A 57,671-nucleotide genomic window follows, 5' to 3' on the forward strand; every position below is an offset into this window, starting at 1 on the left:
GGCGGCGGGGGCGGGGCCCCGCAGGCCCGGCCCCGCTCAGGAGCGGATCCCCGCCGCGGCGGCCCCGAGCGCGCCGGCGCGGCGCCGGGCGTCGGCGACGACATCGCGCAGGGCGGCGGCGCCGACGCCGGGCGCATCGCCGACGCGCTCGAGGCCGTCGCGGCGGGGATCCGCTCCTGAGCGGGGCCGCGCCTGCGGCGCCGCGCCGCGGCGTCCGGCTGGGCGTCGACGTGGGCACGGTCCGCGTCGGCGTCGCGCGCTCCGACCCGGACGGCCTGCTGGCGGTGCCGGTGGAGACCGTCGCGCGCCGCGGCGACCCCGGTCCGGCGGTGCGGCGGATCCTCGAGATCGCGGACGAGACGGGTGCGGTCGAGCTGGTCGTCGGGCTGCCCGTCGCGCTGTCCGGCCGCGAGACCGCCTCGACCGCGGACGCCCGCGCGGTCGCCGCGCTGCTGGCCGAGGGGCCGCTCCCGGTGCGCCTCGTGGACGAGCGGCTGACCACCGTCAGCGCGCAGGGAGCGCTCCGCGCGTCCGGCCGAAAGACCCGCGGGACCAGGGCCGTCGTGGATCAGGTCGCCGCGGTGGTACTTTTGCAGCACGCCCTCGACGCCGAGCGGTCCTCCGGGACGGCGCCGGGAGCACTCCTCGACCCGAACCGGAAGTAGTCCTCGTGGCGCACACCCCTGGACAGCAGCAGGACCCGGCCGACGAGTTCGGAAAGCTGCTCGCCAGCCCGCCCGACGACGGAGACGAGCCGCCGCGGCACGGCAGGGAGCGCCGCAAGCGCCGCCGGATCTGGCCCTGGGCGATCGGCATGCTGCTCGTGATCGTGCTCGCCGTCGCGGGCGCCGGCTGGTTCGCCTACACGACCTACCCCGACCAGGTGAAGGCGCTCTTCGGCTGGAGCAACGACTACAGCGGTCCGGGCGAGGGCAGCGTGCGCGTCGAGATCCGCCCCGGCGACTACGGGCAGGACGTCGCGGCGACGCTCGTCCAGCAGGGCGTCACGAAGACGCAGGCCGCGTTCTACGACCTGCTGCTGAAGACGAAGCCCGAGCCGTCCCTGCAGCCCGGCACCTACGACCTGCGGCACCACATGAGCGCCGAGGCGGCGCTGAAGGCGCTGCAGGACCCGGCGAACCGCGTCGAGTCCACCGTGGCGATCCCCGAGGGATCCACCTCGAAGCAGATCCTCCAGATCGCCGCCGGTGCGACGGGCGTGCCGCTGGCCGACCTGAAGGCGGCCGCGAAGGACTACGAGCAGTTCGGCATCCCGAAGTCGGCGCCGAACATCGAGGGCTGGCTCTTCCCGGCGACCTACACCTTCCAGCCGGACACGTCGGCGAAGGCGATGCTGCAGGCGATGGTCGACCGCATGAAGCAGGCGCTGGACGAGGCCGGCGTCGCGCCGAAGGACCGCGAGAAGACGCTGATCCTCGCCGGGCTGGTGCAGAAGGAGAGCAACGGCGTCGACGACGCGAAGGTCGCCCGCGTGTTCCTCAACCGGATCAAGGAGGGCATGCCCCTCCAGTCCGACGCGACCGTGAGCTACGGCGCGGGCGGGACCACCGTCGTGCCGACGCCGGCGGAGAAGGCCGACAAGAACGGGTACAACACCTACCTCCGGAACGGGCTGCCGATCGGCCCCATCTCCAGCCCCGGCGACGTGGCCATCAAGGCAGCCGTCTCGCCTGCGAAGGGCAAGTGGCTCTACTTCGTGACGGTGAACCTGGAGACCGGCGAGACGAAGTTCGCGACCACCTACGCGCAGCACCAGAAGAACGCGGACGAGTTCCTGAAGTGGCTCGCCGCGCACCCCTCCTACGCGAAGTAGGCCGGTGACGGGCCGCCTGGCCGTGCTCGGCTCGCCGATCGCGCACTCCCGCTCGCCGCTGCTGCACGACGCCGCGGCGCGGGTGCTCGGGCTCGACCGGCGCTACGAGCGGATCGAGGTGCGCGAGGACGGGCTCCGGGCCTTCCTCGGCGGCCTCGGCGCCGATTGGGTGGGGCTCTCGCTGACGATGCCGCTGAAGCGGGCGGTGCTGCCGCTGGTCGGCGGGCACGACCCGCTCGTCGCGCGGCTGGGGCTCGCGAACACCGTGGTGCTCGGCGAGCGGCCCGGGCTCTTCAACACCGACGTCGGCGGCGTCGAGGCGGTGCTGGCGGACCTCGTCGGCGCACGCCGCGCCGTGGTGCTGGGCGCCGGGGCGACGGCGGCGAGCGCGCTCGAGGCGCTCGCCCGCCTCGGCGTCGAGCACCGCACCGTCGCCGCACGGCGTCCCGCGGCGGCGGCGGGGCTCGGCGATCTCGCGACGGAGGTGGTCGAGCTCTCCGCCGCGCCGCTGGCGGACGCGGACGTCGTCGTGTCGACGCTGCCCGGCGGCGCCGACGCGGTGCTCGACGTGCCTGCGCGGGTGCCGGGCACGCCGCTGCTCGACGTCGCCTACGACCCGTGGCCCTCCGCCCTCGGCGCCGCCTGGGCCGCCGCGGGCGGCACCCTCCGGCACGGGCTCGAGATGCTGGTGGAGCAGGCCGTGCTCCAGGTCCGCCTGTTCACGGGCGGGACGCTCGCGGAGCCGATCGACCGCGAGCCCGAGGTCCGCGCCGTCATGCGCGACGCCGTCGGGCTGGGGTGATCCGGGAGCGGCCCGGCCGCCGGGCCGGGGCATGGGAGGATCGCTGACGATGTTGCGCTGGTTGACCGCCGGTGAGTCGCACGGCCCGAGCCTCACCGCCATCCTCGAGGGGCTGCCCGCGGGCGTGCCCGTGTCCGGCGACGCCGTGCGGGCCGACCTCGCCCGACGAAGGCTCGGCGCGGGGCGGGGGTCGCGGCAGAAGTTCGAGCAGGACGAGCTCGGGATCACGGGCGGCGTCGTGCAGGGCCGCACCATCGGCGCACCGATCGCGCTCACGATCGGCAACACCGAGTGGCCGAAGTGGCGCGAGGTGATGAGCCCCGAGGAGACGCCCCTCTCGGACGCCTCCCGCGGTCGCGGCGCGCCGCTGACCCGGCCGCGCCCGGGGCACGCGGATCTCACGGGGATGCAGAAGTACGGCTTCGACCAGGCCCGCCCGGTCCTCGAGCGGGCGAGCGCCCGCGAGACCGCCGCGCGGGTCGCGCTCGGCGCGGTCGCCCGCGCGTTCCTCGCCGAGCTCGGCGTCCAGGTCGTCAGCCACGTCGTGGCGATCGGTCCCGTCGCGGTGCCCGAGGAGTCGCCCGTGCCGTCGCCGGCGGACCGCGACCGCATCGACGCCGACCCGGTGCGCTGCGCCGACGCCGCCACCGCCGCACGGATGCTCGACGAGATCGACGACGCGCACCGGGCGGGCGACACCCTCGGTGGGGTCGTCGAGGTGGTCGCGACCGGCCTGCCGCCCGGGCTCGGCTCCTACGTGCACGGCGACCGCCGCCTCGATGCGCGGCTGGCCGCCGCCCTGATGGGGATCCAGGCCATCAAGGGCGTCGAGGTCGGCGACGGGTTCCGCACCGCCGCACGGCGCGGCTCCGCGGCCCACGACGAGCTGGTGCTCACCGACGGCGTCGTCGAGCGCGCGACGGACCGCGCGGGCGGCATCGAGGGCGGGATGACCACCGGGCAGCGGCTGCGGGTCAGGGCCGCGATGAAGCCGATCTCCACCGTCCCGCGGGCGCTGCGGACGGTCGACGTGGCCACCGGGGAGGCGGCGTCGGCGCACCACCAGCGCTCCGACGTCTGCGCCGTGCCCGCCGCCGGCGTGGTCGCGGAGGCGATGGTCGCGCTCGTGCTCGCGGACGCGATGGTGGAGAAGTTCGGCGGGGACGCCGTGACCGAGACCCGGCGCAACCTCGAGGCCTACCTCGAGGCGATCCCCGCGACGCTCCGGAGCGGCTCGGGCCTGTGAGCCGCACGATCGCGCTCATCGGGCCGATGGGCGCGGGCAAGTCGTCGATCGGGCGACGGGTCGCGAAGCATCTCGACCGCCGCTTCGTCGACACCGACGCGGCGATCGCCCGCGAGCACGGGCCGGTGCCGGAGCTCTTCGCGCGGCACGGCGAGGCCGCGTTCCGCGCGATCGAGCGCGGTGTGGTGCAGCGGGAGCTGGCGGCGGGCGGCGTCGTCGCCCTCGGCGGCGGAGCGGTGCTCGACCCGGGCACGCGCGAGGACCTGTCGGACTGCACGGTCGTGCTCCTCACGGTCGACGAGCAGGCGGTGGCGGAGCGGATCGCCGCGGGCGGCCGCCCGCTGCTCACGGACGGGCTCGCGTCCTGGCGGCGCATCGCGGCCGAGCGCGCGCCGGTCTACGCGGCGCTCGCCGACGTGGTCGTCGACACGTCGAGACGACCCATGACCCGGATCGCCGCGGAGCTCGCGGAGGCGCTGCGGCAGGAGGAGGAGCGATGAGCGCGACGGAGCGGATCCCGGTGCGGGGCGCGGGGGAGTACGACGTGGTCGTCGGCCGCGGGCTCGGCGACGAGCTGGAGCGGCTGATGCCCGCCGGCGCGAAGAAGGCCCTCCTGATCCACCAGCCGGTGCAGGCGCGGCGGGCGGACGCCGTCCGCGAGCGCTTCGCGGGCCGCGTCGAGGTCCTGACGGCGGAGGTGCCGGACGCGGAGGACGCGAAGCGGATCGAGGTGGCCGCGTTCTGCTGGGGCATCCTCGGCCAGGCGGACCTCGGCCGCGGTGACGTCGTCATCGGGCTGGGCGGCGGCGCGGTCACCGACCTCGCCGGCTTCGTGGCGGCGACCTGGCTGCGCGGCGTCCCGTTCATCGCCCTGCCGACGAGCGTCCTCGGCATGGTCGACGCGGCCGTCGGCGGGAAGACCGGCATCAACACGACCGAGGGCAAGAACCTGGTCGGCGCGTTCGCCCCGCCGATCGGCGTGCTCGCCGACCTCGACGTGCTCGAGACCCTGCCCCGCAACGACCTGCTGGCAGGCTTCGCCGAGGTCGCGAAGTGCGGCTTCATCGCCGACACCGGCATCCTCGACGCCCTCACCGCGGATGTCGAGGAGGCGACCGACCCCGCGTCGGAGGTCTTCGCCGACCTCGTCGCCCGGGCGATCCGGGTGAAGGCGGAGGTGGTCGGCGAGGACTTCCGCGAGCAGGGGCGCCGCGAGATCCTGAACTACGGCCACACCCTCGGTCACGCGGTCGAGTACGCCGAGCGCTACCGCTGGCGGCACGGCGCCGCGATCAGCGTCGGCATGGTCTTCGTCGCGGAGCTCGCGCGGCTGGTCGGGCGCCTCGACGACGACGGCGTCGCGCTGCACCGCGAGGTCCTCGGGTCGCTGGGGCTGCCGCTCACCTACCCCGGCGACCGCTGGGACGCGCTGAAGACGGCGATGCGCCGCGACAAGAAGAGCCGCGCCGGCCTGCTCCGCTTCGTGCTGCTCGACGGGATCGGCCGCACGAGCATCCTGAACGGCCCGGAGGACCACCTGCTCTTCACCGCCTTCCAGGAGGTCGCCGCCTGACGGCCGCGCCCCCGCCGGCTCGGCGCTCGGCGCACGTCCGGGACCCCGGGGGCAGACTCACGGCGTGCCGAGGAGTCGTCAGGACCGAGGAGGGGGCGGCTCGCTCCTGACCGTGCTCGTCGCGCTGGGCGCCAACGTGCTCGTCGCGATCGCGAAGTCGATCGCGGCGCTGCTCACGGGCTCCGCGTCGATGGTCGCCGAGTCCGCGCACTCGTGGGCCGACAGCGGCAACGAGGTCTTCCTGCTGATCGCGGAGCGGCGCTCGCGCAAGCAGCCGGACGATTTGCACCCCCTCGGGTACGGCCGGGACACCTACGTCTGGTCGCTCTTCGCCGCCGTCGGCCTCTTCACCGTCGGCGCGGTGCTGTCGATTCAGCACGGCATCGCCGAGCTGACCGCGGACGAGCCCGCCGAGGACAGCCTGATCGCCTACATCGTGCTCGGGGTCGCCTTCCTGCTCGAGGGCACGTCCTTCCTCCGCAGCGTGCACCAGGCGCGGCAGGAGGCGTCCGATCAGGACCAGGAGGTCCTCGAGCACGTGCTGCGCACGTCCGACCCGACGGTGCGGGCCGTGTTCTTCGAGGACGCGGCGGCGCTGATCGGGCTCGTCATCGCCGCCGCGGGCATCGCGACGCACCAGATCACGGGCTCGGCCGTCTACGACGCGATCGGCTCGATCGCCATCGGCGTCCTCCTCGGCGTGGTCGCCGTCGTCCTGATCCAGGTGAACCGGCAGTTCCTGATCGGCCAGGTGCCGCCGCCGCGGACCGTGCGGGCGGTGCTGCGCCTGCTGCTCGCGGAGCCCGAGGTCGAGTCGGTCTCCTACCTGCACGTCGAGTTCGTCGGGCCCTCGAGGGTCTTCCTCGTCGCCGCGGTTGACCTCGTCGGCGACCAGGTCGAGCACGAGACGGCGGCGCGCCTGGTCGCCGTCGCGAGAGCGGTCGAGCGTGACGAGCACGTCGTCGAGGCGGTGCTCACCCTGAGCGAGCCCGGCGCGCGGAAGCTGCAGGTCGAGGAGGCCCAGAGCGCGGGCAACGAGATCGGCGGACGCTCGGCGGCGGTCGCTCGGTAGGGTCGGCGCGTGACGCGCGTCCTCGTCCTGAACGGCCCGAACCTGCAGCGGCTCGGCAGCCGCCAGCCGGACGTGTACGGCACGACCACCCTGGGCGACGTCGCGGCCGGGCTCGCCGCCGCCGCTCCGGACGGCTTCGAGGTCGAGCTGCGCCAGACCGACGACGAGGCGACGCTGATCGGCTGGCTGCACGAGGCCGCCGACACCGCGTCGCCCGTGATCCTGAACCCCGCCGCGTTCACCCACTACTCGTACGCGCTGCACGACGCCGTGCTGATCGTGACCGAGACCGGGCTCCCGCTCATCGAGGTGCACATCTCCAACCCGCAGGCCCGCGACGAGTTCCGGCACGTCTCGGTGGTGTCCCCGGTCGCCACCGGGGTGATCGCGGGGCTCGGCACGGACGGCTACGGCCTCGCCCTCGAGTGGATCGTGAGGCGCGCGGGACGGGCCCGGTAGACTCCTCCGTCGGCTTCAGGAGCCGAAGACTCGAAGGAGGCACCATGGCCAGCACCGCCGACATCCGCAACGGCGTCGTCCTCTCCATCGACGGGCAGCTCTGGAGCGTCGTCGAGTTCCAGCACGTCAAGCCGGGCAAGGGCGGGGCGTTCGTCCGCACCAAGCTGAAGAACGTCGTCACCGGCAAGGTCGTCGACCGCACGTACAACGCCGGCGCGAAGGTCGACATCGAGAACGTCGACCGCCGCGACTACCAGTACCTGTACAAGGACGGCGACGACTTCGTCTTCATGGACGGCGAGACGTACGAGCAGCTGCCCATCCCCGCCGCCACCGTCGGGTCGGCCGCCGACTACCTGCTCGAGAACCAGTCGGCGACGATCGCCATGAACAACGGCAACGCCCTCTACGTCGAGCTGCCCGCGTCCGTCGTCCTCGAGGTCACCTACACCGAGCCGGGCCTGCAGGGCGACCGCTCGAGCGCGGGGACGAAGCCGGCGACGCTCGAGACCGGGGCCGAGATCCAGGTGCCGCTGTTCCTCGAGACCGGCACGAAGGTCAAGGTCGACACCCGCAGCGGCGACTACCTGGGTCGCGTCTCCTAGTGTCCGCACGCACCAAGTCGCGCCGCCGGGCGCTCGACGTGCTGTTCAGCGCGGACGTGCGGGGCGACACGATCGAGCAGGCGCTCGAGGCGGAGTCGCTGCGCGCGGCCTCCCGCCCCGAGCGCGCGAACAGCTGGCCGTACGCCCGCGAGATCGTCCAGGGCGTGATCGACCACGAGGACGAGATCGACCTGCTGATCACCCGGCACTCCACCTCCTGGCGCATCGAGCGGATGCCGGCGGTCGACCGCGGCATCCTCCGGATGGCGGTCTGGGAGGCCCGCTTCAACGACGAGGTCCCCGTCGGCGTCGCGATCGACGAGGCCGTGGAGCTCGCGAAGGAGCTGTCCACCGACGACAGCCCGAAGTTCGTCAACGGCGTCCTGAACGCGATCGTCAAGGAGCCCGCGCTCGGCTCCTGAGCCCCCGCGGAGCCCCGTGCAACGCGCAGCGGCCTGTGCGATCGCTCGAGGCGTTACCCACGCCGCCATGCGTTGCCCGCGCGCGCCACGGCCGGCCCGGTCAGGCCTCCTCGGACCCCCTAGCCCTGCCCGACGTTTGTGAACAGGCCGATGACCCGCCCGTCCGCCGCACCGGCGAAGCCGTGGAGGACGATCTGCCCCGCCTCCCACCCGATCGCGCGACGTGGCATCGCAGTCGGCGAGCGACAGCTCCAGCGTCCGATGCGCGAGGCGCGGCTTGCCGTCCCGCCAGACCTTGTCGCTGGTCAGGCGAGTGAGGCCAGGCAGCACCTTCACCTGCTCCAGCAACGGCGGTGCGGTGAGGTGTCCCACCGCTGACTTGAATGCGATCTGCCCTCCATGCCCGGGAAAACGGGGAAGCCGCGTGGGCGCGCTCTTCCTACGTTCAGGACAACCTGATCCGGTGACGGAGCCGGACAAGCAGGTCGACCAAAGGAGTTCGCATGCGGATCCCCCGGCGAGCGGTGGCCATCACGATGGCCGCGCTCGTTCCACTCGGCGTCGTCGCCACGGCTCAGCCCGCGGTAGCGGTGTCGGGCTACCGCGTCACGACGCAGTACATCGGCGGCGGCAGCACGGTGAACGTGCGTAGCGCTGCCAGCACGACCAGCTCAGTGGTGCAAACACTTCCCGTGCAGACCGCGATCGAAATCGACTGTCAGCTCGTCGGCGGCCGTCTCGGCTTTTCCCAGTACGCCGAAAACCGCACCTGGGACCGGCTGACCAACGGGCGCTACGTCCACGACGCGGTGACGACCACGCCCGGCGGAGCGCGGATCGCCTTGTCCGACGGCGGGTATGTCGCCTGGTCGAGCACCGTTCCGCGCTGCGCCGCACCGACCGCCTCGTCGTCGGCGCCCGCGCAACCCGCCGCGCAGACGTTCAGGGCAACGACGCAGTACATCGGAGGTGGCGCCACCGTGAACATCCGACGCTCGGCGGACGTTGGAAGTCCCGTCGCTCGCACTGAGGTGGACGGGTCAACGATAGCGATCGTGTGTCAGCTCGTCGGCAGTCGGCTCGGCTTCTCGCAGTACGCCGACAATCGGACCTGGGACCGGCTCGCCGACAACACCTACGTCCACGATGTCGTCACTACCACGCCTGGCGGCCCGCGTTCCGCGATCGACGGCGGCGGCTACGTGGCCTGGAGTGCAGCTCTTCCCCGGTGCACGAGCGGTAGCGCCCCTTCATCAACTCAAGCGGTTCTATCCTCGCCCGCAGCGCGTGCTGTGCGGTGGGCGGCTGACCGCAAGGGGGAGGTCACCGCTTCCGCCGACGTGCAGCGCCTCTTTTCCGATTGGGCGGCTGACGGCGCATTGGCCGGCGAGTGGTCCGGCGACTGCCCGAAGTTCGTCCAGGCCGCATGGAAGCAGGTTGGCGTCTCGCCCAAGACTGGTAAGGCCAGCGTGATCTATGCAAAGTACGGCTCGCCGACCAACGGTCGGTCAGCGGCTCCGGTCGGTGCCCTCGTGTTCTGGCCGACGGCAGCTCGCGGCGTCGGTCACGTCGCGATCTCCGACGGCCAGGGCGGCGTATGGAGCACCGTCGGACAAGACGGAGATCGGGCGCCGATCGCGTATCGCCTGATCGCCGACATCGCTCACCATGGCGCGCCCGGATGGCCGTCGGGGTGGCCAGCGGGCTGGTCGATGCCCTGACCCAGAAACGATTCGGACAGGGGTCGGCGTCGACGCGTCGGCCCCTGTCCGGACTCCGCGCTAGGCTCGCCCGCGATCACCTTTAAGGACCGTCCTGCGAGACGGGGAAGGAGGTCGGATGGCGGAGCGCACCCTGCTCCAGGCCGACGACGTGCGCCGCGCGATCACGCGGATGGCGCACGAGCTCGTGGAGCACGACCCCGACGCCCGGCGGCTCGTCCTGCTCGGCATCCCCACCCGCGGCGCCGTCCTCGCGCAGCGCCTCGGCGAGCAGGTGGACCGGATCGCTGGGCGCCCGGTCCCGGTCGGCACCCTCGACACGACGCTCTACCGCGACGACCTCGCGGGTCAGCCGACACGGCCCACCCGGCGCACCGAGGTGCCGGTGGACCTCGACGGCGCGACCGTCGTCCTCGTCGACGACGTGCTGTACTCGGGCCGCACCGTCCGCGCCGCGCTCGACGCGCTGACCGCCTTCGGCCGCCCGGCGGTCGTGCGGCTCGCGGTGCTCGTCGACCGCGGCCACCGCGAGCTGCCGATCCGCCCGGACGCCGTCGGCCGCAACCTGCCGTCCGCGAAGTCGGAGCGCGTCCGCGTGCTGCTCGCGGAGACCGACGGGGAGGACCGGGTCACGATCGAATGAGCGAGCACCTCCTGACCACCCGCGGCTTCACCCGCGACTCGGCCGTCGCGCTGCTCGACGTCGCCGAGGACATGGCCGACACCCAGCGCCGGAGCGTGAAGAAGCTGCCGACGCTGCGCGGCACGACGGTCGTCAACCTGTTCTTCGAGGACTCGACCCGCACCCGGCTCTCCTTCGAGGCCGCCGCGAAGCGGCTCTCGGCCGACGTCATCACCTTCAGCGCGAAGGGCTCGTCGGTCTCCAAGGGCGAGAGCCTGCAGGACACCGCGCAGACGCTGCAGGCGATGGGCGCCGACGGCATCGTGATCCGCCACTCCTCCTCCGGCGCCGCGCACGTGCTCGCGACCAGCGGCTGGACCCGGGCCGGCGTCGTGAACGCCGGCGACGGCACCCACGAGCACCCGACGCAGGCGCTGCTCGACGCCTTCACGATCCGCAAGCGCCGCCACGGGGACGACTCGCGCGGCCGCGACCTCGCCGGCCTCTCGGTCGTCATCGTCGGCGACGTGCTGCACAGCCGGGTGGCGCGGTCGAACCTCTGGCTGCTCACCGCGCTCGGCGCCTCGGTGCGGCTCGTCGCCCCGCCGACCCTGCTGCCCGCGCACGTGGAGGGCTGGCCGGTGACGACCGGGATCGACCTCGACGCGGCGATCGCGGACGGCCCCGACGTCGTCATGATGCTCCGCGTGCAGCGCGAGCGGATGACCGAGGCGTTCTTCCCGTCCCCGCGCGAGTACGCGCGGCTCTACGGGCTGTCCGTCGCCCGCGCCGACGCGCTGCCGGAGGACGGGCTCGTGATGCACCCGGGCCCGATGAACCGCGGGCTCGAGATCGCGGGCGCGGTCGCGGACTCGCCGCGCTCGACGGTGCTCGAGCAGGTCCAGAACGGGATCGCCGTCCGCATGGCGGTGCTCTACGACGTCCTCGCGGGGGAGCGCGCATGACCCTGATCACCTCCGCCGCCCTCGCGGACGGCACCGTCACCGACCTCAGGATCACCGACGGCGTGGTCGCGGCGCTCGGCCGGCTCGCGCCCGAGCCGGGGGAGCGGACGCTCGACGCCGACGGGCTGCTGCTGCTCACCGGCCTCGTCGACCTGCACACGCACCTGCGGCAGCCGGGCGGCGAGGGCGCGGAGACCGTGCTCACGGGCTCGCGGGCCGCCGCCGCCGGCGGCTACACCGCCGTGCACGCGATGCCGAACACCGATCCGGCCGCCGACAGCGCCGGCGTCGTCGAGCAGGTGGCGGCGCTCGGCGAGGAGGCCGGCTACGTCGACGTGCGCCCGATCGGCGCCGTGTCGAAGGGGCGGGCGGGCCAGGAGCTCGCCGAGCTGGTCGGCATGGCGCGCTCCCGCGCCCGGGTCCGCCTCTTCAGCGACGACGGCTCGTGCGTCGCCGACCCGCTGCTGATGCGGCGCGCGCTCGAGTACGCCCGGATCGTCGACGGCGTGATCGCGCAGCACGCGGAGGAGCCGCGGCTGACCGCGGGCGCCCAGCTGCACGACGGCGCCCGCGCCGCCGACCTCGGCCTGAAGGGCTGGCCCGCGGTCGCCGAGGAGGCGATCATCGCCCGGGACGCGCTGCTCGCGGAGTCCGCCGGGGCCCGGCTGCACGTCTGCCACGTGTCCACCGCGGGCAGCGTCGACGTGATCCGCTGGGCGAAGGCCCGCGGTGTCCGCATCACGGCCGAGGTCACCCCGCACCACCTGTGGCTCACCGACGAGGCCGCCCGCGGGTACGACGCCCGGTACAAGGTGAACCCGCCGCTGCGCACCGGCGAGGACGTCGAGGCCCTCCGCGCCGCGCTCGCCGACGGTACGATCGACGCCGTCGCCACCGACCACGCCCCGCACCCGGCGGAGGCGAAGCGCAGCGAGTGGTCCGCCGCCGCCATGGGCATGGTGGGCCTCGAGACCGCCGTGCTCGTGGTCCAGGCGGCGATGGTCGAGACCGGGCTGATCGGCTGGCCGGAGGTGGAGCTCGCGATGTCCAGGCGCCCCGCCGCGATCGGCGGCCTCGCCGGTGCGGCGCTGCCCGTGCAGGTCGGCCGCCCCGCCGACCTCGTCCTGCTCGACCCGTCCGCGCGGCGCACGCTGGCGGTGACGGACCTCGCCGGCCGCAGCACCAACTCGCCCTACCTCGGGCAGGAGCTGCCCGGCCGCGTGATGGCGACCTTCCACCGCGGCGTCCCGACCGTGCTCGACGGCGTCGTCCGGGCGCACGAGGAGCTCGCGCAGCCGTGGTGAACCCCTGGTCGGTGGTGCTCGCCGTCGCGCTCGTCGTCCTCGCCCTCGCGGGCATGGCGCTGTCCTGGCGCCGCCGGCGGCGCGGTCAGCGCGGCCTCCGCCTCCCGCCCGGGCAGGTGACCGGCGCCGAGCGCGCCGCGGCCGCCGGCACGTATCTCGCGACCACGTTCGCGGGCCGTCCGCTCGACCGCGTGGTCGCCGCGGGGCTCGGCTTCCGCGCCGCGGCCCGCCTCGCCGTCGCGGACGACGGCCTGCGGATCGAGCGCGCCGGGGCCGACCCGATCGCGCTGCCCGCGGAGCGGCTCACCGGCGCGGGCAGCGGAAGCTGGGCGCTCGACCGCGGCGCGGACCGCGGCGGCCTGCTCGTCGGCGGCGGGTCGCTCGACGACGCCGACGGGCGCCCGGTGCCCGTCGAGTCCGCGTTCCGGCTCGACGCCGCAGGACAGGCGGCCGTGTCGGCAGCCCTCGTGACCCTCGTCCCCACCCCCGGAGGTGCCTGATGCCCGTGGTCGACCCCGCCGTGCTCGTGCTCGAGGACGGCCGACGCTTCCCCGGGCGCGCCTGGGGCGCCCGCGGCCGCGCCTTCGGCGAGGCGGTCTTCGCGACCGGCATGACCGGGTACCAGGAGACCCTGACCGACCCGTCGTACGCCGGCCAGATCGTCATCCAGACGGCGCCGCACATCGGCAACACCGGCATGAACGCCGAGGACCCCGAGTCGCGGCGGATCTGGGTCGCCGGCTACGCCGCGCACGCGCCGAGCCGCGTCGTGTCGAGCTTCCGCGCCGACCGCTCCCTCGACGACGACCTCGTGCGGGACGGCATCGTCGCGATCAGCGGCCTCGACACCCGCGCGGCGACCCGGCACCTGCGCGACAAGGGCGCGATGCGCGCGGGGGTCTTCTCCGGCGAGGACGCGGCGCTGGACCCGGACGCGCAGCTCGCGCTCGTGCGCGAGCAGCCGCCGATGAGCGGCCGCAACCTGTCGGCCGAGGTGAGCACGGCGCAGACGTACACGGTGGCCGCCACCGCCGAGCGGATCGGCTCGGTCGTCATCGTGGACCTCGGCATCAAGCAGGCCACCATCGACGCGCTCGCCGCCCGCGGCCTCGACGTCCACGTCGTGCCGGAGTCGGTCACGATCGACGAGCTGTACGCGCTCGAGCCGTCGGCGGTCTTCTACTCGAACGGCCCGGGCGACCCGGAGGCGAGCGAGCACCACGTGGGGCTCCTGCGCCAGGTGCTCGAGCGGCGGACGCCGTTCTTCGGCATCTGCTTCGGCAACCAGCTGCTCGGCCGAGCGCTGGGCTTCGGCACCTACAAGCTGCCCTTCGGCCACCGCGGGATCAACCAGCCGGTGGTGGACCTCCGCAGCGGCCGCATCGGGATCACGGCGCACAACCACGGCTTCGCCGTCGACGTCCCGCGCGGCGGCCCGGTCGACACCCCGGCGGGCTTCGGCCGCGCCGAGGTGACGCACATCGACCTGAACGACGACGTCGTGGAGGGCATCGCCTGCCTCGACATCCCCGCGTTCAGCGTCCAGTACCACCCCGAGGCCGCGGCCGGCCCCCACGACGCGGAGGCGCTCTTCGACCGCTTCCGCGACCTGGTCCTCGCCGAGCAGGCGGGCGGGGACGCCGCAGCGATCGCCGTCGAGACGGCACCGACCGAGGGAGCGAGCTGATGCCGAAGCGCGAGGACATCTCGAGCGTGCTGGTGATCGGGTCCGGCCCGATCGTGATCGGGCAGGCGGCCGAGTTCGACTACTCCGGCACCCAGGCGTGCCGGGTGCTCCGCGAGGAGGGCGTGCGCGTCGTCCTCGTGAACTCGAACCCGGCCACGATCATGACCGACCCCGACTTCGCCGACGCGACCTACATCGAGCCGATCACCGTCCCGGTGCTCGAGTCGATCATCGCGAAGGAGCGGCCGGACGCCGTCCTGCCGACCCTCGGCGGTCAGACCGCGCTGAACGCGGCGATCGCGCTCGAGGAGGCGGGGATCCTCGAGAAGTACGACGTCGAGCTGATCGGCGCCCGCACCGACGCCATCCGCCGGGGCGAGGACCGGCAGCTGTTCAAGGACCTGGTCATCGAGGCGGGCGCCGAGGTCGCGCGCAGCGCGATCGTCCGCAGCGTCGAGGAGGCGCTCGAGCACGCCGAGGACCTCGGCTACCCGATGGTCGTGCGCCCCTCCTTCACGATGGGCGGCCTCGGGTCGGGCTTCGCGCACACGCCGGAGGAGCTGGCGCGCTTCGTCGGCACCGGCGTGGCCGCCTCGACGGTCGGCGAGGTGCTGCTCGAGGAGTCGATCCTCGGCTGGAAGGAGTACGAGCTCGAGCTGATGCGGGACCAGGCCGACAACACGGTCGTGGTCTGCTCGATCGAGAACGTCGATCCCGTCGGCGTGCACACGGGCGACTCGATCACCGTCGCGCCGTCGCTCACGCTGACCGACCGCGAGTACCAGCGGCTGCGCGACATCGGCATCGAGATCATCCGCCTCGTCGGGGTGGACACCGGCGGCTGCAACATCCAGTTCGCGGTCGAGCCGACGACCGGGCGCGTGATCGTCATCGAGATGAACCCGCGCGTGTCCCGGTCCTCCGCGCTCGCGTCGAAGGCGACCGGTTTCCCGATCGCGAAGATCGCCGCGAAGCTCGCGCTCGGCTACCGGCTCGACGAGATCCCGAACGACATCACGGGCGTCACGCCGGCGAGCTTCGAGCCGACCCTCGACTACGTCGTGGTGAAGGCGCCCCGGTTCGCCTTCGAGAAGTTCCCCGCGGCGGACCCCCGCCTCACGACCACCATGAAGTCCGTCGGCGAGGCGATGGCCATCGGCCGGACCTTCGGGGCCGCGCTGCAGAAGGCGCTGCGCAGCCTCGAGAAGCGCGGCAGCTCGTTCACCTGGGCGGGGGAGCCCGGCGACAAGGACGCCCTGCTGCGCGAGGTGGAGGAGCCGACCGACGGCCGCATCGTGCAGGTGCAGCAGGCGATGCGCGCCGGCGCGACCGTCGACGAGGTCTATGCCGCCACGGGCATCGACCCCTGGTTCCTCGATGCGATCGCGAGCATCAACGACCTGGCGGAGGCGATCCGCACCGCGGCCGCGCTCGACGAGCCGCTGCTGCGCCTCGCGAAGGAGGAGGGCTTCTCCGACGCCCAGCTCGCCGAGCTGCGCGGCACCACCGAGGGCGAGGTCCGCGCCGAGCGGCACGGCATGGGCGTCCGCCCGGTCTACAAGACCGTCGACACCTGCGCGGGCGAGTTCCCGGCGCTGACCCCGTACCACTACTCGACCTACGACCTCGAGACCGAGGTCGCGCCCTCCGACGCCCGCAAGGTCGTGATCCTCGGCAGCGGCCCGAACCGGATCGGGCAGGGCATCGAGTTCGACTACTCCTGCGTGCACGCCGCGTTCGCGCTGAAGGACGCCGGGTACGAGACCGTCATGGTCAACTGCAACCCGGAGACGGTGTCGACCGACTACGACACCTCGGACCGCCTGTACTTCGAGCCGCTGACGCTCGAGGACGTCCTCGAGGTGATCCACGCCGAGTCCGCCAGCGGCGAGGTCGTCGGCGTCGTCGTGCAGCTGGGCGGGCAGACCGCGCTCGGACTCGCGAAGGGCCTCGAGGCCGCCGGCGTGCCGATCCTCGGCACCTCGCCCGAGTCGATCGACCTCGCCGAGGAGCGGGGGCTCTTCGCGGCGATCCTGGACGACGCCGGCCTGGTCGCACCGCGCAACGGCACGGCGGTCGACGCCCGGAGCGCGGTCGCGGTCGCGGGGGCGATCGGCTACCCGGTGCTCGTTCGTCCATCGTTCGTGCTGGGCGGGCGGGGCATGGAGATCGTGTACGACGACGAGAGCCTCGAGGGCTGGTTCGACCGCATCGCCGGGCAGGCGATCGTCGGCCCCGAGCACCCGCTGCTCGTCGACCGCTTCCTGGACGACGCGGTCGAGATCGACGTGGACGCGCTCTACGACGGCGAGACGCTCTGGATCGGCGGCGTGATGGAGCACATCGAGGAGGCCGGGATCCACTCCGGCGACTCCAGCTGCACCCTGCCGCCCGTGACGCTCGGCCGGCAGGTCGTCGACCGCGTCCGCGAGGCGACCCTCGCGATCGCACGGGGCGTCGGGGTCCGCGGCCTGCTCAACGTGCAGTTCGCCGTCGCGGCGGGCGTGCTCTACGTCCTCGAGGCGAACCCGCGGGCGTCCCGCACGGTCCCGTTCGTCTCGAAGGCGCTCGGCGTGCAGGTCGCGAAGGCGGCCGCGCGGGTGATGGCGGGGGAGTCGATCGCGTCGCTGGTCGCCGCGGGGGTGCTGCCCGAGCGCGACGGCAGCGAGGTCGGGCCGGACGCGCCGGTCGCGGTCAAGGAGGCGGTGCTGCCGTTCAAGCGGTTCCGCACCCGGGACGGCGAGGTCGTCGACAGCCTGCTCGGCCCCGAGATGCGCTCCACCGGCGAGGTGATGGGCATCGACCGGGACTTCCCGCGCGCCTTCGCGAAGAGCCAGGAGGCCGCCTACGGCGGCATGCCCCTGTCCGGCACCGCCTTCGTGTCGGTCGCCGACCGGGACAAGCGCTCGGTCGTGCTGTCGGTGCTGCGCCTCCACCAGCTCGGCTTCGCGATCGTCGCCACCGAGGGCACCGCCGAGATGCTGCACCGCAACGGCATCCCGGCCGACGTGGTGCGCAAGGTCAGCGAGCCGGAGGCGGTCGGCCCGGACGTCGTCGAGCTGATCCGCCGCGGCGAGATCGACGTCGTCGTCAACACGCCGAGCGGCCGCGACGCCCGCGCCGACGGCTACGAGATCCGCGCCGCGGCCGTCGCCGCCGACAAACCCCTGTTCACGACGGTGGCTCAGCTGTCGGCCGCGGTGGCGAGCGTGGACGCGATTCGGGCAGGATTCGACGTGACTCCCCTCCAGGAGTACGAGCGGCGCCGAGCCGTGGCAGCGATGGGGGATGCCGCAGCAGCGGCGGGCGGGACGGTTGGTTGATGGTGCGTTCGTTCGCGGACCGGCTCGGGCAGGCGTTCGCCGACCACGGGCACCTCTGCGTCGGCATCGATCCGCACGAGTACCTGCTGGCGGAGTGGGGGCTGCCCGTCTCCGCCGTCGGCGCACACGAGTTCGGGCTGCGGGTCGTCGAGGCGTGCGCGGGCCGGGTCGGGATCGTGAAGCCGCAGGTGGCCTTCTACGAGCGCTTCGGCTCGATCGGCTACAAGGTGCTCGAGGACGTGCTGAAGGAGGCGCGCGACGCGGGGCTCGTCATCGTCGGCGACGTCAAGCGCGGCGACCTCGGCTCGACCCTGGAGGCTTACGGCCAGGCGTGGCTCACGCCAGGCTCGCCGCTCGAGGTCGACGCGATGACGATCAGCGCCTACCAGGGCTTCGGGGCGCTGCGGAGCCCCCTCGACCTCGCCGCCCGCTACGGCAAGGGGCTGTTCGTGCTGTCCGCGACGTCGAACCCGGAGGCGCTGGCGGTGCAGACGGCGACGATCACGCGCGAGGCGCAGTCGGGCAAGACCCTCGCCGGGGCGCTCGCGAGCCGGGTCGTCAACTGGAACCGCACGCACTCGGAGGGCAGCCCGATCGGCTCGATCGGCGTCGTGCTCGGCGCCACCGTCGACTTCGTCGAGTACGGCATCGACCTGGCGCAGCTCGCCGCCGAGCCCGCAGCGCCCATCCTCGCGCCCGGCTTCGGCTACCAGGGCGCGCAGTTCAGCGACGTGAAGCGCCTCTTCGGCGTCGCGGCGGGCACGACGATCGTCACCGCCTCCCGCAGCATCCTCGCCTCCGGCCCGGGCGGGCTCGGCGAGTCGATCGCGCGGCAGTCCTCGCTGCTGGGGGAGGCGATCGCGTGAGACCGGTGCAGCCGTGGTGAACCCGCCCGAGGTCGACCGGCTCGCCGGCTCCCGGGCCGCGGTCGCGGCCCGCCGCGCCCGCGCGGAGGTGAAGCGGCAGGTGTCGAGCGGCGAGCGCAGCGCCAGCGAGGTGCTGTCGGCCGCCGCGCGGGACGGCGCCCAGCCGGAGTCGACCCTGCGGGTCAGCGAGCTGATCGGCTCCATCCCGTGGCTCGGGCCGACGAGGACCGCGAAGATCATGCAGGAGCTGAAGATCTCGCCGTCGAAGCGCCTCGGCGGGCTCGGCGTGCACCAGTACCAGCGGCTCCACGAGTTCCTCGTCCGCCGGCAGGCGCCGCGCCGGGCGGGGGAGGAGCGGCCCGTGAGCCGCCTCGTGGTGCTCGCCGGGCCGACCGCCGTCGGCAAGGGCACGGTCGCCGGGTACATCCGGGAGCACTACCCGGAGGTGCTGCTGTCGATCAGCGCGACGACCCGGCCGCCCCGGCCGGGCGAGATCGACGGGGTCACCTACTACTTCCTCACCGACGCGCAGTTCGACGGCATGGTCGAGACGAACCAGTTCCTCGAGCACGCGACGGTGCACAACGCCTACCGCTACGGCACGCCCCGCGCGCCGATCGAGTCCGCGATCGAGTCCGGCCGCAGCGTGCTGCTCGAGATCGACATCCAGGGCGCGCGGCAGGTGCGCGAGGCGTTCCCCGAGGCCCGGCTCGTGTTCCTGCTGCCGCCGACCTGGGACGAGCTGGTGCGCCGCCTCACCGGGCGCGGCACCGAGTCGCCCGAGGAGCAGCAGCGCAGGCTCGAGACCGCCCGCGTCGAGCTGGCGGCCCAGGACGAGTTCGACGCGGCCGTCGTGAACCGCGACGTCGGCGAGGCGGCCCGCGAGGTCGTGGACTTGATGACTCTCTCGTAGGACCCGGCAGGACGGTCCGAGTCGCGACCCGTCGCTCCGCTCGGGGCCCCGCCTCGGCCCGCCGGGCGATCGGCTCCTGCGTCGCCGCGCCCGCCGGGCGCCGCTCACGCGGCGGCTCGCTGCGCTCGCGGTCCGGTATCCTCGAGGGTCGCCGAATCGAACGGAGCACGCATGTCCAGCACCAAGGGGATCATCGACCCGCCCATCGACGAGCTGCTGACGAAGGTCGACTCGAAGTACGGCCTGGTCATCTTCGCGTCCAAGCGCGCGCGGCAGATCAACGACTACTACGCGGACCTGCACGAGGGCAGCCTGTTCGACAACGTCGGCCCGCTCGTCGAGTCCTCGATCGAGGACAAGCCGCTGTCGGTCGCGCTCCGCGAGATCAACGACGACAAGCTCCGCATCACGGCCGTCGACCAGGCGCCCGAGGTCGACGAGCCCGCCGACGACGAGCAGCTCTGAGCCGCTCGGCCTGACCGGTCGCTGACGTGAAGGCGGTCGTCGGGATCTCGGGCGGCATCGCCGCCTACAAGGCGGTCGGCGTCGTCCGGGCGCTCGTGCTCGCGGGGCACGACGTGCACGTCGTGCCGACCGCGGCGGCGCTGCGCTTCGTCGGGCGTCCGACGCTCGAGGCGATCAGCCGCAACCCGGTCGAGTCCGACCTGTACGAGGGCGTCGCCGAGGTGCGGCACGTGGCGCTCGGCCAGAGCGCCGACCTGATCGTGATCGCCCCCGCGACCGCCAACACGCTCGCGCGGCTCGCCGCCGGTCTCGCGGACGACCTGCTCGGCACGACCGTGCTCGCCTCCGCGGCCCCGCTCGTCGTGGCGCCCGCGATGCACACCGAGATGTGGGAGCACGCGGCGACGCAGGCCAACGTGCGCACCCTCGAGCAGCGCGGCGTCGTGCTGGTCGGTCCCGTGTCCGGGCAGCTGACCGGGCAGGACGCGGGCGTCGGCCGGATGGCGGAGCCGGCCGACATCGTCGCCGCGGCGCTCGACGCCGCGATCGCCGCGAACCCGGACCTCGACCGCGCCGTCCCGCCGCCGCCCCCGGACGACTCGCTCGCGGGCAAGCGGGTGCTGATCACCGCCGGCGGCACGCGGGAGGCGCTCGATCCGGTCCGCTTCCTCGGCAACGCCTCCACCGGCCGCCAGGGGGTGTCGCTCGCCGAGGCGGCCCGCGACCGCGGCGCCGAGGTCGTGCTCGTCGCGGCCAACCTCGAGGTGCCCGCGCCGGCCGGCGTCGAGCTCGTGACCGTCGTGTCCGCCGAGGAGCTGCTGGCCGCCGCACGCCGTGAGGCGGACCGCGCGGACCTCGTGGTGATGGCCGCCGCCGTCGCCGACTACCGGCCCGCGACCACCGCGCCGCTCAAGCTGAAGAAGGCCGACCTCGGCGAGCGCGTGTCCGTCGAGCTGGTCCGGAACCCGGACGTGCTCGCGACGCTCGCCGCCGAGCGGCCGCGCGCCGACCAGGTGGTCGTGGGCTTCGCCGCCGAGACGGAGGCGGACCCGGAACGGCTGCTCGCCCTCGGGCGGGAGAAGCTCGCCGCCAAGGGCGCCGACTTCCTCGTCGTGAACCGGGTCGGCTTCGACCGCGGCTTCGGCGAGGGCGCGACGCGGGTCGCCGTGCTCGGCCGGGGCGGCGACGTCGTCGCGGAGGCGGAGGGCGACAAGCCGTCGGTGGCCGCTGCCATCCTCGACGCGGTCGCTCCGCGCTGACCGCACCCGCCCTCCTGTCTGGAACCGTCATGCCCCTGCGCCTGTTCACGTCCGAGTCCGTCACCCCGGGCCACCCCGACAAGATCTGCGACCAGATCTCCGACAGCGTCCTCGACGCCCTCGTCGCGCAGGACCCGCACGCCCGCGTCGCGGTGGAGACGCTCGTCACGACCGGGCTCGTGCACGTCGCCGGCGAGGTGTCCACGACCGGGTACGCCGACATCCCCGGCATCGTCCGCGACCGCATCCGCGCCATCGGCTACGACTCGTCGGACCAGAGCTTCGACGGCTCCACCTGCGGCGTGACCGTGTCGATCGGCTCGCAGTCCGTCGACATCGCCCGCGGCGTCGACCGCGCCGTCGAGGCCCGTGGCGGGTCCTCCGACGCGTACGACCAGCTGGGCGCCGGCGACCAGGGGATCATGTTCGGCTACGCCGTCCGCGAGACGCCGGAGCTGATGCCGATCCCGGTCGCGCTCGCCCACCGGCTCGCCCAGCGGCTGACCGAGGTGCGCCGGTCGGGCGATCTGACCTACCTGCGGCCCGACGGCAAGACCCAGGTAACCGTCGGCTACGACGGCGAGCGCGCCGTGAGCGTCGAGGCGGTCGTCGTGTCGACGCAGCACGCCCCGTGGATCGCGACCGCGGAGCTGCAGGACGACGTGCGGCGCCTGGTCGTCGAGCCGGTGCTCGCCGGGTCGGGCCTCGACGTCGGGTCCCCGACGCTCCACATCAACCCCTCCGGCCGCTTCGAGGTCGGCGGCCCGAAGGCGGACGCGGGGCTGACGGGCCGCAAGATCATCGTCGACACCTACGGCGGCGCCGCCCGCCACGGCGGCGGCGCCTTCAGCGGCAAGGACCCGTCGAAGGTCGACCGGTCCGCCGCCTACGCGATGCGGTGGGTCGCGAAGAACGCGGTGGCCGCCGGGCTCGCCGACCGGCTCGAGCTGCAGGTCGCCTACGCCATCGGCGCGAGCTCGCCCGTCGGCCTGTACGCCGAGACCTTCGGCACGGCGCACGTGCCGGAGGAGCGGATCGTGTCCGCCGTCCGCGAGGTCTTCGACCTGCGACCGGCCGCGATCATCGACGCGCTCGACCTGCGACGGCCGATCTACGCGCAGACCGCCGCATTCGGCCACTTCGGCCGCGAGCTGCCGGACTTCACCTGGGAGCGCACGGACCGCGCGGCCGACCTGGCCTCCGCCGCCGGCCTGTAGCCGCCGTGGCCGACGACGCCGGTCGGAGCGGGAGCGCGGCGAGCCAAGGGACCGCTCCGGCCGGCGGACCCGACCCCCAGGACCTCAGCTCCGCGCCGACCGGATCCCGCCCGTCGGTCGCGAAGGTCGCCCTCGACTCGCCGCTGCCGCGTCTCGACCACCTCTTCGACTACCGGGTCCCCGAGTCGCTGGCGGACGAGGTGCGGCCCGGCGTCCGCGTGAAGGTGCCGCTGCGGAGCGCCGGCCGCGTCGCCGACGGGTACGTCGTCGCGCTCGCGGACACGACGGACGCGCCGGGGGAGCTGAACCCGATCGACCGCGTCCTCTCCCCGGCACCGGTGCTCGCCCCCGAGGTGTGGCGTCTCGCGCGCGCGGTCGCGGACCGCGCCGCCGGGGTCGCGAGCGACGTCCTGCGCCTCGCGGTGCCGAAGCGGCAGGCGCGCGTCGAGCAGCGCTGGGCGCCGGCCGATCCGCCGCCGCCGATCGAGGTGGAGCCCGATCCCCTCGCGGACGCGCTCCTCGGCGGTGGGCGGGTCGCCGCGCTGCCGACCCCGCACCAGGTCGCGGTCGGCGCGGACTGGCCCGCCGGCTGGGCCGTCGACGTCGCCCGCGTCGCCGCCGCCGTCGCGGCGAAGGGGCGCACGACGATCGTCGCCGTCCCGGACCGGCGCGACCTCGACCAGCTCGAGCAGGTGCTCTGCGCCGGCCCCGCCGCGTCGCTCGTCCTGCGGATCGACGCCACCCGCACCCCGGCCGCGCGCTCCCGCGCGCACCTCTCGGCGCTGCAGCCCGGCCCGCACGTCGTCATCGGCAACCGCTCCGCCGTGTACGCGCCCGCGGCGGAGCTCGGCGCGATCATCGTGTGGGAGGAGGCCGACCCGTTCCTCGACGAACCGCTCGCGCCCTACGCGAACGCCCGGGACGTCGCCCTGCTGCGGCAGGAGCAGTCCGGCGCCGGCCTGCTCCTGCTCTCCTCGAGCCGCTCCTCCACGGTCGAGCGGCTGGTGCGCCTCGGCTGGCTCACCGACTGGCCGACGCCGCGGGGACGCCCGCAGGTCGTGCTGACGCCGGACGACCCGGCGACCGGCGCCGGCCCCGGCAGGCGCATCCCGTCGGCCGCCTACCGCGCCGCCCAGCAGGCGATCCAGGCCGGCCCGGTGCTGGTCCAGGTCGCCCGTCCCGGCGACGCGGCGCTGCGGGCGCTGCGCGCCGGCGAGGCGCCGATGCCGATCGACGCGGGCCGCACCGCCCACGAGCTCGGCCGGGCCTTCCCGCGCGTCCCCGTGCTGGTCGCCGACGGCGACCACGTGCACGACACCGTCGGCCCGGAACCCCGCCTCGTCGTCGCCACCCGCGGCGCCGAGCCCCGCGCGCCCGGCGGCTACCGCGCCGTGCTGCTGCTCGACGGCACCCGGATGCTGCTGCGCGAGTCGCTGTGGGTCGCGGAGGACTGCCTGCGCTGGTGGTCCGCCGCCGCCACCCTCGCCGCCCCCGACGCGCCCGTGCACCTCGTCGGCGTCACCGGCGACGTGGCCACCGCGCTCGCCACCTGGCGGTCCCCGGACTTCGCCGCCCGCCAGCTCGCCGACCGCCGCGTCCTCCGCTTCCCGCCCGCCGTGCGCACCGCCGTCGCCACCGGCCCCGTCCCGGCCGTGGAGGAGCTGCTCGAGGCCTGGACCGCCGCAGGCGCCGACCTCGTCACCCGCAGCACCCGCGACGGCGCCGAGCGCGCCGTCATACGCTTCCCGACCGCCGCCGGCGCCCGCGTCGCCGGCACCGCCAAGTCCGCGCTGCTCAAGCACGGCTCGGCGCGCCGACCCCGACCGCCCGCCCCGCCGCCCCCGGTGCTGCGCGTGCGCTTCGACCCCCACGAGCCGTTCTGATTCTTGTGGAGCGCCTGGGTCGCGACCGGCTCTGTGTTCTCTGGAGCGCCCGGGTCGCGACCGGCTTCGCCGGCCCCGTCCCGGGTGCTGCGGCTTCGCTCCGCTGCGCCGCGGTCTTCGGCGGCATGAGCCGCCGGGGCGCTTCGCGCCCTGCTCGTGCTGGGGGCGGCGGCGCCGCGCCCGGCTCGGTCTTCTCTGGAGCGCCCGGGCCGCGACCGGCTTCGCCGGCCCCGTCCCGGGTGCTGCGGCTCCGCTGCGCTGCGCCGCGGTTCTCGGCGGCATGAGCCGCCGGGGCGCTTCGCGCCCTGCCGCGCGACGGTGCGGCGGCGCCGCGACCGGCTTCGCCGGCCCCGTCGCCGCCGAGGTGCTGCGCGCCCGGCTCGTGCCGCTGCTCGGGAGGGGGCGCTGCTCGACGGCGTCGGCGGGGTGGCAGGCTTGGGGGGATGCGCCTGATCTTCGCCGGTACGCCGGATGCGGCCGTGCCGGCGCTCGAGGCGTTCGCCGCGTCGCAGCACGAGATCGTCCGCGTCGTCACCCGGCCGCCCGCACCGCTCGGGCGCAAGCGGGTCGTCATGCCCTCGCCGGTCCACGCGGCCGCCGACCGGCTCGGCCTGCCGGTGCTGCCCGCAGCCCGCCTCGACGCGGACGCCACCGCGCGGCTCACCGCGGATGCGGCCGACCTCGCCGTCGTCGTCGCCTACGGCGGCCTCGTCCGCGAGCCCCTGCTGTCCGCGCCCGTGCACGGCTGGATCAACCTCCACTTCTCGCTGCTGCCCCGCTGGCGCGGCGCCGCACCCGTGCAGCACGCGCTCATCGCCGGCGACCGCACCACCGGCGTCGACGTCTTCCGCCTCGAGGCCGGCCTCGACACCGGCCCGGTCGTCGCGCGCGAGGCCGTCCCGATCGTCCCCGACGAGACCGCCGCCGCGCTGCTGCCCAGGCTCGCCGGCATCGGCGCCCGCGTGCTCGCCGCCGCGGTCGACCGCATCGCCGACGGGTCCGCCGCCTTCGCCCCGCAGGCCGGTGCGGCGACGGCCGCGCCGAAGCTCTCGCTCGACGACGGACGGCTCGACTGGACGCTCCCGGCGCAGCGGGTGCACGATCGCTACCGCGGCTGCACCCCCGAGCCCGGCGCCTGGACCACGGCGGGGGAGCGGCGCCTCAAGGTGCTCGAGGCCGCACTCGCGCCCGAGGCGGCCCTGGACCCGGGCGAGCTCGGCGGCGAGCGGGAGGTGCTGGTCGGCTGCGGCGAGGGCGCGCTGCCGCTGCTGCGGGTGCAGCCGGAGGGCCGGGGGGCGATGCCCGCGGCCGACTGGCGGCGCGGGCTCGGGGCCGCGGTGCGGCTCTCGTGAGCGTCAGCCCGGCGCGGCGGATCGCCCTCGAGGTCCTCACGGGGGTGCGGGAGCGCGACGCCTACGCGAACCTGCTGCTGCCCGCGGTGCTGCAGCGCGCGCGGCCGTCCGCGGCGGACGCCGCCTTCGCCACGGAGCTGGCCTACGGCACGCTCCGGCTGCTGGGCCGCTACGACGCGATCGTCGCCGCCGCTGCCCGCCGCCCCGCGGCACGGATCGACCCGCCCGTCCTCGACGTCCTGCGGCTCGGCGCGCACCAGCTGCTCGCGACCCGCACGCCCGCCCATGCGGCCGTGCACCAGTCGGTCGAGCAGGTCCGGCAGGCGGTCGGCGCCCGCGCGACGGGCTTCGCGAACGCGGTCCTGCGGCGCATCGGCGAGCGCGACGACGCCGCATGGACGGATGTCCTGCTCGACGGCGTCGAGGACCCCGCCGAGCGCCGGGGCCTCGCCACCGGTCATCCCGCCTGGGTGGTCCGCGAGCTGCAGCGCGCCCTCGACGGCGACGACCTCGACGAGCTGCTCCGCGTCGACGACGTCGCGCCGCCCGTCGGCCTCGCGGCGCTGCCGGGGCTCGCCGAGCGGGAGGGGCTGCTCGACCGCGAGCCCCGGGTCGATCCGCACCCGCTGTCGCCGATCGGCGCCGTGCTCGACGCCGGCGACCCGCGGGCCGTGCCCGGCGTGGCCGAGGGCGTGGTGCGGGTGCAGGACCCGGGCTCGCAGCTCGTCGCGCTCGCACTCATCCGCGCACGACCGGTCGTGGCGGGGGAGCGCTGGCTCGACCTCTGCGCCGGCCCCGGCGGCAAGGCCGCCCTGCTCGCCGCCGAGGCCCGCCTCGGCGGCGCCTCCCTCGTCGCGAACGAGCAGGCACCGACCCGCGCCCTGCTCGTCGAGCAGGCGCTCGCCGCCGTGCCGGGCCGCCACCCCGTCGAGACCGGCGACGGCCGCCGGTTCGTCCGCGGCGACCGCCGCTTCGACCGCGTGCTCCTCGACGCGCCCTGCTCCGGGCTCGGCGCGCTGCGGCGCCGCCCCGAGGCCCGCTGGCGCAAGCGCCCCGACGACCTCCCGCCGCTGACGGCGCTGCAGGGCGTGCTCCTCGACGCGGCCGTCGCGGCGACCGCGCCGGGCGGACTCGTCGCCTATGTCACGTGCTCGCCGGTCGCGGCCGAGACGACGGAGGTCGTCTCGGCCGCGCTCGCCCGCCACGACCGCCTGCGCGCGCTCCCCACCACCGAGGTGCTCGAGCGGCTCGCCGGGGTGCCGCTGCCGGGCGCGCGGCGGGGGACCGCCGCGCAGCTGTGGCCCCACCGGCACGCCACCGACGCGATGTTCGTCCAGCTGCTCGAGGCGCGCTGACGGCTGCCGATCCGGCCGCGCCTCGCAGCGGGCCATCAGTCCGCTCTGGATCCTCCAAGGATGCGGCGGGCCATGCTGGCACCGTGCCCGTCGAGACCCGCACCGTCCCCTTCCGCGACCTGTCCACCTGGGTGCAGGTGACCGCGCCGGAGCACCCCGTGCCCGGAGCCCTGCCGCTCGTCGTGCTGCACGGCGGCCCGGGGATGGCGCACGACTACGTCCGCAACCTCGCGGCGCTCGCCGACGAGACGGGGCGGACGGTCGTGCACTACGACCAGGTCGGCTGCGGCCGCAGCAGCCACCGGCCCGACGCGCCCGCCGACTTCTGGACCCCGCAGCTGTTCGTGGACGAGTTCCAGAACCTCGTCGAGGCGCTCGGCCTCGAGCGCTACCACCTGCTCGGGCAGTCGTGGGGCGGGATGCTCGGCGCGGAGATCGCGGTGCGGCGTCCCGCCGGTCTCGCCTCCCTCGCGATCTGCAACTCGCCCGCGTCCATGCCGCTCTGGGTCGCCGGCGCGAACGCGCTGCGGGCGCAGCTGCCGGACGAGGTGCGCGACGCCCTCGACCGCCACGAGGCGGACGGCACCGTCGACGACCCCGAGTACCTCGACGCGACGCGCGTGTTCTACGAGCGGCACGTCTGCCGCGTCGTGCCGGCGCCGCAGGACTTCGTGGACACGGAGCGGCAGATGGAGGCGGAGCCGACCGTCTACCACACCATGAACGGGGTCAACGAGTTCTTCGTGACCGGCACCCTCAAGGACTGGACGGTCGTCGACCGGCTCGGCGACGTCGCCGTGCCGACCCTCGTCGTCGCGGGCGAGTTCGACGAGGCGACCCCGGAGGCGTGGGCGCCGTTCGTCGAGCGGATCCCGAACGCCCGCAGCCGCGTCTTTGCGGACGCGAGCCACTGCACGCACCTCGAGCAGCCGGAGGCGTTCCGCGCCGTCGTCGCCGCGTTCCTCGCCGAGCACGAGGCCGTCGACCCCGCCGTCGCCGTCCCGAGCCCGTCCTGACCCGCCCCGTCCCGACCCGCCACGGGCGGCCCGGTCCCGGGTCGGCTGGATAGTCTCGCCGCGTGGCCGTCCGGATCGAACCGAGCATCCTCTCCGCCGACTTCACCGCCTTCGCGGCCGACATCGCGCGGATCCCCTCCGCGGACCTCGTGCACTGCGACGTGATGGACAACCACTTCGTGCCGAACCTGACGTTCGGCCTGCCGATGGTCCAGCGGCTCGCCCGGGTCAGCGCACTGCCGCTCGACGTGCACCTGATGATCGACGACCCGGACCGCTGGGCGGCGGGCTACGCCGAGGCGGGCGCGGAGACGGTGACGTTCCACGCGGAGGCCTCGCCGTCGCCCGTCGCCACCGCCCGCGCGATCCGCGCGGCGGGCGCCAGGGCCGGCCTCGCGCTCAAGCCGGCGACGGCCGCGGAGCCGTACCTGCCGCTGCTCGACGAGTTCGACCAGGTGCTCGTGATGACGGTCGAGCCGGGCTTCGGCGGGCAGTCGTTCCTCGAGCCGATGCTCGACAAGGTGCGGCGGGTGCGGGCCGCGATCGGCGACCGGGACGTGCGGCTGCAGGTCGACGGCGGCATCGGCGCCGAGACGATCGCCGCAGCCGCGCAGGCCGGCGCGGACGCCTTCGTCGCGGGCTCCGCCGTGTTCGGCGAGGACGACCCGGACGCCGCGGTGCAGCGTCTCCGCGCCCTCGCGGAGGGCCGACCGGCCCCGTCTCGCTAGCCTTGGGCGCGTGAAGACGTTCGACGCCCTGTTCGCCGAGCTGTCGGCGAAGGCGGCCGAGCGCCCCGAGGGCTCCCGCACCGTCGCCGAGCTGGACCTCGGCGTCCACGGCATCGGCAAGAAGATCGTCGAGGAGGCCGCGGAGGTCTGGATGGCGGCGGAGCACGAGAGCGACGACCGCGTCGCCGAGGAGGCGTCGCAGCTGCTCTACCACCTGCAGGTGCTGCTGATCGCGCGCGGGCTGACGCTGGAGGACGTCGGGCGACATCTCTGACGCCGCCCCTCCACCACCCCTCGTGACGAACAGGACCTCTCCATGCTGAGGATCGCCGTGCCCAACAAGGGCGCGCTCGCCGACACCGCCGCGCAGATGCTCGGCGAGGCCGGCTACCGGCTGCGCCGTGACGCGAAGGAGCTGACGGTCGCCGACCCCCGCAACGACGCGGAGTTCTTCTACCTGCGGCCGCGCGACATCGCGACCTACGTCGGCTCCGGGGCGCTGGACGTCGGCATCACCGGCCGCGACCTGCTGCTCGACTCCGGCTCCGCCGCGGTCGAGGTGGCCGCGCTCGACTTCGCGTCCTCGACCTTCCGGTTCGCCGGCCCCGCGGGCCGGTTCTCCGCGCTCGAGCAGCTCGAGGGGCTGCGGGTCGCCACCAGCTACACCGGCCTCGTCGGCGCCTTCCTCGAGCGCAGCGGCGTCACCGCGACGCTCGTGCACCTCGACGGCGCGGTGGAGACGGCGGTGCGGCTCGGCGTCGCCGACGCGGTGGCCGACGTCGTCGAGACCGGCACGACCCTGCGTGCGCAGGGCCTCGAGATCTTCGGGCCCGTGATCCTCGAGTCGACCGCGGTCCTCATCGGCGGGGCCGCCCGCGCCGAGGGCATGGAGGTGCTCGAGCGGCGACTGCAGGGCGTGCTCGTCGCCCGCCGCTACGTGATGGTCGACTACGACCTGCCCCGCGAGCTGCTCGACGAGGCCGCCCGGGTCGCGCCCGGCATCGAGTCGCCGACCGTCTCGCCGCTGCACGACCCGGCCTGGGCGGCGGTACGCGTGATGGTGCCGCGGAGCGAGATGAACCTCGTGATGGACCGCCTGTACGCGCTCGGCGCCCGCGCGATCTTCGTGACGCCGATCCACGCGGCGCGGCTCTGATGCTCGCCACCCGGGTCATCCCGTGCCTCGACGTGGCGGCGGGCCGCGTCGTCAAGGGCGTGCGGTTCCAGGGCCTCGAGGACGCCGGCGACCCGGTCGAGCTGGCCGCCCGCTACGCCGAGGACGGCGCCGACGAGATCACCTTCCTCGACGTCACGGCGACGGTGGAGGCCCGCGGCACGCTGCTCGACACCGTGCGCCGCACCGCCGAGCAGGTCTTCGTCCCCCTGACCGTCGGCGGCGGGGTGCGCACCGTCGACGACGTCGACGCGCTGCTGCAGGCCGGTGCCGACAAGATCGGGGTCAACTCGGCCGCGATCGCGCGCCCGGACCTGATCATGGAGATCGCGGCCCGCTTCGGGGCGCAGGTCTGCGTGCTCTCCCTCGACGTCCTCCACGACCCGACGTCGCCCTCCGGCTGGTCGGTCACCACCCACGGCGGCCGGACGCGGACCGGCGTCGACGCGCTCGAGTGGACCGAGCGCGCCGTCGGGCTCGGCGCGGGGGAGCTGCTGCTGAACTCGATCGACGCGGACGGCACCAAGGCGGGCTACGACCTGCGGCTCATCGAGGCCGTCCGCGCGGTGAGCAGCGTGCCGCTCATCGCCTCGGGCGGTGCGGGCGGGCTCGAGCACTTCGCGCCCGCAGTGCAGGCGGGCGCCGACGCGGTACTCGCGGCCAGCGTCTTCCACCGCGGGCTGCTGACGATCGGGCAGGTGAAGGCGGCGCTCGCCGACGCGGGCGTCGTCGTCCGCTGAACACGGGAGGATGGGCGGCGTGGACGACCAGCACCGCATCGACCCGGACCGCGCCCTCGCGCTCGCCCGCTTCGCCGCCGACGGCCTGCTGCCCGCCGTGATCCAGGAGGCGTCGACCCGCGACGTGCTCATGGTCGGCTGGATGGACCGCGAGGCGGTGCGGCGCACGCTGACCGAGGGCCGGGTGACGTTCTGGTCGCGGTCGCGGCAGGAGTACTGGCGCAAGGGCGACACCTCCGGGCACGTGCAGCACGTCCGCGGCGCCGCGCTCGACTGCGACGCCGACACGCTGCTCGTCACCGTCGACCAGACCGGCGCCGCCTGCCACACCGGCGCGCACGCCTGCTTCGACGTGCACCCGATCGAGACCGGGGGAGCCTCCTGATGCGCGGCACGACGACGCGCGAGCGGTTCGACGCGCTGCTCGACGGCCGCCGGGTCGTCCCGGTCGCCCGCGTCCTCTTCGCCGACAGCGAGACCCCGCTCGGCATCTTCCGCAAGCTCTGCGTGCGCGCCGGGGGGCGGATGCGGCCCGGCTCCTTCCTGCTCGAGTCCGCGGAGCAGGGCGGCATCTGGTCCCGCTACTCCTTCATCGGCGTCGCCGCGTTCGGCGCCCTGACCGAGCAGCGCGGCCGGCCGGTGTGGCAGGACTGGGGGCTGCCCGCCTCGCGGGCGTTCACCGGCGGCATCACGGGGGACTACCTGGAGGCGCTCGACGACCTGCACTCGCAGTGGGCCTCGCCGCCCGTGGACGGTCTGCCCCCGCTGACGGGCGGGCTCGTCGGGTACATCGGCTGGGACGCCGTGCGGCTGATCGAGCACCTGCCGGACGCCCCGCCCGCCGACTTCGCGCTGCCCGAGATCGGGATGGTCTTCGCCTCCGAGGTCGTCGCGGTCGACCACCTGGAGGGCAGCGTCTCCCTGATCGCGACGGTGCTGAACGACGGCGCGGTCGACGCCGACGCGGCGTGGGCCGACGCGCAGCGCCGCCTCGACGCGCTCGAGCGGCGGCTCGCCGTGCCCGCCGAGGCGCAGCTCGCCGAGGTCGACTTCGCGGTCGCGCCCGAGCCCGCGATGCGGACCCGGCGGGCGGACTACCTCGCGAGCGTGGAGACCGCGAAGCAGCACATCCGCGATGGCGACGTCTTCCAGGTCGTGATCGCGCAGCGCTTCGACCTGCCCACCTCGGCCGGCCCGCTCGACGTGTACCGGGTGCTGCGGCAGCTGAACCCGTCGCCGTACATGTACCTGCTCGCGCACGAGCGGCCCGACGGGTCGCCGTTCGCCGTCGTCGGGTCGTCGCCGGAGGCGCTCGTGAAGGTGGAGCGCGGCCGCGTCTTCAGCCACCCGATCGCCGGCTCGCGCCCCCGCGGCGCGACTCCCGAGGCGGACGAGGCGTTCGCCGCCGAGCTCGCGGTCGACGCCAAGGAGCGGGCGGAGCACCTGATGCTCGTCGACCTCGCGCGCAACGACCTCGCGAAGGTCTGCTCGCCCGGGTCGGTCGAGGTCACCGAGTTCATGCGCATCGAGCGCTTCAGCCACATCATGCACATCACCTCGAGCGTGGAGGGCGACGCCGGCCCGGGCGTCGGGCCGGTCGACGTGCTGCGCGCGACCTTCCCGGCGGGCACGCTGTCCGGCGCGCCGAAGCCGCGCGCGCTCGAGATCATCGACGCGCTCGAGCCCGCGAGGCGCGGCGTCTACGGCGGCGTCGTCGGCTACTTCGACTTCGCCGGCGACCTCGACCTCGCGATCGCGATCCGCACCGCGGTGATCGCGGACGGCGTCGCCCGGGTGCAGGCCGGGGGCGGCCTCGTCGCCGACTCGGTCCCCGAGCTGGAGTGGGCGGAGAGCTGGAACAAGGCGACCGCGCCGCTCAAGGCCGTCGCGGTCGCCGACGCGATGCGGCCGGTGCGCACCCCGTGACGCCCGCGCGGGAGCGGATGTTCGTCGTCCTGGCGCTCGTCGCGCTCGGCGGCTTCGCGGTGCTCGTCTCCACGCGGACGTTCGCGGTCGTGACGGTGCCGGGGCTCGCGCGGCCGGTGGAGGTCGCCGGGTCCCAGGCCGCACCGGCGCTCGCGCCGCTCGGGCTCGCGTGCCTGGCGCTCGCGGGCGCGCTGACGATCGCCGGCCCGGTCGTGCGCCGCGTGCTCGGCGCGGTCCTGGTGCTCCTCGGCGCCGCCGAGGTCCTGCTGCTCGTGCCGCTCGCCGCCGACCCCGCCTCAGGGGTGCTCGGCGCCGTGAGCACGGCGACCGGCCTCGTCGGCGCGGCCGACGGCGCCGTCGCGGGATCGGGCTGGGCGGCGGCCGGCACGGTCGGCGGCGTGCTCGCCGCGGCCGTCGGGGTGGTCGTGCTGATCCGGGCCGGCCGGTGGAGCACGGGCGGCCGGCGGTTCCGCAAGCAGGACGCCGCTGTCGTCCGCAGCACCGACCCCATCGCCGAGTGGGACGCCCTGACCCGCGGCGGCGACCCGACGGAGTGAGGCCGGGCCCGCCGGCGGCGGTCCCGTCGCGGACATCCGGGCCCGCCGCGCCGCACCCGGATGTCCGGAACCGGCCCGGGTGCGGAGGAGCACGCGCCCCGGGGGAGCGCGGCCCCCGCCGCTAGGATCTCGGGCATGGCGAACATCAGCGACGACCCCGGCCACGGCTCCTCCCCGGCGGCGTGGACCGCGGTCACGATCATGCTGATCGGCGTGGCCATCGGCACCGTCGCGCTGTTCCTGAACGTGCTCTTCCTCGTGTTCGTCGGAGCGGCGCTCGTGCCCGTCGGCCTGATCGTCGGCGGCGTGATGAAGAAGGCCGGCTACGGCGTCGGCGGCAGCCACGTCGGGAGCCACCACTGAGCACCTCGACCCTGCGCGGCCTGCTCGTCGAGCTGACCGCCGGCTCCGCGGAGGACGCGCAGCGCCGGGAGGCGGATCGCCCGCTCCTCGAGGTCGAGCGCGCCGCGCTCGCGGCGCCGCCCGCGCTCGACGCGGCCGCCGCGCTCGCGCACGACCCGCAGCGGACGAAGGTGATCGCGGAGGTCAAGCGCGCGAGCCCCTCCCGCGGCGACATCGCCCCGATCGCCGACCCCGCCGCGCTCGCGGCCGACTACGCCTCGGCCGGCGCGGCCGCGATCAGCGTCCTGACGGAGGAGCGCCGCTTCAAGGGCTCGCTGCGGGACCTGGAGGTGGTCCGGGCCGCGGTCGAGGTGCCCGTGCTCCGCAAGGACTTCGTCTCCACCCCGTACCAGGTGCTGGAGGCGCGCGCCGCGGGCGCCGACCTCGTCCTGCTCATCGTCGCCGCGCTCGACGACGCGCGGCTCGGCGAGCTGGCGGCGCTGGTCCGCGACCTGCGGATGACCGCCCTCGTCGAGACGCACAGCGAGCAGGAGGTCGACCGGGCGCTCGCGGTCGGCGCCGAGGTGATCGGCGTGAACGCGCGCGACCTCGACACGTTCGCGCTCGACCGCGACCTGTTCGGCCGCATCGTCGAGCGCATCCCCGCGGGCCCGGTCAAGGTCGCCGAGTCCGCCGTGCGCAGCGCCGCCGACGTCGCCGCGTACCGCGCAACCGGGGCCGACGCGGTCCTGGTGGGGGAGGCGCTCGTGACGGGCGACCCTGCCGCACTGATCCACGAGTTCGAGAGGGCGGGAGCATGAGCACCGCGATCGCGTCCAGCCCGTCCGGGCAGGGCCCCTACTTCGGCGCCTACGGCGGGCGCTGGGTCCCGGAGCCGCTCGTCGCGGCCCTCGACGAGCTGACGCGGACGTGGGAGTCAATGCGGGCCGACCCGGTCTTCCTCGACGAGCTGGCCGCGCTCCACCGCGACTACACCGGCCGCCCCTCCCCGCTGACCGAGGTGCCGCGCTTCGCCGCGCACGCCGGCGAGGCGCGCATCTTCCTGAAGCGCGAGGACCTGAACCACACGGGCTCGCACAAGATCAACAACGTCCTCGGCCAGGCGCTGCTCACCCGCCGCGTCGGCAAGAAGCGCGTCATCGCCGAGACCGGCGCGGGGCAGCACGGCGTCGCCACCGCGACGGCCGCGGCCCTGTTCGGGCTCGACTGCACCATCTACATGGGCGAGGTCGACACCGAGCGGCAGGCGCTGAACGTCGCGCGCATGCGGCTGCTCGGCGCGGAGGTCGTGCCGGTGGTCTCGGGCTCGCGCACGCTGAAGGACGCGATCAACGAGGCGATGCGGGACTGGGTGACGAACGTCGCCACCACGAACTACGTCTTCGGCACGGCGGCGGGGCCCCACCCCTTCCCCGCGATGGTCCGCGACCTGCAGCGCATCATCGGCGACGAGGCGCGGGCGCAGATGCTCGAGCGCACCGGTGCGCTGCCCGACGCGGTCCTCGCCTGCGTCGGCGGCGGCTCGAACGCGATCGGGATCTTCACCGCCTTCCTCGACGACCCGGGCGTCGGCCTGTACGGCTTCGAGGCGGGCGGGGACGGCGCGGACACCCCGCGCACGGCGGCCACGCTCACCGCGGGCGGCCCCGGCGTGCTCCACGGCGCCCGCAGCTTCGTGCTGCAGGACGAGGACGGGCAGACCCTCGAGTCGCACTCGGTGTCGGCCGGTCTCGACTACCCGGGCGTGGGCCCGGAGCACGCGTACCTCGCGGAGAGCGGCCGCGCCGTCTACCGGCCCGTCACCGACGCCGCGGCGATGGACGCGCTGCGCCTCCTCAGCCGCACCGAGGGGATCATCCCGGCGATCGAGAGCGCGCACGCGCTCGCCGGCGCCCTCGAGCTCGGCCGCGAGCTCGGCCCGAGTGCCACGCTGCTGATCAACCTGTCCGGCCGGGGCGACAAGGACACGACGACGGTGGCGCGCTGGTTCGACCTCGTCGACCGCGACGCGGTGCAGGAGTGACCGCCTCGCCCACCGCGGCCGCCATCGGGCGCGCGAAGGAGCGCGGGGCCGGCGCGCTCGTCGGCTACCTGCCGGTCGGCTACCCGGACCTCGACACGAGCATCCGGGCCGCGATCACGCTCACGCAGCACGGTGTGGACGTCCTGGAGCTCGGGCTGCCCTACTCCGACCCGGTGATGGACGGCCCGACGATCCAGGCCGCGACGACGCAGGCGCTCGCGAACGGCTTCCGGCTGCGGCACGCGTTCGACGCGGTGCGCGAGATCTCGGCGGCGAGCGACGCCGCGGTGCTCTGCATGACCTACTGGAACCCGGTCGTCGCCTACGGCGCGCAGCGGTTCGCCGACGACCTGCGCGCCGCCGGCGGCGCGGGCCTGATCACCCCGGACCTCATCCCGGACGAGGCGGGCGACTGGCTGGCGGCCAGCGACGCCACGGGCCTCGACCGGGTGTTCCTGGCCGCGCCGACGTCGAGCGACGAGCGGCTGCGCCGGGCGGCGGACCTGTCCCGCGGCTTCACCTACGTCGTCTCGACGATGGGCATCACCGGTGCGCGCACGGACGTCGACGAGGCCGCGCGCACGCTGACGGGCCGCCTGCGCGAGGTGACCTCCGCGCCGCTCGCGGTCGGCCTCGGCATCTCGAGCGGCGCCCAGGTGGCGGAGGTGCTCGGCTACGCCGACGGCGCGATCGTGGGCAGCCGGCTCGTCGCGGCGCTCGGCGACGGGCTCGAGGCGCTCGCCGACGCCGCGGACGAGCTGGCGACGGGTACCGCCCGCCGCTGACCCGGGTCGCGCCGCATCCGCTGCTGCGCGGTCGGATCCGGTGCACCTCCGCAGGATCCGGTGCACCCTCCACCGCCCAGCGCGCACCGCATCCGACGAAGCCGCACCGCACCCGACCAGGGCGGCACGGCCAAGCGCCGCTGCGCCGTCGCGCCGCGGCGCGGTCGTGCGAGGCCGGGAGGCGGGGCGCTGGTCGCGGATGCAGGTCGATGTCGCGGATGCAGGACGGATCAGCCGAGTTCGTCCTGCATCCGCGACATCGACCTGCACGCACCACCTGCCCGGCAGCGCACGGCGCGCGCTGCCTCTGAGCAGCACGGGCCTTCCGGCCTCCCGGCCTCCTGGCTCCGCACCTCCGGGCTCCGGCCCTCCTGCTTCCCGGCCGCCCGCTTCCAGGCTTCGCTCCGCCCCGCTTCCCGGCCCCGACGCGCTCTCCACCCGCCCCGCGCCCCCGCCCACGGGGCCGCGCCCCCGCCGCTAGATTCGTCGGCGTGATCCCGGCCAGCATCCCGAGCCCGCCCGCGGACTGGGCCCGCTTCGTCATCGGCCCGTTCACCATCCACGCCTACGCGCTCTGCATCCTCACGGGCATCGTGGTCGCGACGATCATGACGTCGCGCCGCCTCACGAAGCGCGGCGCGCAGCCCGGCGTCGTCGTCGACTTCGCGATCGTCGCCGTGCCGCTGGCGCTCGTCGGCGCGCGCGCCTGGCACGTCTTCACGCACGTCGGCGACTACTTCGGCCCCGGCCACGCCTGGTGGGAGCCCTTCGCGATCTGGCAGGGCGGCAACGCCATCTTCGGCTCCGTGCTCGGGGGCGCCGTCGGCGCGTACATCGCCAGCCGCTGGACCGGGATCCGCTTCCTGTCCTTCGCGGACGCGGTCGCGCCCGGGCTGCTGCTCGCCCAGGCGATAGGGCGCATCGGCAACTGGTTCAACACCGAGCTGTACGGCATCCCGACCACCCTGCCGTGGGGCCTCGAGGTCCCGACGACCAACCCGGCCTTCCCGGCGGGGCTGCCCGCGGGCACGCTGTTCCACCCGACATTCCTCTACGAGCTGGTCTGGAACGCCGCGGGCGCGATCCTCATCCTGCTGATCGACCGCCGCGTGCCGCTGCGCTGGGGGCGCGCGCTCGGCCTCTACCTGATCTGGTACGGCATCGGCCGCTCCGTGTTCGAAGCGATCCGGATCGACCCCACGACCGTCCTGCTCGGGCTGCGGGTGAACATCTGGGCGGCCCTCGGCGCGGTGCTGCTCGGCGTCCTGATCATCGCGTGGTCGGTGCGCCGGCACCGCGGCGCGGAGCCCGGCGTGTACCGCCCGGGGCGCGGGTGGACGCCCGACGCGCCGGTAGTATCGCGCTACACCGCGGCCGACTTCGACGGGGAGCCGCCCGTGGATCAGGCGGCCGCCGCCACAAGCGGCGCCGCGAGCCGGCGCTGACCGGGGGCACCGCCCCGCACGCCGCACCCGACGAAGGGCCGACGGCGTCCCGCCCCCCCCCAACCTGCTTCCCCGAAGTGAACCAGGCACCGTAAGGAGGACGCCGTGGTCGACACCGCACCCCGCCTGCCCTTCAGCACCGTCCCCGACGCCGCCGGGCTCTACGACCCGGCCGCCGAGAAGGACGCGTGCGGACTCGCGATGGTCGCCACCCTGCGCGGCACCGCGGGCCACGACATCATCGAGCACGCCCTCGACGCCCTCCGCAACCTGGAGCACCGCGGCGCGGTCGGCTCCGACGCGGGCACGGGCGACGGCGCGGGCATCGTCACACAGGTCCCGCACGAGTTCTTCGCCGCCGTCGCGCCGTTCCCGCTGCCCGGCGCGGGCGAGTACGCGGTCGGCCTCGGGTTCCTGCCCGTCGACGCCCGCGAGCGCAACGCCCTGAAGGCGGCGATCGCGCGGATCGCCGAGCAGGAGGACCTGCGCGTCCTCGGCTGGCGCCAGGTCCCGACCGACCCGAGCGCAATCGGCACCCTCGCCCGCGGCGCCATGCCGGTCTTCGAGCAGCTCTTCGTCGCCGCCGCGGGCGCCCCGCTCGCCGGCATCGACCTCGACCGGCGGACGATGCGCCTGCGCAAGCGCGCCGAGCGCGAGCACCAGGCGTACTTCGCCTCCCTGTCCTGCCGCATGGTGGTCTACAAGGGCATGGTGACGACGCTCCAGCTGGAGCCGTTCTACCCCGACCTGTCGGACGAGCGGTTCGCGTCGACGCTCGCGCTCGTGCACTCCCGCTACTCGACGAACACCTTCCCGTCGTGGCCGCTCGCGCAGCCGTTCCGGATGATCGCCCACAACGGCGAGATCAACACGGTGCAGGGCAACCGCAACTGGATGCGGGCCCGGCAGTCGCAGCTGGCGAGCGACCTCATCGGCGACATCGAGCCGCTGCTGCCGATCTGCACGCCGGGCGCGAGCGACTCCGCGTCGTTCGACGAGGTCGTCGAGCTGCTCAGCCTGACGGGCCGCAGCCTGCCGCACGCGATCATGATGATGGTGCCCGAGGCGTGGGAGAACCAGCCCGGGCTCGACCCCGCGCTCCGCGCCTTCTACGAGTACCACTCCGGGATCATGGAGCCGTGGGACGGGCCGGCGGCCATCGTCTTCACCGACGGCTCGCTCGTCGGCGCGACCCTGGACCGCAACGGGCTGCGCCCGGGCCGCTGGCTCGAGACGACCGACGGCCTCGTCGTGCTCGCGAGCGAGACCGGCGTCATCGACGTGGCGCCGGAGCGGGTCGCCCGCCGCGGCCGGCTGCGCCCCGGGAAGATGTTCCTGGTCGACACCGCCGCCGGCCGACTGATCGACGACGACGAGATCAAGTCGCAGCTCGCGGCGGAGAAGCCCTGGGGCGAGTACATCGAGTCGGGCCGCATCCGGCTCGCCGACCTGCCCGAGCGCGAGCACGTGGTGCACACGCCCGCCTCCGTCCAGCGCCGTCAGCGCACCTTCGGCTACACGGAGGAGGAGGTGCGGATCCTGCTCGGCCCGATGGGCGAGAAGGGCGCGGAGCCGCTCGGCGCCATGGGCTCCGACACCCCCATCGCGATCCTGTCGAAGCGGCCGCGGCTGCTGTTCGACTACTTCGTGCAGCAGTTCGCGCAGGTCACGAACCCGCCGCTCGACGCGATCCGCGAGGAGGTCGTCACCTCCCTCGGGCTCGGGCTGGGCCCCGAGCGCAACCTGCTCTCGGCGACGCCGGAGCACGCGCGCCAGGTGGTGCTCGGCTTCCCGGTGATCGACAACGACGAGCTGGCCAAGCTGCAGCACATCGACGAGAGCCCGGGCTCCGCGACGACGACCGTGATCCGCGGGCTGTACCGGGTCGACGACGGCGAGCGGGCGATGGAGGACCGCATCGAGGCGATGCGGCGCGAGGCCGACGAGGCCATCGAGCGCGGCGCGGAGTTCCTCGTGCTGTCCGACCGCGACTCGAACCGCGAGCTCGCGCCCGTGCCGAGCCTGCTGATGATCTCGGCGATCCACCACCACCTGATCCGGCGGCAGAACCGGATGAAGGTCGGGCTGATCGTCGAGGCCGGCGACGTCCGCGAGGTGCACCACGTCGCGCTGCTGATCGGCTACGGCGCGTCCGCGGTGAACCCCTACCTCGCGATGGAGTCCGTCGAGCAGCTGGTCCGCTCCGGCGAGCTGACCGGGGTCACGCCCGAGAAGGCGGTCAAGAACCTGATCAAGGCGCTCGGCAAAGGCGTGCTGAAGATCATGTCCAAGATGGGCATCTCGACCGTCTCGTCGTACGCCGCGGCGCAGGCGTTCGAGGCGGTCGGCCTGTCGGCGGAGGTGGTGCAGGAGTACTTCACCGGCACGACCACGAAGCTCGGCGGCATCGGCATCGCCGAGATCGCGGCGGAGTCCGCCGCGCGGCACCGCGCCGCCTTCCCCGAGGAGGCGGCAGCGCTGCCGACGGGGCTCGCGACCGGCGGCGAGTACCAGTGGCGCCGCGGCGGCCCCCCGCACCTCTTCAACCCGGAGACGGTGTTCCGCCTGCAGCACTCGACCCGCAACCGGCGCTACGACGTCTTCAAGGACTACACGCGCCTCGTCGACGACCAGGCCGCCGACCAGATGACGCTGCGCGGGCTCTTCCGCTTCTCGGACGCGCACCGCGAGCCGGTGCCGCTCGACGAGGTCGAGTCGATCGAGTCGATCGTCTCGCGCTTCAACACGGGGGCGATGTCCTACGGCTCGATCTCCCGCGAGGCGCACGAGACGCTCGCGATCGCGATGAACCGGCTCGGCGGCCGCTCCAACACGGGCGAGGGCGGGGAGGACGTCGAGCGCTTGCTCGACCCGGCGCGCCGCTCCCGCATCAAGCAGGTCGCCTCGGGCCGCTTCGGCGTCACGAGCATGTACCTGACGCATGCCGACGACATCCAGATCAAGATGGCGCAGGGCGCGAAGCCCGGTGAGGGCGGGCAGCTGCCGCCGGCGAAGATGTACCCCTGGATCGCGCGGACGCGGCACTCGACCGCGGGCGTCGGCCTGATCTCGCCGCCGCCGCACCACGACATCTACTCGATCGAGGACCTGAAGCAGCTGATCTTCGACCTGAAGCGGGCGAACCCGTCCGCCCGGGTGCACGTGAAGCTGGTCAGCCAGTCCGGCATCGGCGCGGTCGCCGCCGGCGTGACGAAGGCGAAGGCCGACGTCGTGCTGGTCTCCGGGCACGACGGCGGCACGGGCGCCTCCCCGCTCAACTCCCTCAAGCACGCGGGGACGCCGTGGGAGCTCGGGCTCGCCGAGACGCAGCAGACGCTGATGCTGAACGGGCTGCGCGACCGGGTGACGGTGCAGGTCGACGGGCAGATGAAGACCGGCCGCGACGTGCTGGTCGCGGCCCTGCTCGGCGCCGAGGAGTTCGGCTTCGCGACCGCCCCGCTGATCGTCGAGGGCTGCGTCATGATGCGCGTCTGCCACCTCGACACCTGCCCGGTCGGCGTCGCGACGCAGAACCCCGAGCTGCGCGCCCGCTTCAGCGGCAAGCCGGAGTTCGTCGTGAACTTCTTCGAGTTCATCGCGCAGGAGGTGCGCGAGCTGCTGGCCTCCCTCGGCTACCGCAGCCTCGAGGAGGTCATCGGCCGCAAGGAGCTGCTGGACGTCGACGCGGCGATCCGGCACTGGAAGACCGACGGGCTCGACCTCGAGCCGATCCTCGTCGGCCCGGCCTTCGGCGACGAGGAGCCGCGGACGCGGCGCACGGGGCAGGACCACGAGCTCGACGAGCACTTCGACAACACGCTGATCCACCGCGCGGGCGAGGTGCTCGCGAACGGCGGGTCCGTCTCGCTGTCGCTGCCGATCCGCAACACCGAGCGCGCCGTCGGCACGATGCTCGGCCACGAGCTGACGAAGCGGCACGGCGAGCACGGCCTGCCCGCGGGGTCGATCGAGGTCGAGCTGACCGGGTCGGCGGGGCAGTCCTTCGGGGCGTTCCTGCCCGCCGGCGTCACGCTGACGCTGGTCGGCGACAGCAACGACTACGTCGGCAAGGGCCTGTCCGGCGGCGAGATCGTGGTCAAGCCGCACCCGGACTCCGCCTTCGCGGCGGAGGAGAACGTGATCGCGGGCAACGTGATCGGCTACGGCGCGACGCAGGGGACGATGTTCATCTCCGGCGTCGTGGGGGAGCGGTTCCTCGTGCGCAACTCCGGCGCCACCGCCGTGGTCGAGGGCGTCGGCGACCACGCGCTCGAGTACATGACCGGCGGCCTCGCCGTCATCCTCGGCGCGACGGGACGCAACCTCGGCGCGGGGATGTCGGGCGGCACCGCCTACGTGAACGGACTCACCGAGCAGCAGGTGAACGCCGAGGCGCTCGCGGGCGAGCTCGACCTGCTGCCGCTCGGCAGCGCGGACGCCGAGATCCTGCGCGACCTGCTGGAGCGGCACGTCGCGCTCACCGGCTCCGGGCTCGCGCAGCGGCTGCTCGACGACTTCGAGGCGGCCGCCGCCGGCTTCGTCAAGGTGCTGCCCCGCAACTACGCCGCCGTCCTCGAGACCCGCGCCCGCGCGGAGGACGAGGGGCTCGACCCGGACGGCGACGTCGTCTGGAAGCGCATCCTCGAGGCCACGAATGGCTAGCGGGCTGCGCCCGCGCAATTCCGCGGCTCGCTCCTGCACCGCTGGTCGAGGTGCGAGCGCAGCGAGCCTCGAGACCACCCGAACCCGTCTCCTCCCGAACGGATCCACCCATGGCTGACCCGAAGGGCTTCCTCAAGACCCGCGAGCGCGAGCTGCCGCCGCGGCGCCCCGTCGCGCTGCGGCTCATGGACTGGCGCGAGGTCTACGAGCAGCAGGACTCCGGCGAGCTGCGGCGTCAGGCCGGTCGCTGCATGCAGTGCGGCATCCCGTTCTGCCACCAGGGCTGCCCGCTCGGCAACCTCATCCCCGAGTGGAACGACCTCATGCACCGCGGCGAGGGCCGCCAGGCGATCGAGCGGCTCCACGCGACGAACAACTTCCCCGAGTTCACCGGCACCCTCTGCCCGGCGCCCTGCGAGGCCTCCTGCGTCCTCGGCATCAACCAGCCGGCGGTGACGATCAAGCAGGTCGAGATCTCGATCATCGACAAGGCCTTCGAGAACGGCTGGGTGCAGCCGCAGCCGCCCCAGCGGCTCACGGGCAAGACCGTCGCCGTGGTCGGCTCCGGGCCGGCCGGCCTCGCGGCTGCGCAGCAGCTGACGCGGGCGGGGCACACCGTCGCGGTCTTCGAGCGCGACGACCGCATCGGCGGGCTCGTCCGGTACGGCATCCCCGAGTTCAAGATGGAGAAGTCGCGGCTCGAGCAGCGGCTGAACCAGATGATCGCCGAGGGCACCCGCTTCCGCGCGGGGGTGGAGATCGGCCGGGACATCGCCTGGGACGAGCTGCGGCGCCGCTACGACGCGGTCGTGGTCGCCACCGGCGCGCCCGTCCCGCGCGACCTGCCGATCCCGGGGCGGGACCTCGACGGCGTCCACTTCGCCATGGAGTACCTGACGCAGGCGAACAAGGCGGTGGCCGGCGACGACGTCGCCGCGCAGATCACGGCCGAGGACCGCCACGTCGTCGTCATCGGCGGCGGCGACACCGGTGCCGACTGCATCGGGACCGCGCACCGCCAGGGCGCCGCCGCCGTCACCAACCTCGCAATCGGCCGGCAGCCGCCGATGAGCCGCAGCGACTCCCAGCCGTGGCCGATGGTGCCGACCGTGTTCGAGGTCTCCTCGGCGCACGAGGAGGGCGGCCGGCGCGAGTTCCTCGCCTCCACCGTCGAGTTCGTCGGCGACGACACGGGCCGGGTCTCCGCGCTGCGCGTCGCCGAGACCGAGTTCGTCGACGGGCGCCGCGTGCCCCGCTCCGGCACCGAGCGGCTGATCCCCGCCGACCTCGTCCTGATCGCGATGGGGTTCACGGGCCCGGAGCAGGAGTCGCTCGACGCGCAGCTCGGCGTCCCCTTCGACGAGCGCGGCAACGTCGCGCGCGACGGGGCCTTCTCCACCAGCACGCCGGGCGTCTTCGTCGCCGGCGACGCCGGCCGCGGGCAGTCGCTGATCGTGTGGGCGATCGCGGAGGGGCGGTCCGTCGCCGCCTCCGTCGACGAGTACCTGCAGGGCACGACCGAGCTGCCGGCGCCGGTGCGCCCCACCGATCGCGCCCTGGCGCTCTGAGCCGTCGGCCGGGCCTCGCCGCGGCGAGTAGCCTCTGAGCCGTCCCCGACCCGACCCGAGAGGCGGAACACCCCCCGATGAGACGCGCCAAGATCGTCGCCACCCTGGGTCCTGCGACCTCCAGCTACGAGACGATCCGGGCGATCGTCGACGCCGGGGTGGACGTGTGCCGCATGAACCTCAGCCACGGCAGCTACGAGGTGCACGAGGGCGTCTACTCCCAGGTGCGGCGCGCCAGCGACGAGTCCGGCCGCGCGGTCGCGGTGCTCGTGGACCTGCAGGGGCCGAAGATCCGGCTCGGGCGCTTCGCCGACGGGCCGCACGAGCTCGCGCAGGGCGACGTGCTCACGATCACCACCGAGGACGTCCTCGGGACGAAGGACCTGGTCGGCACCACCTTCAAGGGGCTGCCGCAGGACGTCCACCCCGGCGACTCGCTGCTGATCGACGACGGCAAGGTGCGCGTCACGGTGCTCGACACCGACGGCGTCCGGGTCCGCACGGAGTGCGTCGTGCCCGGATTCGTGTCGAACAACAAGGGCATCAACCTGCCGGGCGTCGCGGTGAACGTGCCGGCGCTCAGCGAGAAGGACGAGGCGGACCTGCGCTGGGCGCTGCGCCTCGGCGCCGACCTGATCGCGCTGTCCTTCGTCCGCAGCCCCGAGGACCTCGCGCGCTGCCACGAGATCATGGACGAGGTGGGCCGCCGCGTGCCCGTCATCGCGAAGATCGAGAAGCCGCAGGCCGTCGACCACCTCGAGGCGATCATCGACGCCTTCGACGGCGTGATGGTCGCGCGCGGCGACCTCGGCGTGGAGCTGCCGCTCGAGGCGGTGCCGATCGTGCAGAAGCAGGCGTGCGAGATCGCGCGGCGCCTCGCGAAGCCGGTCATCGTCGCGACGCAGATGCTCGAGTCGATGATCTCGTCGCCGGTGCCGACCCGCGCCGAGACCTCCGACGTCGCGAACGCGGTCCTCGACGGCGCCGACGCGGTGATGCTGTCCGGCGAGACGAGCGTGGGGGAGTACCCCGTGATCACCGTCGCGACGATGGCCCGCATCGTCTCCTCCACGGAGGACCACGGCCTCGACCGGATCAAGCCGCTCGGCACGCGCCCCCGCACCCAGGGCGGTGCGATCACGCTCGCCGCCGCGGAGGTCGCCGACTTCGTCGACGCGAAGTACCTCTGCGTCTTCACCGAGTCCGGCGACTCGGTGCGCCGCATGGTGCGCCTGCGGTCGAAGATCCCGGTGCTCGCCTTCACGCCGGAGCCCGGGATCCGCTCCCGCATGGCGCTCAGCTGGGGTGTGGAGACCTTCCTCGTGCCGCGCGTGCTCACGACCGACGAGCTGATGGCGCAGGTCGACGACGTGCTGCTCGGCATCGGCCGGCTCGAGCGCGGCGACAAGGTCGTCGTGATCGCCGGGTCCCCTCCCGGGATCCCGGGCTCGACGAACGACATGCGCGTCCACGTCATGGGCGACGCGATCCACGGGGCCGCGCCGGCCTACCAGCGGCTGGCCTGACGACCGCGGCGCGCCCCGCGCCTACAGTGGGGCGCGCACGAGCCGGTGTGGCGGAACGGCAGACGCGGCGCACTCAAAATGCGCTGTCCGAGAGGGCGTGTGGGTTCGAGTCCCACCACCGGTACGGCGGGCCGCGGGCGGGCACGTCCTCCCGCGGCCCACTAGGCTCCTCCCGTGGTTGACAACGCACCCGCCACGACGCGCCGCGTCGTCGTCGCCGAGGACGAATCCCTGATCCGCCTGGACATCGTCGAGATCCTCCGGGACAACGGCTTCGATGTGGTGGGGGAGGCCGGCGACGGTGAGACCGCCGTGCAGCTGGCGACCGAGCTGCGGCCGGACCTCGTCGTCATGGACGTGCGGATGCCGCAGCTGGACGGCATCAAGGCGGCCGAGCGGCTGACCAAGGATCACATCGCCCCCGTGGTGCTGCTCACGGCGTTCAGCCAGAAGGAGCTCGTCGAGCAGGCGAGCGAGGCCGGCGCCCTCGCGTACGTGGTCAAGCCCTTCACCCCGGCGGACCTGCTGCCCGCGATCGAGATCGCGCTCGCCCGCTACGCGCAGATCGTCGCGCTCGAGTCCGAGGTCGCCGACATGGTCGAGCGCTTCGAGACCCGCAAGCTCGTCGACCGGGCCAAGGGCCTGCTCAACGAGAAGATGGGTTTGTCGGAGCCCGAGGCGTTCCGCTGGATCCAGAAGGCCTCGATGGACCGCCGGCTGACGATGCACGACGTCGCGCAGGCCGTGATCGAGCAGCTGAGCGCCTCCAAGAAGTGACCCTCGAGCTCTCGTATCGCGAGAGTTGCCGCCTCCGCGTCGCCGAGGCGGCAACTCTCGCGATTCGGAGGCCTCGAGTGCGCGTCGCACCCGGAGTACGAGGCGCTTCCTGCCCTCGAGGGTGAGGTCGTCGGCGGTCGCTCGGAGGACCCGCCAGCCGTCGGCGGCGAGGTCGTCGGAGCGCACGATGTCGTAGCGGAACTGCTCCTTGCTCACGCGGTGGCCGTCCCCTTCGTACTCGAGCAGCACCCGCCGCCGTCGCCAGACGAAGTCGGGCGACCCGATGTAGCGCGAGGTCGTCGTGTGCTCGATCGGTGCGTTCAGCTCGGCCGCTGGCAACCCGGCAGCATCGAGGATCAGGCGCACCCGCGTCTCGGCCGGGGAGCGGCTGCCCTTCCTGCAGAGCCGAACCGCCTTCACGAGCTTCGCGGCGCCGCGTCGGCGCATCCTCGCGATGCGTTCCGCCATGACCGCACGCGCCTCCTCCTCGGTCAGCTCGGTCCGGTTCATCAGCACGTCGGCCACGACCACCAGGTCCTCGAGATCGAGCACGCCCCCGAGCTGGCAGAAGGTCTCGAGCACGTCGGCGACGGGCAGGCCGTCGACCTCGCTCACCGCCGCGCCGGTCAGACGGTGCCCCCGCACGCCGCGGCTGTGCGGTGCGTCCGCGGGCAGCACGGCGCCGACGTGGACGATCGGGTCCTCCTCGAGATGCCGGGGGAGCGGCAGCCCGTGCAGCGACGCCGCCGTCTCGTGGCAGAAGAAGCGACGCCGCCGTCTCGTGGCAGAAGAACTGCCCCGGCTTCAGGCGCACCGCGTACGCGCGGCAGCGTTCGAGCGTCGAACGCGGCACCTCCTCCACCCGGACGCCGTGGAAGGGCCGCAGCAGATCCCGCCTGCGCAGCCGCCCCGGAGTCGCTCCGGCTCCGATCGCGACGGCGCGGTCGAAGGGCCGGCCGTGCAGGTCGTCCGGCAGCGGAGCGGGGCGCGTCATGCGCGCCGATGGTGCCGAATCGAGGCGTAGCCGGCGGCACCTCTCCACAGGCAGCCTTCGTATCGCGATAGCTGCCGCCCCCGCTGCTCGGAGGCGGCAGCTGTCGCGATACGAAGGGGTCAGCGGTCGCGGAGGAGGTTCGTCATGCGGATGGTCGAGAGGCGGCGGCCCGCCTCGTCGCGCACGACGGTCTCGTGGGTGCAGAGCGTGCGGCCGAGCACCAGCGCCTCGCAGGTCGCGGTGACGACGCCGCCCTCGACGCTGCGGCTGTGGGTCGCGTTGATCTCGATGCCGACCGCGTAGCGCCCGGGACCCGCGTGGATCGCGGACGAGACGCTGCCGAGGCTCTCGCCGAGCACCACGTGCGCGCCGCCGTGCAGCAGCCCGATGACCTGGCGGTTGCCCTCGACGGGCATCCGCGCGACGGAGTGCGACGCCGACAGCTCGACGAAGTCGATGCCCATCTTCACCGCCAGCTCGCCGCCGCGGGTGCCGGCGAGGCGCTCCACCAGCTCGGGGTCCAGGTCGTCCGGCAGCTGCATCGAGCGCCTCCTTCGGCTCCAGGGAGCGTCGGAGGCGCTCACTACGCTGACCAGCATGCCCGACTCGCAGAAGCCCGTGCTGCTCGTCGTCGACGGCCACTCGCTCGCGTTCCGCGCCTTCTACGCGCTCCCGGTCGACAGCTTCAGCACCAGCGACGGGCAGCACACGAACGCCATCCACGGCTTCCTGTCGATGCTGCTGCTCCTGCTGCAGAAGGAGCGGCCGACCCACATCGCGGTCGCGTTCGACATCTCCCGCTTCTCCTTCCGCACCCGCGAGTACCCGGAGTACAAGGGCACCCGCAGCGAGACGCCTCCCGAGTTCAAGGGCCAGGTGCCGCTGCTGCAGGAGGCGCTGAAGGCGATGAACGTGCCGACCGTCACGAAGGAGGACTTCGAGGCGGACGACGTGCTCGCCACCCTCAGCGTGCAGGGCCGCGAGCAGGGCTACGAGGTGCTGGTCGTGTCGGGCGACCGCGACTCGATCCAGCTCGTCAACGACGACGTGACCCTGCTGTACCCGAGCGTGCGCGGCGTCAGCGAGCTGACGCGGTACGACCGGGAGCGCGTGCTCGAGCGGTACGGCGTCGAGCCGTGGCAGTACCCGGAGATCGCGGCCCTGGTGGGGGAGACGAGCGACAACCTGCCGGGCATCGCCAAGGTCGGCGAGAAGACCGCCGTGAAGTGGATCACCCAGTACGGCTCGCTCGAGAACCTGCTGGAGCGCCGCGACGAGGTCAAGGGGGTCGTCGGCAACAACCTCCGCGAGCAGTGGGAGAACGCCGCCCGCAACCGCCGCCTCAACCGGCTGCGCACCGACCTCGAGCTGCCGGTCGGTCCCGCCGACCTGGTGCGCCGCCCCATCGACGAGGAGGCGGTGCGCGCCGTCTTCAAGCGGCTGGAGTTCCGCACCCTGCTCGACCGCGTGCTGAAGCTCGAGGGCGGCGGCGTCTCCGGCTCGGCGCCGGAGGCGGACGAGGACGCGGACGCCGCTCCGCCCGCACCCGCGCCGCAGCAGCTGCTCGACGAGGAGCTGCAGGCCTGGCTGGACCGGATGCGCGCCGCCCACCCGGACGGGCTCGGGCTCCAGGTCGAGGTGCAGGGCGACCGGGTCGTCTCCATCGGGGTCGCGGGGCCCGACGAGACGGTCGACCTCCCCTGGCAGCCGGGCCGGGCGGACTACGCGCCGATCGAGCGCTGGCTCGCCGACCCCGATGCGCCCAAGGTGCTGCACGACGCCAAGACGCAGATCAAGGCCCTCGCCGCAAGCGGGCTGAAACTGCGCGGGCTCGCCTTCGACACGCTGCTGGCCGGCTGGCTGCTGCGGCCGTCCGGCCAGGAGAAGACGCTCGCGCAGGTGGTCGACCGCTACCTGCAGGAGCGCCTGCCGGAGGGCGACCCGAACCAGCTGGTGCAGGACGTCGGCGGCGGCAGCCCCGCGCCGACCCACGCGTGGTACGTGCTGCGCGCCGCCCACGTGCTGAAGGAGGGCCTCGACGAGCGCACGCTGCAGGTGCTCGTCGACATCGAGCTGCCGGTGCTCGCGGTGCTCGCCGACATGGAGATCGCCGGCGTCGCCGTCGACGCCGCCGGGCTGGACGCCCTGAACACCGAGCTGTCCACCCGCATCCACGACCTCGCGGACCAGGCGTACGAGGTGGTCGGGCACGAGCTCAACCTCGGCTCCCCGAAGCAGCTGCAGGAGGTGCTGTTCGGCGAGCTGGGGATGCCGGGCACGCGCAAGACCAAGACCGGCTACTCCACCGACGCGGACTCGCTCGCGGATCTGCAGGCGAGCCACCCGCACCCCTTCCTGGACCTGCTGCTGCAGCACCGCGACGCGTCGAAGCTCCGTCAGATCATCGAGACCCTGCAGCGCTCGATCGGCCCGGACGGCCGCATCCACACCACATACGTGCAGACCGGCACCACGACCGGTCGCATCTCCTCGAACGACCCGAACCTGCAGAACATCCCGATCCGGGCCGAGGAGGGCAAGCGCATCCGCGGCGCCTTCGTGGCCGGGGAGCAGCGTCCGACCCTGCTCACGGCGGACTACTCGCAGATCGAGATGCGCATCATGGCGCACCTCTCGGAGGACGCCGGCCTGATCGAGGCCTTCCACTCGGGGGAGGACCTGCACCGCTTCGTCGGCTCGCGGGTCTTCGACGTCGACCCCGCGGACGTCACGCCCTTCATGCGCACCAAGGTGAAGGCGATGTCGTACGGGCTCGCCTACGGGCTGAGCGCCTTCGGCCTCTCGCAGCAGCTGCGGATCGACCGCCGCGAGGCGGAGGACCTGATGCAGGGCTACTTCGAGCGCTTCGGCGGGGTGCGCGACTACCTGCGGAACGTCGTCGAGCAGGCACGCGTGGACGGCTACACCGAGACGATCTTCGGGCGGCGGCGGCCCTTCCCCGATCTGAACAGCCCGAACCGGGTGCTGCGCGGGAACGCGGAGCGCGCCGCGTTGAACGCGCCGATCCAGGGCACCGCGGCCGACATCGTCAAGATCGCGATGATCGGGGTGGCCGAGGACCTGCGGGAGCGCGAGCTGCGCTCCCGCCTGCTGCTGCAGGTGCACGACGAGCTCGTGCTCGAGGTCGCGGACGGCGAGTCGGAGGTCCTCGCCGACGTCGTGCGGACCCGCATGCGGGACGCGGCGGCCCTGCGGGTGCCGCTCGAGGTGCAGGTCGGCACCGGGCGCGACTGGGACGCCGCGGCCCACTGATCGGCGCCCCCATTCCGGGTGCGCTGCCCGCGATCCCCTCGTGGTTGACACGGGCAACGTTTCAGACTTGTATGCGTACCGGGCCCCGGACGCCCGGGGTGTCAGTGAAGACGCTGTATCCGGCCCAAGGACTCGCTACAAAGGGGTAATCAGGACAATGTCCGCATTCACGCCGACGGTCACGGGCTCCGGCCCGCGCGCGGCAATCCAGCGCTTCGGCGCCTTCCTCGCCGGCATGATCATGCCGAACCTCGGGGCGTTCATCGCCTGGGGTCTCATCACCGCGATCACGATCCCGAACGGCTGGATCAACCTGATCGCCCGCGGCGTCGGCGCCATCCCGCAGGACGGCACCGTCGCCTTCGCTGCCCAGGTCAGCACGGTGGTCGGCCCGATCATCGTCTTCCTGCTGCCGATCCTCATCGGCTACACCGGCGGCCGTCAGGTGCACGGACAGCGCGGCGCGGTCGTCGGCGCCATCGCGACCATGGGTGCGGTCGTCGCGCCGGTCGCGCTCGGGCTCGTCCCGCCGTTCTCGACGGGCATCAAGGCGCCCGCCGACATCACGGGGCTCGGCCCGAACTTCCTCGCCGGCCTGATCATGGGCCCGCTCGCGGCGGTCGTGCTGAAGGCCTGGGACAAGCTGGTCGACGGCAAGCTCGCCTCCGGCTTCGAGATGCTGGTCGACAACTTCTCCGCCGGCATCATCGGCGGCATCATGGCCATCATCGGCATCTACATCCTCGGCCCGGTGATCAACTTCATCAACGGCGGCCTCGGCGCCATCGTGGACGTGCTGGTCGAGTCGCGGCTGCTGCCGCTCGCGTCGATCATCGTCGAGCCGGCGAAGGTGCTGTTCCTGAACAACGCCATCGGCAACGGCGTGCTGGTGCCGCTCGGCATCCAGCAGGCCGGCACCTCCGGCGGCACGTCGATCCTGTTCATGATCGAGTCGAACCCCGGCCCGGGCCTCGGCATCCTGACCGCCATGCTGCTGTTCGGCCCGCTGGCCGTCCGCCCGACGGTGCCGTCCGCCATGATCGTCCACTTCCTCGGCGGCATCCACGAGATCTACTTCCCGTACGTGCTGATGAAGCCGATCCTCGTGATCGCCGCGATCCTCGGCGGCGGCATGGGCGTGCTGACCTTCGTGCTCCTCGGCGGCGGTCTCCTCGCGGCGGCCTCGCCCGGCTCGATCATCGCCTACCTGCTGGTCTCGGCCCCGAGCACGATCGTGCCGAACCTGATCGGCATCCTCGTCTCGGCGATCGTCGCCTTCATCGTCGGCGCCCTCCTGCTCGGCTTCGGCCGCAACGAGAAGGTCGCGATGGACCTCGACGAGGCGAACGAGCGCAACGCGCAGAACAAGGGCCGCAAGACCGCGGTCGCGGGCGGCTGAGTCGTTCCACCACGGACGCCGGGCGGGAGCAGTGCTCCCGCCCGGCGTTCTCCGTCTCTCCTCCGAGCGTCCTCGGGGGACGGATCCAATAGGCTTCGGCCACACGAGCGAAGGAGCACGGATGACGACGATCGACGGATCGAGCATCAAGAAGCTGGTGGTCGCGTGCGACGCCGGCATGGGCAGCAGCGTGATGCTGGCGGGCCAGCTGAAGAAGCAGCTCAAGAAGAACGGCGTCACGGTCGAGCACTCGCCCGTCGCCCAGATCCCGAAGGACGCGGACGTCGTCGTGACGCAGTCCGGTCTCGCGGACCGCGCAAGGGGCGTCGTCCCGGATGTCCCGGTCATCCCCTTCCAGCTGTTCATGGGCGACCCGAAGGTCGCCAAGGTCGTCAAGGCGATCCAGGACGGGTCGACGGTCGAGGTCTGAGCGATGGCCGACGCTGCACTGACCTCGCTGCTCGCTGAGCAGTCCATCCGCCTCGACTGCGCGGCCGAGGACCGCTTCGACGCCGTGCGGCAGTGCGGCGCGGCGCTCGTCGACGCGGGCGCGGTCGACCAGTCCTACGTCGACGCGATGCTCGAGCGCGAGCGGACCGTCTCCACCTTTGTCGGCGAGGGCGTGGCGATCCCGCACGGCACCCTGGCCGGCAAGGAGTCCGTCAAGCAGGACGCGCTCGTCGTCCTCCGCTTCCCGGAGGGCGTCGACTGGGACGGCAACCCCGTCTCGGTCTGCGTCGGGATAGCGGCCGCCGGCGGCGGCCACATCGCCCTGCTCTCGCAGCTGGCGGAGATCCTGCTCGACCCGGAGAAGGCTGAGCAGCTGCGGAACGCGTCGAGCTCCGACCAGGTCTACGCCCTGCTCACGCCCGACGAGGACGACGAGGACTGACCTCGATCCGGCCGGGCACCCGTCCCGGCCACCTTCCACGACAAGGAGAACCATGCCGGACCGTACCGTCACCATCGCGTCGAGTGTCGGGCTGCACGCCCGGCCCGCCTCGCTGTTCAGCCAGGCCGCGGCCAAGGCGGGTGTGCCCGTGACCCTGACGACGAAGTCGGGGAAGAGCGTCAACGCCGCGAGCATCCTCGGCATCCTGTCGCTCGGCATCGGGCACGGCGAGGAGGTCACGCTCTCGGCGGAGGGCGACGGCGCCGACGCCGCGCTCGACTCGCTGGCGGAGCTGCTGAACACGGACCTCGACAAGGAGTAGCCGCTCCTCGATCGAGAACGGGGCCCGGTGGATCGCGATCCACCGGGCCCCGTTCCCGTTCAGGCGACCTCGCGCCGCCTCGCCGCCTGCGCGAGGGGCACCGTCTCGGCGTGCAGGGTCCGGAGGTCGACGCGGGTGATGGACTCCGCGGGCAGCGGCTCCCAGCCCGCGATGTCGAGGCCGCTGGAGGCGAAGAGGATCGAGCCGTCCTCGCCGCGGCGGCTCCGCATCAGGTAGTACGCGTCCGCGTGGTGCGCGGGCAGGCGCTCGGCCGGGATCCCGCTCGCCGCGAAGACGTTCCACGGGATCGGCACGCCCTCGCTCGCGTGCACCGCGAGCAGCTCGTCCGAGGTGAGCAGCAGTGCGTTCAGGCTCCGCTGCGGGTAGATGCGGCGCAGGGCCGCCACCGTGTCGAGGAGGGCGTCGAGGGGCTCGGCGCCGCGCGCCACCAGGGTGCGGACCGCTGCGAAGTAGCGCTCGGTGTCGGTCGTGCCGACGATGCCCGCGCGCTGCTCGGCGCCGATCAGGCGCTCGATCGGGCCGGTCGGCTCGAGCGAGCCGTTGTGGGCGAAGGCCATGCCGTCGGCGAGGAACGGATGCGTGTTCTCGGGCACGCACGCGAACCCGTCGGTGGCGAGGCGGAGGTGGACGATGCGCGCCGTCGACGGGCCACCGGCGAGCAGGTCCTCCAGCTCGGGGTCGCCGACCGCGGTCGCGGAGCGGGACCGCCGCCGGACGGTGCCCGCCTCGTCACGCCAGGCGGTGCCCCACCCGTCCCGGTGCAGCCGCGCCATGTCGACGAAGACCCGCCGCTGGCCCGCGCCCAGCACGGCCTCGACGGTCGCGGGAGCGGGCGAGACCGACCCGAGCAAACGACACACAGCGCCTCCAGCGTCTCGAACCGGGACCAGCGGCCACGTCGACGCCGGGGACTTCGCGGGCCACGCTACGCCCGGGGTGCCGGGATCGGGGACCGGCGCGCAGCGGGACGTCACGGAGCGCCCGTGGAGGCCGGCGCGGATCCGTCGTCCCCTCGGAGGACGGATACGGGTAGACTCGTGGATCGCGTCCGTGGTACGTCCTCGGATCCTCGGGCCCTCCGGCCTGCTCCACCGCCGGATCGCCGCCGGGGAGGCCCTCGGGTCGCCCCCACAACTCCATCCGCATCCTCGCGGGCGCCGTCCGGCGCGCGCGGACCGACACGAAACCATCACACCATCTCTATGACTCCCACTACGACCGCAACGGCCCCCAAGCAGGTCGCGATCAACGACATCGGCTCTGCAGACGACTTCCTGGCCGCGGTCGAGAAGACCCTGAAGTTCTTCAACGACGGCGACCTCATCGAGGGCACCGTGGTGAAGATCGACCGCGACGAGGTCCTCCTCGACGTGGGCTACAAGACCGAGGGCGTCATCCCCTCGCGCGAGCTCTCCATCAAGCACGACGTCGACCCGAACGAGGTCGTCGCGGTCGGCGACAACGTCGAGGCCCTCGTCCTCCAGAAGGAGGACAAGGAGGGGCGGCTGATCCTGTCCAAGAAGCGCGCGCAGTACGAGCGCGCCTGGGGCGACGTCGAGCGCCTCAAGGAGGAGGACGGCGTCGTCACCGGCACGGTCATCGAGGTCGTCAAGGGCGGCCTGATCGTCGACATCGGTCTGCGCGGCTTCCTGCCCGCGTCGCTGATCGAGCTGCGCCGCGTCCGCGACCTGACCCCGTACCTGGGTCAGCAGCTCGAGGCGAAGATCCTCGAGCTGGACAAGAACCGCAACAACGTCGTGCTCTCGCGCCGCGCACTGCTCGAGCAGACGCAGTCCGAGTCCCGCACCACGTTCCTCAACAACCTGCACAAGGGCCAGGTCCGCAAGGGCACGGTCTCCTCGATCGTCAACTTCGGCGCGTTCGTCGACCTGGGCGGCGTGGACGGGCTCGTGCACGTCTCCGAGCTCTCGTGGAAGCACATCGAGCACGCGAGCGAGGTCGTCGAGGTCGGCCAGGAGGTCACCGTCGAGGTGCTCGAGGTCGACCTGGACCGCGAGCGCGTCTCCCTGTCGCTCAAGGCGACGCAGGAGGACCCGTGGCAGGTCTTCGCCCGGACCCACGCGATCGGTCAGGTCGCGCCGGGCAAGGTCACGAAGCTCGTGCCGTTCGGCGCGTTCGTCCGCGTCGCGGACGGCATCGAGGGCCTGGTGCACATCTCCGAGCTGTCGAGCCGGCACGTGGAGCTGGCGGAGCAGGTCGTCTCGACCGGCGACGAGGTCTTCGTGAAGATCATCGACATCGACCTCGAGCGTCGTCGCATCTCCCTGTCGCTGAAGCAGGCGAACGAGGAGGTCGACCCCGAGGGCACCGAGTTCGACCCGGCGCTCTACGGCATGCTCACCGAGTACGACGAGCAGGGGAACTACAAGTACCCCGAGGGCTTCGACCCGGAGACCAACGAGTGGCGCGAGGGCTTCGAGGAGCAGCGCGACAAGTGGGAGCAGGAGTACGCCGCGGCCCAGGCCCGCTGGGAGGCGCACAAGGCCCAGATCGCGAAGCAGCTCGCGGACGAGGCCGCCGCGGGCAACGCGAACTCGTTCGCGAGCGCGGCGGACCAGTCGGGCCGCCTCGCGGACGACGAGTCCCTCGCCGCGCTGCGCGAGCGACTCGCGAGCCGCTGATCGCCTGATCGCACGCAGAAGGGCGGTTCCCCCGACGGGGGAGCCGCCCTTCTTCGTGTCCGGGCCCGCGCACCGGCCGTCCCGGCGGGCGCGGCTCTACGGGGCTGAGACGACCGGCCGCGCCGGCCCGTACGCTGGCGGCGTGCCCCTGATCGCATTGACGGGCGGGATCGCCTCGGGCAAGTCGACCATCGCGAAGCGGCTCGGCGAGCTGGGCGCCGTGATCGTCGACGCGGACGCGCTCTCGCGCGAGGTGGTCGCTCCCGGCCGCCCGGCGCTCGAAGCCATCCGTCACGCCTTCGGCGACGGGGTCTTCGACCGCGACGGCGCGCTCGACCGGCGCGCGCTCGGCAGGGTCGTCTTCAGCGACCCCGAGCAGCGTCGGCTGCTGAACGGCATCGTGCACCCCGCGGTCCTCGCCCGGTCGCACGAGCTCTTCCGCGAGGCCCTCGAGCGGGACCGGCGGGCGGTGGTCGTCTACGACGTGCCGCTCATCGACGCGCGGGGCACGGGGGAGTTCGACCGGGTCGTCGTCGCCGACGCGCCCGAGGAGGTCCGGCTGCAGCGGTTGACGGACCTGCGGGGCATGAGCGAGGCCGACGCCCGGGCCGTGCTCGGCAGCCAGATGGGCGACGACGAGCGCCGGGCGCTCGCCACCGACCTGATCGACACCTCGGGCGACCTGCGGACCACCATGGCGGCCGTCGACGACCTCTGGCAGCGGCTGCGCGACTGACGATCAGGCGTCGCGCCGGACGACGGCGACGACGTTCGCCGCGCAGACGAGCGCGATGCCCGCGACCTGCGGTGCGACCAGCGCCTGGTGCAGCACCACGAGGCCCGCGAGCGCGGCAGCCACCGGGTGGACGCTCTGCAGCACCCCGAAGAGCGACCGCGGGATGCGTCGCAGGACGAGCAGGTCGAGCGAGTAGGGGAGCGCGGAGGAGAGCAGGCCGGTGAGCGCACCGATCGCGAGCACCTGCGGCAGGCGGCCGGGCGGCAGGGCCGACAGCAGCAGGACCAGCGCGGGCAGGGTGAGGACCGTGCCGACGAGGCCGGCGACCGCCGTGCCGGTGAGCCCGGGGAGGGAGCCGACCCGCTGGTTGAGCAGGATGTACGCCGCCCAGAGCGTCGCGGCGCCGAGCGCGAACGCGATCCCCACGGCGTCGGGACGCGCGGAGGCGGCCGGGTCGGTGACGAGCACGACGCCGACCAGGGCGAGGAACGCGGCGCCCGAGCGCCTGAGCGCGCCGGACCCGCGGACGGCGAGGGCCACGCCCAGCGGGCCGACGAACTCGATGGTGACCGCGAGGCCGAGCCCGATGCGCTCCACGGCGGAGTAGAGGGTCAGGTTCATGCCGACGAGGACGACGCCGAGGAGCACCGCCGGCAGCAGCGCCCGCAGCCCGATGCGGGCGAGCGGCGGGCGCGTCAGGGCGAGCAGGACGACGGCGGTGACCAGCTGCCGGAGCGCGACGACGCCGAGCGGCCCGACCAGCGGGAACAGCGTCGCGCCGAACGCGGCTCCGGTCTGCAGCGAACCGGCGCTGGCCGCGACGAGCGCGACGCTGCCGCTGGAGGCCGATTTCCGCACCGGGAGATCGTTCCACGAACGAAGCCCCCCGAACGGGGGTGGTGATTGCGTGCAGCGGATCGTGTCGCTGAGTCGCCGCGATTCGGGTGATTCCTAGGTTCTCACTCGGCGACGGGGTCCATCCGCAGCCCGCCCGGGAAGCGCTCTTCGAGCGCTTCCCCTTCCCCCGAATCTGGAGACCAGGTGTACGAGAAGAACTTCATCACCGCCGCCGTCAACCGCAGCGCCAGCAAGGAGGTGGACCGCCGCAAGCTGTTCACCATGCTCGGCGTCGCGGGTGCGGGTGCCGCGGTGGCCAC

Annotated in this window: 53 protein-coding genes, 1 tRNA gene and 1 pseudogene (1 of these 55 running past the window's edge); 52 read left to right on the top strand and 3 right to left on the bottom strand. The window is 73.8% G+C overall.

Annotation, left to right across the window (positions count from 1 at the left end):
* From ACFSBI_RS05230 to ACFSBI_RS05445, 44 genes and pseudogenes are all read left to right on the top strand, one after another.
* A pseudogene (locus ACFSBI_RS05230) lies at positions 1-180 on the top strand (hypothetical protein); the annotation flags it as partial.
* Positions 177-665: a Holliday junction resolvase RuvX gene (gene ruvX, locus ACFSBI_RS05235; protein WP_377932971.1), complete on the top strand. Its 489-nt coding sequence runs from the start codon at positions 177-179 to the stop codon at positions 663-665. The pseudogene ACFSBI_RS05230 and the gene ruvX, both read left to right, overlap by 4 nt.
* Before the next feature lie 5 nt (positions 666-670).
* The gene (gene mltG / locus ACFSBI_RS05240) at positions 671-1,834 is read left to right on the top strand and encodes an endolytic transglycosylase MltG (protein WP_377932747.1); all 1,164 of its coding nucleotides are present in this window, start codon (positions 671-673) and stop codon (positions 1,832-1,834) included.
* Positions 1,835-1,838: 4 nt separating this feature from the next.
* Positions 1,839-2,636, top strand: coding sequence for a shikimate dehydrogenase (locus ACFSBI_RS05245; protein ID WP_377932749.1), 798 nt, complete (start codon positions 1,839-1,841; stop codon positions 2,634-2,636).
* 49 nt (positions 2,637-2,685) lie between these two features.
* Complete coding sequence (gene aroC / locus ACFSBI_RS05250; RefSeq protein ID WP_377932751.1) at positions 2,686-3,882, top strand: chorismate synthase; 1,197 nt, start codon at positions 2,686-2,688, stop codon at positions 3,880-3,882.
* The gene (locus ACFSBI_RS05255) at positions 3,879-4,382 is read left to right on the top strand and encodes a shikimate kinase (protein ID WP_377932753.1); all 504 of its coding nucleotides are present in this window, start codon (positions 3,879-3,881) and stop codon (positions 4,380-4,382) included. The genes aroC and ACFSBI_RS05255 overlap by 4 nt, the downstream gene beginning before the upstream one ends.
* Complete coding sequence (gene aroB / locus ACFSBI_RS05260; protein WP_377932755.1) at positions 4,379-5,455, top strand: 3-dehydroquinate synthase; 1,077 nt, start codon at positions 4,379-4,381, stop codon at positions 5,453-5,455. The genes ACFSBI_RS05255 and aroB overlap by 4 nt, the downstream gene beginning before the upstream one ends.
* Before the next feature lie 64 nt (positions 5,456-5,519).
* On the top strand, positions 5,520-6,527 hold the full coding sequence (locus tag ACFSBI_RS05265) for a cation diffusion facilitator family transporter (protein ID WP_377932757.1): 1,008 nt from the start codon (positions 5,520-5,522) through the stop codon (positions 6,525-6,527).
* A 9-nt stretch (positions 6,528-6,536) separates the two neighbouring features.
* Positions 6,537-6,986, top strand: coding sequence for a type II 3-dehydroquinate dehydratase (locus ACFSBI_RS05270; protein WP_377932759.1), 450 nt, complete (start codon positions 6,537-6,539; stop codon positions 6,984-6,986).
* A gap of 44 nt (positions 6,987-7,030) precedes the next feature.
* Positions 7,031-7,591 (top strand): elongation factor P, encoded by a 561-nt coding sequence (gene efp, locus ACFSBI_RS05275; protein WP_377932761.1) that lies wholly within the window; start codon positions 7,031-7,033, stop codon positions 7,589-7,591.
* Positions 7,591-8,013 carry a transcription antitermination factor NusB gene (gene nusB, locus ACFSBI_RS05280; RefSeq protein WP_377932763.1) on the top strand — a complete coding sequence of 141 codons (423 nt, stop codon included), beginning with the start codon at positions 7,591-7,593 and terminating at the stop codon, positions 8,011-8,013. The genes efp and nusB overlap by 1 nt, the downstream gene beginning before the upstream one ends.
* A 503-nt stretch (positions 8,014-8,516) precedes the next feature.
* Positions 8,517-9,734 carry a hypothetical protein gene (locus ACFSBI_RS05285; protein WP_377932765.1) on the top strand — a complete coding sequence of 406 codons (1,218 nt, stop codon included), beginning with the start codon at positions 8,517-8,519 and terminating at the stop codon, positions 9,732-9,734.
* Positions 9,735-9,852: 118 nt separating this feature from the next.
* Positions 9,853-10,377 (top strand): bifunctional pyr operon transcriptional regulator/uracil phosphoribosyltransferase PyrR, encoded by a 525-nt coding sequence (gene pyrR / locus ACFSBI_RS05290; protein ID WP_377932767.1) that lies wholly within the window; start codon positions 9,853-9,855, stop codon positions 10,375-10,377.
* Positions 10,374-11,321, top strand: coding sequence for an aspartate carbamoyltransferase catalytic subunit (locus tag ACFSBI_RS05295; protein ID WP_377932769.1), 948 nt, complete (start codon positions 10,374-10,376; stop codon positions 11,319-11,321). The genes pyrR and ACFSBI_RS05295 overlap by 4 nt, the downstream gene beginning before the upstream one ends.
* Positions 11,318-12,625 carry a dihydroorotase gene (locus ACFSBI_RS05300; protein ID WP_377932771.1) on the top strand — a complete coding sequence of 436 codons (1,308 nt, stop codon included), beginning with the start codon at positions 11,318-11,320 and terminating at the stop codon, positions 12,623-12,625. The genes ACFSBI_RS05295 and ACFSBI_RS05300 overlap by 4 nt, the downstream gene beginning before the upstream one ends.
* Entirely contained in the window at positions 12,619-13,125 is a 507-nt protein-coding gene (locus ACFSBI_RS05305; protein WP_377932773.1) for a PH-like domain-containing protein, read from the top strand. Before ACFSBI_RS05300 ends, ACFSBI_RS05305 begins: the two co-directional genes overlap by 7 nt.
* Complete coding sequence (gene carA / locus ACFSBI_RS05310) at positions 13,125-14,312, top strand: glutamine-hydrolyzing carbamoyl-phosphate synthase small subunit (protein ID WP_377932775.1); 1,188 nt, start codon at positions 13,125-13,127, stop codon at positions 14,310-14,312. The genes ACFSBI_RS05305 and carA overlap by 1 nt, the downstream gene beginning before the upstream one ends.
* Positions 14,312-17,635, top strand: coding sequence for a carbamoyl-phosphate synthase large subunit (carB, locus tag ACFSBI_RS05315; RefSeq protein ID WP_377932777.1), 3,324 nt, complete (start codon positions 14,312-14,314; stop codon positions 17,633-17,635). Before carA ends, carB begins: the two co-directional genes overlap by 1 nt.
* Entirely contained in the window at positions 17,635-18,501 is an 867-nt protein-coding gene (gene pyrF / locus ACFSBI_RS05320; RefSeq protein ID WP_377932779.1) for an orotidine-5'-phosphate decarboxylase, read from the top strand. The genes carB and pyrF overlap by 1 nt, the downstream gene beginning before the upstream one ends.
* 13 nt (positions 18,502-18,514) lie before the next feature.
* Positions 18,515-19,414 carry a guanylate kinase gene (gene gmk / locus ACFSBI_RS05325; RefSeq protein ID WP_377932781.1) on the top strand — a complete coding sequence of 300 codons (900 nt, stop codon included), beginning with the start codon at positions 18,515-18,517 and terminating at the stop codon, positions 19,412-19,414.
* Positions 19,415-19,585: 171 nt separating this feature from the next.
* Positions 19,586-19,879 (top strand): DNA-directed RNA polymerase subunit omega, encoded by a 294-nt coding sequence (gene rpoZ / locus ACFSBI_RS05330; RefSeq protein WP_377932783.1) that lies wholly within the window; start codon positions 19,586-19,588, stop codon positions 19,877-19,879.
* Positions 19,880-19,905: 26 nt separating this feature from the next.
* On the top strand, positions 19,906-21,138 hold the full coding sequence (coaBC, locus tag ACFSBI_RS05335) for a bifunctional phosphopantothenoylcysteine decarboxylase/phosphopantothenate--cysteine ligase CoaBC (RefSeq protein WP_377932785.1): 1,233 nt from the start codon (positions 19,906-19,908) through the stop codon (positions 21,136-21,138).
* Between the two features lie 29 nt (positions 21,139-21,167).
* Positions 21,168-22,355 carry a methionine adenosyltransferase gene (metK, locus tag ACFSBI_RS05340; protein WP_377932786.1) on the top strand — a complete coding sequence of 396 codons (1,188 nt, stop codon included), beginning with the start codon at positions 21,168-21,170 and terminating at the stop codon, positions 22,353-22,355.
* Positions 22,356-22,360: 5 nt separating this feature from the next.
* Positions 22,361-24,238, top strand: a complete 1,878-nt coding sequence (locus ACFSBI_RS05345) for a primosomal protein N' family DNA-binding protein (protein ID WP_377932788.1) — start codon at positions 22,361-22,363, stop codon at positions 24,236-24,238.
* A gap of 443 nt (positions 24,239-24,681) precedes the next feature.
* Positions 24,682-25,590 (top strand): methionyl-tRNA formyltransferase, encoded by a 909-nt coding sequence (gene fmt / locus ACFSBI_RS05350; protein ID WP_377932790.1) that lies wholly within the window; start codon positions 24,682-24,684, stop codon positions 25,588-25,590.
* Complete coding sequence (locus ACFSBI_RS05355) at positions 25,587-26,945, top strand: RsmB/NOP family class I SAM-dependent RNA methyltransferase (protein WP_377932792.1); 1,359 nt, start codon at positions 25,587-25,589, stop codon at positions 26,943-26,945. Before fmt ends, ACFSBI_RS05355 begins: the two co-directional genes overlap by 4 nt.
* Before the next feature lie 83 nt (positions 26,946-27,028).
* Positions 27,029-27,961 carry a proline iminopeptidase-family hydrolase gene (locus ACFSBI_RS05360; RefSeq protein WP_377932794.1) on the top strand — a complete coding sequence of 311 codons (933 nt, stop codon included), beginning with the start codon at positions 27,029-27,031 and terminating at the stop codon, positions 27,959-27,961.
* A gap of 62 nt (positions 27,962-28,023) precedes the next feature.
* Entirely contained in the window at positions 28,024-28,689 is a 666-nt protein-coding gene (gene rpe / locus ACFSBI_RS05365; RefSeq protein WP_377932796.1) for a ribulose-phosphate 3-epimerase, read from the top strand.
* A 10-nt stretch (positions 28,690-28,699) separates the two neighbouring features.
* Complete coding sequence (locus tag ACFSBI_RS05370) at positions 28,700-28,963, top strand: phosphoribosyl-ATP diphosphatase (RefSeq protein WP_377932798.1); 264 nt, start codon at positions 28,700-28,702, stop codon at positions 28,961-28,963.
* A gap of 42 nt (positions 28,964-29,005) precedes the next feature.
* On the top strand, positions 29,006-29,845 hold the full coding sequence (hisG, locus tag ACFSBI_RS05375) for an ATP phosphoribosyltransferase (RefSeq protein WP_377932800.1): 840 nt from the start codon (positions 29,006-29,008) through the stop codon (positions 29,843-29,845).
* Positions 29,842-30,603: an imidazole glycerol phosphate synthase subunit HisF gene (hisF, locus tag ACFSBI_RS05380; RefSeq protein ID WP_377932973.1), complete on the top strand. Its 762-nt coding sequence runs from the start codon at positions 29,842-29,844 to the stop codon at positions 30,601-30,603. Before hisG ends, hisF begins: the two co-directional genes overlap by 4 nt.
* 10 nt (positions 30,604-30,613) lie before the next feature.
* The gene (hisI, locus tag ACFSBI_RS05385; protein WP_377932802.1) at positions 30,614-30,988 is read left to right on the top strand and encodes a phosphoribosyl-AMP cyclohydrolase; all 375 of its coding nucleotides are present in this window, start codon (positions 30,614-30,616) and stop codon (positions 30,986-30,988) included.
* The gene (locus ACFSBI_RS05390; RefSeq protein WP_377932804.1) at positions 30,988-32,529 is read left to right on the top strand and encodes an anthranilate synthase component I; all 1,542 of its coding nucleotides are present in this window, start codon (positions 30,988-30,990) and stop codon (positions 32,527-32,529) included. Before hisI ends, ACFSBI_RS05390 begins: the two co-directional genes overlap by 1 nt.
* Positions 32,526-33,086: a Trp biosynthesis-associated membrane protein gene (locus ACFSBI_RS05395; RefSeq protein ID WP_377932806.1), complete on the top strand. Its 561-nt coding sequence runs from the start codon at positions 32,526-32,528 to the stop codon at positions 33,084-33,086. The genes ACFSBI_RS05390 and ACFSBI_RS05395 overlap by 4 nt, the downstream gene beginning before the upstream one ends.
* A gap of 135 nt (positions 33,087-33,221) precedes the next feature.
* Complete coding sequence (locus ACFSBI_RS05400) at positions 33,222-33,449, top strand: HGxxPAAW family protein (protein ID WP_377932808.1); 228 nt, start codon at positions 33,222-33,224, stop codon at positions 33,447-33,449.
* A gap of 20 nt (positions 33,450-33,469) precedes the next feature.
* Entirely contained in the window at positions 33,470-34,249 is a 780-nt protein-coding gene (gene trpC / locus ACFSBI_RS05405) for an indole-3-glycerol phosphate synthase TrpC (RefSeq protein WP_377932975.1), read from the top strand.
* On the top strand, positions 34,246-35,472 hold the full coding sequence (gene trpB / locus ACFSBI_RS05410; protein ID WP_377932810.1) for a tryptophan synthase subunit beta: 1,227 nt from the start codon (positions 34,246-34,248) through the stop codon (positions 35,470-35,472). The genes trpC and trpB overlap by 4 nt, the downstream gene beginning before the upstream one ends.
* On the top strand, positions 35,469-36,257 hold the full coding sequence (gene trpA / locus ACFSBI_RS05415; protein WP_377932811.1) for a tryptophan synthase subunit alpha: 789 nt from the start codon (positions 35,469-35,471) through the stop codon (positions 36,255-36,257). The genes trpB and trpA overlap by 4 nt, the downstream gene beginning before the upstream one ends.
* Before the next feature lie 491 nt (positions 36,258-36,748).
* Entirely contained in the window at positions 36,749-37,702 is a 954-nt protein-coding gene (lgt, locus tag ACFSBI_RS05420; protein WP_377932813.1) for a prolipoprotein diacylglyceryl transferase, read from the top strand.
* Positions 37,703-37,807: 105 nt separating this feature from the next.
* Positions 37,808-42,364 (top strand): glutamate synthase large subunit, encoded by a 4,557-nt coding sequence (gltB, locus tag ACFSBI_RS05425; protein ID WP_377932815.1) that lies wholly within the window; start codon positions 37,808-37,810, stop codon positions 42,362-42,364.
* Between the two features lie 110 nt (positions 42,365-42,474).
* Positions 42,475-43,932, top strand: coding sequence for a glutamate synthase subunit beta (locus ACFSBI_RS05430; protein ID WP_377932817.1), 1,458 nt, complete (start codon positions 42,475-42,477; stop codon positions 43,930-43,932).
* 77 nt (positions 43,933-44,009) lie between these two features.
* Complete coding sequence (gene pyk / locus ACFSBI_RS05435; RefSeq protein WP_377932819.1) at positions 44,010-45,458, top strand: pyruvate kinase; 1,449 nt, start codon at positions 44,010-44,012, stop codon at positions 45,456-45,458.
* Positions 45,459-45,499: 41 nt separating this feature from the next.
* Positions 45,500-45,582 (top strand) — tRNA-Leu (locus ACFSBI_RS05440).
* Positions 45,583-45,632: 50 nt separating this feature from the next.
* Positions 45,633-46,235 (top strand): ANTAR domain-containing response regulator, encoded by a 603-nt coding sequence (locus tag ACFSBI_RS05445; RefSeq protein ID WP_377932821.1) that lies wholly within the window; start codon positions 45,633-45,635, stop codon positions 46,233-46,235.
* Positions 46,236-47,348: 1,113 nt separating this feature from the next.
* Here ACFSBI_RS05445 and ACFSBI_RS05450 read toward each other — a convergent pair.
* Positions 47,349-47,771: a PaaI family thioesterase gene (locus tag ACFSBI_RS05450; RefSeq protein WP_377932822.1), complete on the bottom strand. Its 423-nt coding sequence runs from the start codon at positions 47,769-47,771 to the stop codon at positions 47,349-47,351.
* Between the two features lie 55 nt (positions 47,772-47,826).
* Here ACFSBI_RS05450 and polA point away from each other — a divergent pair, with 55 nt between their 5' ends.
* From polA to ACFSBI_RS05475, 5 genes are all read left to right on the top strand, one after another.
* Positions 47,827-50,502, top strand: coding sequence for a DNA polymerase I (polA, locus tag ACFSBI_RS05455; protein ID WP_377932824.1), 2,676 nt, complete (start codon positions 47,827-47,829; stop codon positions 50,500-50,502).
* 157 nt (positions 50,503-50,659) lie between these two features.
* Complete coding sequence (locus ACFSBI_RS05460; protein WP_377932826.1) at positions 50,660-51,901, top strand: PTS transporter subunit EIIC; 1,242 nt, start codon at positions 50,660-50,662, stop codon at positions 51,899-51,901.
* A gap of 121 nt (positions 51,902-52,022) precedes the next feature.
* On the top strand, positions 52,023-52,331 hold the full coding sequence (locus tag ACFSBI_RS05465; protein ID WP_377932828.1) for a PTS lactose transporter subunit IIB: 309 nt from the start codon (positions 52,023-52,025) through the stop codon (positions 52,329-52,331).
* A 3-nt stretch (positions 52,332-52,334) separates the two neighbouring features.
* A complete protein-coding gene (locus ACFSBI_RS05470) occupies positions 52,335-52,793 on the top strand; it encodes a PTS mannitol transporter subunit IIA (protein WP_377932830.1) in 459 nt (152 codons plus the stop codon).
* A 52-nt stretch (positions 52,794-52,845) separates the two neighbouring features.
* Entirely contained in the window at positions 52,846-53,115 is a 270-nt protein-coding gene (locus ACFSBI_RS05475; protein ID WP_377932831.1) for an HPr family phosphocarrier protein, read from the top strand.
* A 59-nt stretch (positions 53,116-53,174) separates the two neighbouring features.
* On the opposite strand, the gene ACFSBI_RS05480 is transcribed toward ACFSBI_RS05475, so the two are convergent.
* Positions 53,175-54,326, bottom strand: a complete 1,152-nt coding sequence (locus ACFSBI_RS05480) for a class II glutamine amidotransferase (protein WP_377932833.1) — start codon at positions 54,324-54,326, stop codon at positions 53,175-53,177.
* Between the two features lie 12 nt (positions 54,327-54,338).
* Here ACFSBI_RS05480 and rpsA point away from each other — a divergent pair, with 12 nt between their 5' ends.
* Together rpsA and coaE are read left to right on the top strand one after the other, a co-directional pair.
* Entirely contained in the window at positions 54,339-55,778 is a 1,440-nt protein-coding gene (gene rpsA, locus ACFSBI_RS05485; RefSeq protein ID WP_377932835.1) for a 30S ribosomal protein S1, read from the top strand.
* 142 nt (positions 55,779-55,920) lie between these two features.
* Complete coding sequence (coaE, locus tag ACFSBI_RS05490; RefSeq protein WP_377932837.1) at positions 55,921-56,514, top strand: dephospho-CoA kinase; 594 nt, start codon at positions 55,921-55,923, stop codon at positions 56,512-56,514.
* 3 nt (positions 56,515-56,517) lie between these two features.
* Here coaE and ACFSBI_RS05495 read toward each other — a convergent pair whose 3' ends face one another.
* Positions 56,518-57,372: an EamA family transporter gene (locus tag ACFSBI_RS05495; protein WP_377932839.1), complete on the bottom strand. Its 855-nt coding sequence runs from the start codon at positions 57,370-57,372 to the stop codon at positions 56,518-56,520.
* Positions 57,373-57,555: 183 nt separating this feature from the next.
* Here ACFSBI_RS05495 and ACFSBI_RS05500 point away from each other — a divergent pair, with 183 nt between their 5' ends.
* Positions 57,556-57,671, top strand: partial view of a ferritin-like domain-containing protein gene (locus ACFSBI_RS05500; protein WP_377932841.1) — the 5' end (the start) only. It continues 853 nt past the right edge of the window; only the first 116 of its 969 coding nucleotides appear in the window; it begins with the start codon at positions 57,556-57,558; its stop codon lies off the right edge, out of view.

It is taken from the genome of Amnibacterium endophyticum, assembly GCF_042680685.1.
Lineage (GTDB): Bacteria > Actinomycetota > Actinomycetes > Actinomycetales > Microbacteriaceae > Amnibacterium > Amnibacterium endophyticum.

What these genes read in the sequence shown, in the direction of transcription:
- aroC (WP_377932751.1), top strand. Translation starts at nt 2,686, where the DNA reads ATGTTGCGCTGGTTGACCGCCGGTGAGTCGCACGGCCCGAGCCTCACC.
- aroB (WP_377932755.1), top strand. Translation starts at nt 4,379, where the DNA reads ATGAGCGCGACGGAGCGGATCCCGGTGCGGGGCGCGGGGGAGTACGAC.
- efp (WP_377932761.1), top strand. Translation starts at nt 7,031, where the DNA reads ATGGCCAGCACCGCCGACATCCGCAACGGCGTCGTCCTCTCCATCGAC.
- ACFSBI_RS05285 (WP_377932765.1), top strand. Translation starts at nt 8,517, where the DNA reads ATGCGGATCCCCCGGCGAGCGGTGGCCATCACGATGGCCGCGCTCGTT.
- pyrR (WP_377932767.1), top strand. Translation starts at nt 9,853, where the DNA reads ATGGCGGAGCGCACCCTGCTCCAGGCCGACGACGTGCGCCGCGCGATC.
- ACFSBI_RS05295 (WP_377932769.1), top strand. Translation starts at nt 10,374, where the DNA reads ATGAGCGAGCACCTCCTGACCACCCGCGGCTTCACCCGCGACTCGGCC.
- ACFSBI_RS05300 (WP_377932771.1), top strand. Translation starts at nt 11,318, where the DNA reads ATGACCCTGATCACCTCCGCCGCCCTCGCGGACGGCACCGTCACCGAC.
- carA (WP_377932775.1), top strand. Translation starts at nt 13,125, where the DNA reads ATGCCCGTGGTCGACCCCGCCGTGCTCGTGCTCGAGGACGGCCGACGC.
- carB (WP_377932777.1), top strand. Translation starts at nt 14,312, where the DNA reads ATGCCGAAGCGCGAGGACATCTCGAGCGTGCTGGTGATCGGGTCCGGC.
- pyrF (WP_377932779.1), top strand. Translation starts at nt 17,635, where the DNA reads ATGGTGCGTTCGTTCGCGGACCGGCTCGGGCAGGCGTTCGCCGACCAC.
- rpoZ (WP_377932783.1), top strand. Translation starts at nt 19,586, where the DNA reads ATGTCCAGCACCAAGGGGATCATCGACCCGCCCATCGACGAGCTGCTG.
- metK (WP_377932786.1), top strand. Translation starts at nt 21,168, where the DNA reads ATGCCCCTGCGCCTGTTCACGTCCGAGTCCGTCACCCCGGGCCACCCC.
- fmt (WP_377932790.1), top strand. Translation starts at nt 24,682, where the DNA reads ATGCGCCTGATCTTCGCCGGTACGCCGGATGCGGCCGTGCCGGCGCTC.
- hisG (WP_377932800.1), top strand. Translation starts at nt 29,006, where the DNA reads ATGCTGAGGATCGCCGTGCCCAACAAGGGCGCGCTCGCCGACACCGCC.
- hisI (WP_377932802.1), top strand. Translation starts at nt 30,614, where the DNA reads ATGGGCGGCGTGGACGACCAGCACCGCATCGACCCGGACCGCGCCCTC.
- ACFSBI_RS05390 (WP_377932804.1), top strand. Translation starts at nt 30,988, where the DNA reads ATGCGCGGCACGACGACGCGCGAGCGGTTCGACGCGCTGCTCGACGGC.
- ACFSBI_RS05400 (WP_377932808.1), top strand. Translation starts at nt 33,222, where the DNA reads ATGGCGAACATCAGCGACGACCCCGGCCACGGCTCCTCCCCGGCGGCG.
- trpB (WP_377932810.1), top strand. Translation starts at nt 34,246, where the DNA reads ATGAGCACCGCGATCGCGTCCAGCCCGTCCGGGCAGGGCCCCTACTTC.
- ACFSBI_RS05430 (WP_377932817.1), top strand. Translation starts at nt 42,475, where the DNA reads ATGGCTGACCCGAAGGGCTTCCTCAAGACCCGCGAGCGCGAGCTGCCG.
- pyk (WP_377932819.1), top strand. Translation starts at nt 44,010, where the DNA reads ATGAGACGCGCCAAGATCGTCGCCACCCTGGGTCCTGCGACCTCCAGC.
- ACFSBI_RS05450 (WP_377932822.1), bottom strand. Translation starts at nt 47,771, where the DNA reads ATGCAGCTGCCGGACGACCTGGACCCCGAGCTGGTGGAGCGCCTCGCC.
- polA (WP_377932824.1), top strand. Translation starts at nt 47,827, where the DNA reads ATGCCCGACTCGCAGAAGCCCGTGCTGCTCGTCGTCGACGGCCACTCG.
- ACFSBI_RS05460 (WP_377932826.1), top strand. Translation starts at nt 50,660, where the DNA reads ATGTCCGCATTCACGCCGACGGTCACGGGCTCCGGCCCGCGCGCGGCA.
- ACFSBI_RS05465 (WP_377932828.1), top strand. Translation starts at nt 52,023, where the DNA reads ATGACGACGATCGACGGATCGAGCATCAAGAAGCTGGTGGTCGCGTGC.
- ACFSBI_RS05470 (WP_377932830.1), top strand. Translation starts at nt 52,335, where the DNA reads ATGGCCGACGCTGCACTGACCTCGCTGCTCGCTGAGCAGTCCATCCGC.
- ACFSBI_RS05475 (WP_377932831.1), top strand. Translation starts at nt 52,846, where the DNA reads ATGCCGGACCGTACCGTCACCATCGCGTCGAGTGTCGGGCTGCACGCC.
- ACFSBI_RS05480 (WP_377932833.1), bottom strand. Translation starts at nt 54,326, where the DNA reads ATGGTTTCGTGTCGGTCCGCGCGCGCCGGACGGCGCCCGCGAGGATGC.
- rpsA (WP_377932835.1), top strand. Translation starts at nt 54,339, where the DNA reads ATGACTCCCACTACGACCGCAACGGCCCCCAAGCAGGTCGCGATCAAC.